At 65.9% G+C, this 56161-nt stretch carries 54 protein-coding genes and 1 other RNA gene (1 of these 55 running past the window's edge); 26 read left to right on the forward strand and 29 right to left on the reverse strand.

Going from position 1 to position 56161, the window contains the following annotated elements:
- The 8 genes from KUH32_RS02765 to nudC all read right to left on the reverse strand — a co-directional run.
- Positions 1-759, reverse strand: the 5' portion of a protein-coding gene (locus tag KUH32_RS02765) for an efflux RND transporter periplasmic adaptor subunit (protein WP_217776536.1). Its footprint begins 450 nt before the window's first position; the window shows 759 of its 1209 coding nt (coding positions 1-759); it begins with the start codon at positions 757-759; its stop codon lies off the left edge, out of view.
- Between the two features lie 4 nt (positions 760-763).
- Positions 764-3124 (reverse strand): FtsX-like permease family protein, encoded by a 2361-nt coding sequence (locus KUH32_RS02770; protein ID WP_217776537.1) that lies wholly within the window; start codon positions 3122-3124, stop codon positions 764-766.
- Between the two features lie 5 nt (positions 3125-3129).
- Entirely contained in the window at positions 3130-3855 is a 726-nt protein-coding gene (locus tag KUH32_RS02775; protein ID WP_217776538.1) for an ABC transporter ATP-binding protein, read from the reverse strand.
- On the reverse strand, positions 3852-4370 hold the full coding sequence (locus KUH32_RS02780) for a hypothetical protein (protein WP_217776539.1): 519 nt from the start codon (positions 4368-4370) through the stop codon (positions 3852-3854). Before KUH32_RS02780 ends, KUH32_RS02775 begins: the two co-directional genes overlap by 4 nt.
- A gap of 124 nt (positions 4371-4494) precedes the next feature.
- Positions 4495-5913: an FAD-binding oxidoreductase gene (locus tag KUH32_RS02785; protein WP_217776540.1), complete on the reverse strand. Its 1419-nt coding sequence runs from the start codon at positions 5911-5913 to the stop codon at positions 4495-4497.
- Complete coding sequence (locus KUH32_RS02790) at positions 5910-6722, reverse strand: DUF4198 domain-containing protein (protein ID WP_254898971.1); 813 nt, start codon at positions 6720-6722, stop codon at positions 5910-5912. The genes KUH32_RS02785 and KUH32_RS02790 overlap by 4 nt, the downstream gene beginning before the upstream one ends.
- 56 nt (positions 6723-6778) lie before the next feature.
- Positions 6779-7246 carry an SRPBCC family protein gene (locus KUH32_RS02795; RefSeq protein WP_217776541.1) on the reverse strand — a complete coding sequence of 156 codons (468 nt, stop codon included), beginning with the start codon at positions 7244-7246 and terminating at the stop codon, positions 6779-6781.
- 48 nt (positions 7247-7294) lie between these two features.
- On the reverse strand, positions 7295-8263 hold the full coding sequence (nudC, locus tag KUH32_RS02800) for an NAD(+) diphosphatase (protein WP_217776542.1): 969 nt from the start codon (positions 8261-8263) through the stop codon (positions 7295-7297).
- A gap of 188 nt (positions 8264-8451) precedes the next feature.
- Between nudC and KUH32_RS02805 the strand changes: the two genes are divergently transcribed.
- From KUH32_RS02805 to KUH32_RS02820, 4 genes are all read left to right on the forward strand, one after another.
- Complete coding sequence (locus KUH32_RS02805; RefSeq protein ID WP_217776543.1) at positions 8452-10431, forward strand: bifunctional 2',3'-cyclic-nucleotide 2'-phosphodiesterase/3'-nucleotidase; 1980 nt, start codon at positions 8452-8454, stop codon at positions 10429-10431.
- Positions 10432-10672: 241 nt separating this feature from the next.
- Positions 10673-11677, forward strand: a complete 1005-nt coding sequence (locus tag KUH32_RS02810) for an ABC transporter substrate-binding protein (protein ID WP_217776544.1) — start codon at positions 10673-10675, stop codon at positions 11675-11677.
- Positions 11678-11716: 39 nt separating this feature from the next.
- Positions 11717-12511 carry an ABC transporter ATP-binding protein gene (locus KUH32_RS02815; protein WP_217776545.1) on the forward strand — a complete coding sequence of 265 codons (795 nt, stop codon included), beginning with the start codon at positions 11717-11719 and terminating at the stop codon, positions 12509-12511.
- The gene (locus KUH32_RS02820) at positions 12508-13272 is read left to right on the forward strand and encodes an ABC transporter permease (RefSeq protein ID WP_217776546.1); all 765 of its coding nucleotides are present in this window, start codon (positions 12508-12510) and stop codon (positions 13270-13272) included. Before KUH32_RS02815 ends, KUH32_RS02820 begins: the two co-directional genes overlap by 4 nt.
- Here the strand turns inward: KUH32_RS02820 and KUH32_RS02825 are convergent, their stop codons facing one another.
- Positions 13273-14379 carry a THUMP domain-containing class I SAM-dependent RNA methyltransferase gene (locus KUH32_RS02825; RefSeq protein ID WP_217776547.1) on the reverse strand — a complete coding sequence of 369 codons (1107 nt, stop codon included), beginning with the start codon at positions 14377-14379 and terminating at the stop codon, positions 13273-13275.
- Positions 14380-14481: 102 nt separating this feature from the next.
- Here KUH32_RS02825 and ffs point away from each other — a divergent pair.
- An RNA gene (ffs, locus tag KUH32_RS02830) (signal recognition particle sRNA small type) lies at positions 14482-14580 on the forward strand.
- Positions 14581-14648: 68 nt separating this feature from the next.
- Here ffs and KUH32_RS02835 read toward each other — a convergent pair.
- The 3 genes from KUH32_RS02835 to KUH32_RS02845 all read right to left on the reverse strand — a co-directional run bounded on the left by KUH32_RS02835 (position 14649) and on the right by KUH32_RS02845 (position 17605).
- Positions 14649-15158 (reverse strand): protein-tyrosine phosphatase family protein, encoded by a 510-nt coding sequence (locus KUH32_RS02835; protein WP_217776548.1) that lies wholly within the window; start codon positions 15156-15158, stop codon positions 14649-14651.
- 4 nt (positions 15159-15162) lie between these two features.
- Positions 15163-15999: a KPN_02809 family neutral zinc metallopeptidase gene (gene ypfJ, locus KUH32_RS02840; RefSeq protein WP_217776549.1), complete on the reverse strand. Its 837-nt coding sequence runs from the start codon at positions 15997-15999 to the stop codon at positions 15163-15165.
- Positions 16000-16075: 76 nt separating this feature from the next.
- Positions 16076-17605 (reverse strand): ankyrin repeat domain-containing protein, encoded by a 1530-nt coding sequence (locus tag KUH32_RS02845; protein ID WP_217776550.1) that lies wholly within the window; start codon positions 17603-17605, stop codon positions 16076-16078.
- A gap of 222 nt (positions 17606-17827) precedes the next feature.
- Here KUH32_RS02845 and KUH32_RS02850 point away from each other — a divergent pair, with 222 nt between their 5' ends.
- The 5 genes from KUH32_RS02850 to KUH32_RS02870 all read left to right on the forward strand — a co-directional run bounded on the left by KUH32_RS02850 (position 17828) and on the right by KUH32_RS02870 (position 21710).
- Positions 17828-19579, forward strand: a complete 1752-nt coding sequence (locus KUH32_RS02850; protein ID WP_217776551.1) for a DNA polymerase III subunit gamma/tau — start codon at positions 17828-17830, stop codon at positions 19577-19579.
- Complete coding sequence (locus KUH32_RS02855; protein ID WP_217776552.1) at positions 19555-19947, forward strand: hypothetical protein; 393 nt, start codon at positions 19555-19557, stop codon at positions 19945-19947. The genes KUH32_RS02850 and KUH32_RS02855 overlap by 25 nt, the downstream gene beginning before the upstream one ends.
- A gap of 17 nt (positions 19948-19964) precedes the next feature.
- Positions 19965-20309 (forward strand): YbaB/EbfC family nucleoid-associated protein, encoded by a 345-nt coding sequence (locus tag KUH32_RS02860; RefSeq protein WP_217776553.1) that lies wholly within the window; start codon positions 19965-19967, stop codon positions 20307-20309.
- Positions 20310-20336: 27 nt separating this feature from the next.
- The gene (recR, locus tag KUH32_RS02865; RefSeq protein WP_217776554.1) at positions 20337-20930 is read left to right on the forward strand and encodes a recombination mediator RecR; all 594 of its coding nucleotides are present in this window, start codon (positions 20337-20339) and stop codon (positions 20928-20930) included.
- An 87-nt stretch (positions 20931-21017) separates the two neighbouring features.
- On the forward strand, positions 21018-21710 hold the full coding sequence (locus KUH32_RS02870) for a hypothetical protein (protein ID WP_217776555.1): 693 nt from the start codon (positions 21018-21020) through the stop codon (positions 21708-21710).
- A gap of 59 nt (positions 21711-21769) precedes the next feature.
- On the opposite strand, the gene KUH32_RS02875 is transcribed toward KUH32_RS02870, so the two are convergent.
- Positions 21770-22531 (reverse strand): DUF1013 domain-containing protein, encoded by a 762-nt coding sequence (locus KUH32_RS02875; RefSeq protein WP_217776556.1) that lies wholly within the window; start codon positions 22529-22531, stop codon positions 21770-21772.
- Positions 22532-22663: 132 nt separating this feature from the next.
- Between KUH32_RS02875 and KUH32_RS02880 the strand changes: the two genes are divergently transcribed.
- Positions 22664-23293 (forward strand): ribonuclease T2 family protein, encoded by a 630-nt coding sequence (locus KUH32_RS02880; protein WP_217776557.1) that lies wholly within the window; start codon positions 22664-22666, stop codon positions 23291-23293.
- Between the two features lie 15 nt (positions 23294-23308).
- Here the strand turns inward: KUH32_RS02880 and KUH32_RS02885 are convergent, their stop codons facing one another.
- Positions 23309-23992 carry a Crp/Fnr family transcriptional regulator gene (locus KUH32_RS02885; protein WP_217776558.1) on the reverse strand — a complete coding sequence of 228 codons (684 nt, stop codon included), beginning with the start codon at positions 23990-23992 and terminating at the stop codon, positions 23309-23311.
- A gap of 82 nt (positions 23993-24074) precedes the next feature.
- Positions 24075-24728 (reverse strand): sulfotransferase family 2 domain-containing protein, encoded by a 654-nt coding sequence (locus KUH32_RS02890; protein ID WP_217776559.1) that lies wholly within the window; start codon positions 24726-24728, stop codon positions 24075-24077.
- An 85-nt stretch (positions 24729-24813) separates the two neighbouring features.
- On the opposite strand from KUH32_RS02890, the gene KUH32_RS02895 reads away from it, so the two are divergent.
- The 4 genes from KUH32_RS02895 (at position 24814) to KUH32_RS02910 (ending at position 28709) form a co-directional block, all read left to right on the forward strand.
- The gene (locus KUH32_RS02895; RefSeq protein ID WP_217776560.1) at positions 24814-26442 is read left to right on the forward strand and encodes an AMP-binding protein; all 1629 of its coding nucleotides are present in this window, start codon (positions 24814-24816) and stop codon (positions 26440-26442) included.
- Between the two features lie 104 nt (positions 26443-26546).
- The gene (locus KUH32_RS02900; RefSeq protein WP_217776561.1) at positions 26547-27272 is read left to right on the forward strand and encodes a LuxR family transcriptional regulator; all 726 of its coding nucleotides are present in this window, start codon (positions 26547-26549) and stop codon (positions 27270-27272) included.
- Between the two features lie 54 nt (positions 27273-27326).
- The gene (locus KUH32_RS02905) at positions 27327-27587 is read left to right on the forward strand and encodes a hypothetical protein (protein ID WP_217776562.1); all 261 of its coding nucleotides are present in this window, start codon (positions 27327-27329) and stop codon (positions 27585-27587) included.
- Positions 27588-27683: 96 nt separating this feature from the next.
- Positions 27684-28709, forward strand: a complete 1026-nt coding sequence (locus KUH32_RS02910; protein WP_217776563.1) for a hypothetical protein — start codon at positions 27684-27686, stop codon at positions 28707-28709.
- A 6-nt stretch (positions 28710-28715) separates the two neighbouring features.
- Here the strand turns inward: KUH32_RS02910 and KUH32_RS02915 are convergent, their stop codons facing one another.
- The 6 genes from KUH32_RS02915 to KUH32_RS02940 all read right to left on the reverse strand — a co-directional run bounded on the left by KUH32_RS02915 (position 28716) and on the right by KUH32_RS02940 (position 34576).
- Positions 28716-29993: an SPOR domain-containing protein gene (locus KUH32_RS02915; protein WP_217776564.1), complete on the reverse strand. Its 1278-nt coding sequence runs from the start codon at positions 29991-29993 to the stop codon at positions 28716-28718.
- Between the two features lie 66 nt (positions 29994-30059).
- Positions 30060-30692, reverse strand: a complete 633-nt coding sequence (gene upp / locus KUH32_RS02920) for a uracil phosphoribosyltransferase (RefSeq protein ID WP_217776565.1) — start codon at positions 30690-30692, stop codon at positions 30060-30062.
- A complete protein-coding gene (locus KUH32_RS02925; RefSeq protein ID WP_217778262.1) occupies positions 30689-31690 on the reverse strand; it encodes an adenosine deaminase in 1002 nt (333 codons plus the stop codon). Before KUH32_RS02925 ends, upp begins: the two co-directional genes overlap by 4 nt.
- Entirely contained in the window at positions 31690-32895 is a 1206-nt protein-coding gene (locus tag KUH32_RS02930) for a phosphopentomutase (RefSeq protein ID WP_217776566.1), read from the reverse strand. The genes KUH32_RS02925 and KUH32_RS02930 overlap by 1 nt, the downstream gene beginning before the upstream one ends.
- On the reverse strand, positions 32892-34184 hold the full coding sequence (locus KUH32_RS02935; protein WP_217776567.1) for a thymidine phosphorylase: 1293 nt from the start codon (positions 34182-34184) through the stop codon (positions 32892-32894). The genes KUH32_RS02930 and KUH32_RS02935 overlap by 4 nt, the downstream gene beginning before the upstream one ends.
- Positions 34184-34576, reverse strand: a complete 393-nt coding sequence (locus KUH32_RS02940) for a cytidine deaminase (RefSeq protein ID WP_217776568.1) — start codon at positions 34574-34576, stop codon at positions 34184-34186. Before KUH32_RS02940 ends, KUH32_RS02935 begins: the two co-directional genes overlap by 1 nt.
- 182 nt (positions 34577-34758) lie before the next feature.
- Here KUH32_RS02940 and KUH32_RS02945 point away from each other — a divergent pair, with 182 nt between their 5' ends.
- The 4 genes from KUH32_RS02945 to KUH32_RS02960 all read left to right on the forward strand — a co-directional run bounded on the left by KUH32_RS02945 (position 34759) and on the right by KUH32_RS02960 (position 41078).
- A complete protein-coding gene (locus KUH32_RS02945; RefSeq protein WP_217776569.1) occupies positions 34759-37038 on the forward strand; it encodes an NADP-dependent malic enzyme in 2280 nt (759 codons plus the stop codon).
- Between the two features lie 221 nt (positions 37039-37259).
- Positions 37260-39149 (forward strand): propionate-CoA ligase PrpE, encoded by a 1890-nt coding sequence (gene prpE, locus KUH32_RS02950; protein ID WP_217776570.1) that lies wholly within the window; start codon positions 37260-37262, stop codon positions 39147-39149.
- 99 nt (positions 39150-39248) lie between these two features.
- Complete coding sequence (locus KUH32_RS02955) at positions 39249-39773, forward strand: CIA30 family protein (protein WP_217776571.1); 525 nt, start codon at positions 39249-39251, stop codon at positions 39771-39773.
- A 45-nt stretch (positions 39774-39818) separates the two neighbouring features.
- Positions 39819-41078 (forward strand): hydroxymethylglutaryl-CoA reductase, degradative, encoded by a 1260-nt coding sequence (locus KUH32_RS02960; protein ID WP_217776572.1) that lies wholly within the window; start codon positions 39819-39821, stop codon positions 41076-41078.
- Between the two features lie 6 nt (positions 41079-41084).
- Here the strand turns inward: KUH32_RS02960 and KUH32_RS02965 are convergent, their stop codons facing one another.
- Both KUH32_RS02965 and KUH32_RS02970 read right to left on the reverse strand, forming a co-directional pair.
- A complete protein-coding gene (locus KUH32_RS02965) occupies positions 41085-41630 on the reverse strand; it encodes a hypothetical protein (RefSeq protein ID WP_217776573.1) in 546 nt (181 codons plus the stop codon).
- 10 nt (positions 41631-41640) lie between these two features.
- Positions 41641-42402 (reverse strand): NAD kinase, encoded by a 762-nt coding sequence (locus KUH32_RS02970; protein ID WP_217776574.1) that lies wholly within the window; start codon positions 42400-42402, stop codon positions 41641-41643.
- Positions 42403-42568: 166 nt separating this feature from the next.
- On the opposite strand from KUH32_RS02970, the gene glyA reads away from it, so the two are divergent.
- Positions 42569-43864 (forward strand): serine hydroxymethyltransferase, encoded by a 1296-nt coding sequence (glyA, locus tag KUH32_RS02975; protein WP_217776575.1) that lies wholly within the window; start codon positions 42569-42571, stop codon positions 43862-43864.
- 64 nt (positions 43865-43928) lie between these two features.
- On the opposite strand, the gene KUH32_RS02980 is transcribed toward glyA, so the two are convergent.
- The gene (locus KUH32_RS02980) at positions 43929-44567 is read right to left on the reverse strand and encodes an HAD family hydrolase (RefSeq protein WP_217776576.1); all 639 of its coding nucleotides are present in this window, start codon (positions 44565-44567) and stop codon (positions 43929-43931) included.
- 155 nt (positions 44568-44722) lie between these two features.
- On the opposite strand from KUH32_RS02980, the gene KUH32_RS02985 reads away from it, so the two are divergent.
- From KUH32_RS02985 to KUH32_RS02995, 3 genes are all read left to right on the forward strand, one after another.
- Positions 44723-45130 (forward strand): (R)-mandelonitrile lyase, encoded by a 408-nt coding sequence (locus KUH32_RS02985; protein WP_217776577.1) that lies wholly within the window; start codon positions 44723-44725, stop codon positions 45128-45130.
- A 73-nt stretch (positions 45131-45203) separates the two neighbouring features.
- Positions 45204-45482, forward strand: coding sequence for a hypothetical protein (locus tag KUH32_RS02990; RefSeq protein WP_217776578.1), 279 nt, complete (start codon positions 45204-45206; stop codon positions 45480-45482).
- A 69-nt stretch (positions 45483-45551) separates the two neighbouring features.
- Entirely contained in the window at positions 45552-46454 is a 903-nt protein-coding gene (locus KUH32_RS02995) for a DUF817 domain-containing protein (RefSeq protein WP_254898972.1), read from the forward strand.
- Here the strand turns inward: KUH32_RS02995 and KUH32_RS03000 are convergent.
- Both KUH32_RS03000 and KUH32_RS03005 read right to left on the reverse strand, forming a co-directional pair.
- Positions 46426-47328 carry a DMT family transporter gene (locus KUH32_RS03000; RefSeq protein WP_217776579.1) on the reverse strand — a complete coding sequence of 301 codons (903 nt, stop codon included), beginning with the start codon at positions 47326-47328 and terminating at the stop codon, positions 46426-46428. The genes KUH32_RS02995 and KUH32_RS03000 overlap by 29 nt on opposite strands.
- A gap of 20 nt (positions 47329-47348) precedes the next feature.
- Positions 47349-48227, reverse strand: a complete 879-nt coding sequence (locus KUH32_RS03005; RefSeq protein ID WP_217776580.1) for a fatty acid desaturase — start codon at positions 48225-48227, stop codon at positions 47349-47351.
- A 184-nt stretch (positions 48228-48411) separates the two neighbouring features.
- Between KUH32_RS03005 and KUH32_RS03010 the strand changes: the two genes are divergently transcribed.
- A complete protein-coding gene (locus KUH32_RS03010; RefSeq protein ID WP_217776581.1) occupies positions 48412-49266 on the forward strand; it encodes a helix-turn-helix domain-containing protein in 855 nt (284 codons plus the stop codon).
- A 9-nt stretch (positions 49267-49275) separates the two neighbouring features.
- Here KUH32_RS03010 and KUH32_RS03015 read toward each other — a convergent pair whose 3' ends face one another.
- Positions 49276-50319: an aldo/keto reductase gene (locus KUH32_RS03015; protein ID WP_217776582.1), complete on the reverse strand. Its 1044-nt coding sequence runs from the start codon at positions 50317-50319 to the stop codon at positions 49276-49278.
- 125 nt (positions 50320-50444) lie between these two features.
- On the opposite strand from KUH32_RS03015, the gene KUH32_RS03020 reads away from it, so the two are divergent.
- Positions 50445-52331, forward strand: a complete 1887-nt coding sequence (locus KUH32_RS03020; RefSeq protein ID WP_217776583.1) for a hybrid sensor histidine kinase/response regulator — start codon at positions 50445-50447, stop codon at positions 52329-52331.
- A complete protein-coding gene (locus KUH32_RS03025) occupies positions 52328-53026 on the forward strand; it encodes a response regulator transcription factor (RefSeq protein ID WP_217776584.1) in 699 nt (232 codons plus the stop codon). The genes KUH32_RS03020 and KUH32_RS03025 overlap by 4 nt, the downstream gene beginning before the upstream one ends.
- Here the strand turns inward: KUH32_RS03025 and KUH32_RS03030 are convergent.
- Both KUH32_RS03030 and fdhF read right to left on the reverse strand, forming a co-directional pair.
- A complete protein-coding gene (locus KUH32_RS03030) occupies positions 53023-53181 on the reverse strand; it encodes a hypothetical protein (RefSeq protein ID WP_217776585.1) in 159 nt (52 codons plus the stop codon). The two genes, KUH32_RS03025 and KUH32_RS03030, sit on opposite strands and share 4 nt — an antisense overlap.
- A gap of 123 nt (positions 53182-53304) precedes the next feature.
- The gene (gene fdhF / locus KUH32_RS03035) at positions 53305-56091 is read right to left on the reverse strand and encodes a formate dehydrogenase subunit alpha (protein WP_217776586.1); all 2787 of its coding nucleotides are present in this window, start codon (positions 56089-56091) and stop codon (positions 53305-53307) included.
- Positions 56092-56161 lie beyond the last annotated feature (70 nt).

Here is a 56161-nt window from a genome sequence, read left to right on the forward strand (position 1 = left end):
ACGGGTGGCTTCGGACGACAGCAGATCGACGACGATTTCCAGATCGGTCGGATCGCCGATCTGCATCAACGGCGCGCCCAGTGGCACCGGCCGTTCCGACGCGCTGGTCACAGACACCACGACGCCATCGGCGGGGGCCAGAACGGCAAGACAACAGCTGCGGTCCGTGTCGGTGGGTTCGGGAAGGACAAGCATCGCACGGGCGCGTTCCAGCGCGGCGCGCGACATCTCGAGCCGCGCTGCGGCCGACTCGGCCGCCGCTTCGGCGATGGCGTTCTGCTGGCTGGCGGTTTCCAGTTGGGTCAACGAAACGGTTCCGCTGTCCACCAGCTTGGTCGTGCGGTCGAGCTGGGTCCGGGCATAGGCTGCATCGGCCTGCGTGCGGGCCAATTCCGCCTCGGCGAAACGAACCGAGGCTTCGGCCTCGTGCAGCGCCGCCTCGGCCTGGGCCTGGCTGCGCGCATCCAGCAGAGGCGATGTCACCGGTTCGACCTGTGCGACGACCGTCTTGCCACTGAGCACCGGATCGCCGGCCTTTACGGGCAGGCGCAGAACCGTTCCCGCAATCGGCGCGGCGACCTCGTAGATCTCGCGTATGCGGGTCTTGCCCTCGGCGTTGACGGTGACGCTGAGCGGGCCGCGTTCGAGCGTGGCCAGATCAACGGGCACCGGATCGGTGCGAAAGGCCGTCACCGCCAGCCCGCCCACCAGGGCCAGACCGATGGCGGAAAGAAGAATGGTTCGGGTCGGGAAGGCCACTGTGCTACTCCCTTGTTTTCATGACGGAAATGAGATCGAGCCGGTTCAGCCTGCGCGTCACGATGGCAACCGAGACGACCGCCGCGGCCAGCACGATCAGGCTTGCCCGGGCATAGGTCGCGGGCATCAGAACCAACGGAATGGCATAAAGATCGCTGGCATAGCTGTCGGTCATCAGTTTGGCGACAAAGGTGCCGATCCACCAACCCAGGGGCTGGGCCAGAAGCGCCAGCAGCAGGATTTCGCCGGCGAGGATATAGCTGGTTTCGGCATGCGAGAAGCCGAGGATGCGCAGCGATGCCAGTTCCCGGGCGCGCTCCGACAATTGCACCCGCGCGCCGTTATAGGCCACACCAACGGTGATGATGGTGCCGAGCACCGCGTAGACGGCGGTCACGATCAGGATGTTCTGCGCCAGCGTGTCGAGAAAGCTCTGCCGGTTCTCGGTCATGTTGATCGTGCCGCTGAGCACCGGAAATTCCTTGATCCTTTCCTCGAAGGCCTCGGCGGCGCCGGGATCGGCCAAGGTGACATTCGCGGCGGACATGCGCGGCGCCTGTTCGAACAACCGGCTCATTGCGTCGTGATCGAGATAGGCGCCAAGACCGAAGAACTGCGTGACCACGCCGCTGACCGGGATGTCGAAGGTCTGGAAGTTGCCGCTTTCGAATTGTGCGGTCACGATGTCGCCGGCCGTCACGTGAAGGGCCGCGGCCAACCTGTCCGACAACAGGATACCGGATCGGTCGGGGATCACCACGTCACCATCCTGATCGATCACGCGTGCCAGATCGGTGTCGGGCGAAACCGTCGAGATCGCCACCTGTTTCTCGTAGGGGCCGCGGCGCAGGACTGCGGCGTGGTATTGCTGCGGCTCGGCTTGCAGAACGCCGGGCATGCGGCGCACTTCGTCCAGGGCGGCGACCGGCACATCGGGATCGAACAGAAGCAGCATGTCCTGGCGGTTGGACTGGTAGAACCCCTTGTCGATGATTTCGTCCACGGCATCGGGAAAGAAGTTCGACGCCACCAGCACCGAAACAGCCAAGGCCATGCCGAGCATCGTCATCGCCGCGCGCATCGGCCAGCGGACCAGGCTGCGCAGGATCATCCGCGTGGGCTGCGACAGCGACAGGGCGGTGGCCAGAACGTCCAGCCAGCTGCGCCGGAACCGCGGCGGTGCGGGCGGCGCCATGGCCACAGCGGGCGCCATCCGCGCCGCCTGCAAAGCGCTGCGCAGGGCGCCCGCCGAAGTGGCGGCCAGCCCCAGCAGGGCGGACAGGACATAGACCCGCGTCGGCGCGTTGAACACCAGGAACGGGAAATCGTAATACTTGCCGAACAGTTCGGCCATCTCGCGCGCCAGCCAGGTTCCGACGACCCAGCCGATGCCGATACCCACCAGCGCGATCAGGGCCGCCAGCATCAGGTAGTGCAGGCAGACCTCCCAATCGGAATAGCCGACCGCCTTCATCAGACCGATTTCGGCGCGTTCCAGGAATACGATCCGGCCGATGACCATGTTCACCAGGAACACGGTGATGCCCAGAAAGATCGGCGGCAAGACATAGGCCAGAACTTCGAGCTGGGTGATCTCGGCATCCAGAAAGGCATTGGACTGCTGGCCCGAGCGGTCGACCGGACTGCGCCCGCCATAGGGTTCCAGCAGCGCCTGCACCGCGTCCTTGACCGGCTCGACCGGGGTGCGCGGCAACAGCGCCAGCGACACGGTATCGAACGCGCCGGCCATGTTGAAAGCGGCATCCATCATGTCGGCCTGCATCCACAGGATGCCGAAGGTTTCGTTCTGCGGCATCAGCGCGCCGGGGCCGATGGTATAGATGAACTCCGGCGACAGCGCCGTGCCGGTGATCGTCAGCGCGCGTTTGCGGCCGTTCAGATTGACCGAGAACGTGGACCCGATCGCAAATCCGTTGGCTTCGGCGAACGGTTCGTTGACCACCACTTCGGTCCCGGTCTCGGGCCAGCGGCCCGAACGCAGCAGCGGCAGGTTCAGCCGCGCCTCGCCGAATTCCGGGCGCGAGATCAGCAACCCTGTGGCCGGTTTGGCGCGACCGGGGATGTCCAGAACCGCGTATGCCCTTACCTGCGTTTCGATATCGGCCACCCCGGGTATGTCGCGCAGTTCCTGCGCCAGGCTGTCCGGCGCACGGCGCGCAGCGGCAAAGACATCGGCAAAACGGTGTTGGTCGTAATAGGTGTCGCGCGTTTCCTTGAGCGCGCCGCTCATGCCCGCCGACATCAGGATCACGGCAACGCCGGCGGCCAGCACCAGCGCGATCGCCAGGCCCTGAATCCAGAGCCGTCCGAAATCGCGCAGCAGCTTGATGTCGATGGCTTGCATCCCGCTCACCACTCGATTTCGGCGGGCGTGAGGCGGGTGTCGTTTTCCTCGACACGGGCGATGCGGCCGTCCTGGAAATAGATCACGCGGTGCGCCATCTTCCGGATCGCCGCATTGTGGGTGATGACCGCCGTGGTGGTGCCGAATTCCTGATTGATGCGGTTCAGCGTGTCCAGCACCTGAGTGCCGGTCTTGCTGTCCAGCGCACCGGTCGGTTCATCGCACAGAAGCACGTCGGGACGTTTGGCGATGGCGCGAGCGATGGCGACGCGCTGCTGTTCGCCGCCCGACATCTGCGACGGAAAATGATCCATACGGCGCTCCAGCCCGACCAGTTCCAGCGCCTCCGCCGGCTTCATGGGGTTTCGGGCCACGTCGGTGACCAATTGCACGTTCTCGCGCGCCGTCAGGCTGGGCACGAGGTTGTAGAACTGGAAGACAAAGCCGACATGGTCGCGCCGGTAGCGCGTCAGCGCGCGGTCGGACAGCAACGTCAGGTCGCGATCGCGGAACCAGATACGCCCGTTGGTGGGATGGTCGAGCCCGCCGAGGATGTTCAGCAGGGTCGACTTGCCCGATCCGGACGGCCCCAGCAGAACTGTCAGCTCGGTCGCGTAAAGGGTCACGTCGACACCGGCCAGGGCATGCACCTGAACCGACCCCGTGGTGTAGACCTTGGTCAGTCCCTCGGTCCGGAACACGATCTCGCGGGTTTGTTTCGCGACCGTCAAGAGGCGACCTCCCGTTCCGGCGGCAACACCATCAAAGATCGCAACCGGCCCGCAAGGTCCGCGACGCGGGCGCCATAGCCGGGCGTTCCTTCAAGCGGGTTCGGGACGGAATCGGCAAGAACCAGGCCCCGGCCCAACCGGGCCTGCAGCGCGGTCAGGGCTTTGTCGGGACTGTCCGGACCCGCCGCGGTCAGGATCGCGGCCACCGGATTGCCGCGGGGGCGCAAAAGCGCGGCGACCGTGTTCAACGGCGCCGCGGGCCCATCGGCCCAGACCGGACCGATCAGTATCACCAGCGCATCCGGTTCGATGTCGGGCAAGGGTTCGCGCAAACGGGGTTCCGCACCACGCCCACCATCCAGACCCGCCAGAAGCCAGCCCAAGGCGGGCAAACCGTAAAAACGTGCGCCCAGTCGCACGGGAGGGGTCTGCAATGCCGCGCCGAGCGCCACTGCAAGTTGCTGCGAATGGCCGCTGCGGGAATAGAACAGGATGATCGGTTCGCGCGTCGGCATGAGCCTCTCCAAAAATGCCGTTGGAGGTGTGCCCCGACCGCGCCGGCTGGTGAATGACCCAGGTCAATCCATCGCCGGTTTTTTCGAAAACCAGGCGTCGTGGCGTGGCCGCGCCCGTCTCCGGTCAGCCTGCCGTTTCGGGCAGCACCTTTCCGGGGTTCAGGATACCCAAAGGATCGAGCGCCGCCTTGATCGCGCGCATGGCATCCAGCGCCACGGGGTCCTTGCGCCGCGCCATCGACGGTTTCTTGGTCAACCCGATGCCGTGTTCGGCCGAAAACGACCCGCCGAGCGCCAGGACTTCGTCTTCGACCGCTTCCATGATCGTATCGATCAGGACCGGATCGCCGCTGCTGGGCCAGACCACGTAATGCACGTTGCCGTCACCCAGATGCGAGACGACCATCGGTTGCGCCTGCGGGTCGATCCGCGCCAGCCGGGTTTCCATTCGCGACAGGAACGGCGCGACCTTGTCCAGCGCCAGCGCGACATCGTTGTTGACCAGCGGCGGGCGCGAGACCGTGACTTCGCCCGCCAGTTCCCGCCGCCGCCAGATCTCGCGGCGCTGCGCTTCGGTTTGGGCGACAACGGCATCCAGCACCTGGCCGGCCGCCATCATTCCCGACAGGATGTCTTCCAGCAGGCCGACGATGGGCACCTGTCCGTCCGGACCGGGCGTGGCGTCGCGCGGCGCGGTGGCGCCCAGTTCGATCATCACCGATACCGGCTGCGGTTCGGCGAAAGGCTGTCGCAACTCGGGAAAGCGGCGCGCGACCTCGTCGAGATAGGGCTGGGACATGTATTCGCAGGCCTCGACCGCGCCGCCCGTCGCCTCTTGCAGCCGGTTGAGCAGCGCCAGCGCGTCGTCCAAAGACGCGACCCCGACCATCGCGGTGGCGTAGGCACGCGGCTTGGGCACCAGTTTCAGCACAGCGCCGGTGATGACGCCCAAAGTGCCTTCGGCGCCGATCAGCAGATGCTTGAGGTTGAGCCCGGAATTGTCCTTGTGCAGGGCGCTCATCAGGTTCATCACCCGGCCATCGGCCAGCACCGCCTCGATCCCCAGCACCAGGTCGCGCGTATTGCCGTAGCGCAAGACGTTGGAACCGCCTGCATTGGTCGACAGAAATCCGCCCACCCGCGCCGATCCCTTGGCTCCGAAGGTCAGGGGAAAGACCAGGTCGTGGGCGTCGGCGGCCTCGTGCAGCTGGCTCAGGATCACACCGGCCTCGACCACCGCCAGCCTTGCCTCGGGACGGATTTCGCGAATGGCGGTCATCCGGTCGAGCGAAAGCATGATCGATCCGTCACCCGCCGTGCCGCCCGCAAGCCCGGTATTGCCACCCACAGGTACAACCGGCGTGCGGGTTTCGGTGGCGATCTTCATCACCGCGGAAACCTCGGCCGTGCTGGACGGGCGCGCAACACAGACCGGCTGCCAGGCATAGGCACCGGTCCAGTCATGCGAGAACGGCGCGGCGTCCGCGCCGGTCAGCACCGCGCCGGGGCCAAGCGCGGCACGCAGGTCTTCGATCACGCTCATTGCGGCACCGCGAAGGTCAGCGAGGCCCAGAGGCTTTCCCAGACCGGATCGCCGTCTTCGGCCGGCTCAAGCGGCCGCATCACCACGGCATCGACCAGATAGACATGGCCCGGTCTGACGGGAAGCACGGCGCGGCCATCGCCATCGGTACGGTGCAGGGTCACGGCCACTGTACCATCCGGCGCCTTCTCGAACAGTTCGACCTGCGTGTCGACGCGCGGCGCGCCGTCGAATAGCACCGTCACCGGGAACCCGGCGGACAGGTCGTCGGTATAAGGGTTGGCATTGGCGACAACCTCGGTCAGCAGGCCAAGCGCGCGGTCCTGCCCCTGCGCGGCCCCCACGCCGATCAGGCTTTTCCCATGGCGGGAATACAACTCGCGAAACCCGGTTTCCGGCAGGCCGCGGGCGCGGTGCCGGTCGATCGCCCAGGCGAAATCCTTGTGCTCGCAGAAATCCACGAATTTCTGCCACTCGGTATAGGTCAGGCGGTAATCCTTGGTGACATGGGCGACGACGGCCAGCCCCTCGCCCGGTATGGCCATGTTCAGCGCCGGACGGTCCCCCGCGCGGCCTTCGACAGGGAAAATCGCGTCACCCATGGCGATTTCAAAGCGCGTGAAGTCGGGCGGAATATACGCGTAGGATCCGCCCTCCATCTTTTCGCCGACGCGCAAGGCGGCCTTGAGGTTTTCACCCGGCGCGACCTGCCAAGCCTCGGCGTCGATCCAGAATTCATGCGCTGCGGCGGGTGCCGCCAGGACGACCGCTATGGCCCAGGCCATCATCCTGCTTGTCCAAGCTGTCATCCCCGGCCCTCCCCCGATGGCGCAAGACTAGAGTTTTCCGCCGGCATCGCAAGGCATCACGCCATGCGGTTCAGCCGATCCTCAAGCTCCTTGGCGTAAAGCCCGACGCGCTTGCGAAACCGGGTATTGATATTGCCCTTTGCCAGTTTCAGCGATTGCACCAGCAACCGCGCCGACAGCGTCTTGGGCATCAGTTCGGATTCGACCGAAACCCGTGTTCGGCCCCGCGACAGCGCAACCAGATCGACACGGGTCACGATATCGAGGCCACCGGAATTCGACGTGAAGACCAAGGTTTCGGGCGCCTTCATTTCGCTGAGTATAACGGTCGCATCGCGCGGCTTGCCGCGAAACCGAAACGTCGTCTGCCAGGCCATGCCGGCCTGCGGTCCGGCCAGCCCGTCGGTGCGCCGGATCTCGATCCCGCGCCTCAGCGCGCGGCGTTCGATCGCTTCGAAATCCGTCAGTTCCGCGAACACCCTGTCCAGCGGCGCCTCGATGTCCTCGCGTGCATTGACCTGCATGACCTGCCCTTGTTGTCGCCCCGATTTCGGTTCGGCCGGAGTGTCGCGTCAATCCAGCCGGTCCGCAAGCCAGTTGCGCAGCAGAAAATGCGCGATGGCACCCTTGCGCGCGGGCAAGAAATGACGCGCGCGCCCGGCGAATGCCTCGGCCACCGCCTCGCGGGTGACCCAGAGCGCATCTTCCAATTCGTTCGGGTCCAGCCGGATCGTGTCGTCCAGCGCGACGGCGTGGCAGCCGATCATCAGCGACGACGGAAAGGGCCAGGGCTGTGACGCCAGATAGCGTACCGGTCCGACCGTGATCCCGGCCTCCTCCAGCGTTTCTCTGCGCACGGCCGCCTCGATGCTTTCGCCGGAATCCACGAACCCGGCCAGGCAGGAATACATTCCTTCGGGCCAACCCGGCGACCGTCCCAGCAGCGCGCGGTTGCCGTGGGTGACCAGCATGATGACCACCGGATCGGTGCGCGGGAAGTGGTGCGCACCGCAGGCCGGACAGATACGTTGCCATCCCGCCTGGTGCATCTCGGACGCCGCTCCGCACTTGGCGCAAAAGCCGTGCGTGGCGTGCCAGCCGTGGATCGCCTTGGCCGTCGCGGCCAGTTCGGCGTCGCGCGCGCCGAGGCGGGTCATGATCCGGCGCAGTTCGGCAAAGCGGTGTCCACCGGGCATCGCCGGATGCGCCTGTTCGCTGTCGTCGACGAAGGCACCCAATTTGGAAAGATCCTGCCCGTCCGGATCCCACCCCGAGATGTCATGCGCAAAGACCGCGTTGCCTTCCTCGCGACCCAGCAGAATGGGCGGTCGCGCGGCATCGGCGAAGGCCGGATGCGCAAGCGGCAGTCGTGCCAGGCAGAGTTCCGCGTCGCCGGCAACCAGCGGCTTGCCACGCCACAGCGCCACCGCGCGCGTGCCCGGGGCCTGCATCGCCCGTGCCAATTCGGGAATGTTGCCCCGCAACTCGCCTGCGCGGTCCAGACCGGACCCGCCGAATGTCACGTCTTCGGATTTCTGCATCGACCGCCTCTTGGTTGCCCGAAACAATGCATTGCGCGCCCGGAAAAGCAAACGGGCTTCGGCAAAAGTGAAGCCTTGCGCATCGGATCAACCATGAGTTGCTATTGCAGACGTGGCTGCGCCATGTCACACGTGAGACGTGTTATTGTGGTACCCTCCGTCCAACCCATGATTTCCAGAGGTCTGCCATGCCTGCAAAACCCTTCCAGAACTGGACCCGCCGCGCATTCATTGCGCATTCGACTGCCGGAGCTGCCTTGATTTCCCTGCATCCCTATTCCGCCAATGCCGCAGCCAACCAGGCGCATCTGCGGATCATGGAAACCACCGACCTGCACGTCCATGTCTATCCCTACGATTATTATTCGGATCGTCCCGTGGACACGGTCGGGCTGTCTCGCACCGCGTCGATCATCGCCGACATCCGCTCCGAGGCGACCAATTCCATGCTGCTGGACAACGGCGATTTCCTGCAGGGCAACCCGATGGGCGACTACATCGCCTATGAACGCGGGATGAAAGAGGGTGACATGCACCCGATCATCACCGCGATGAACACCGTGGGTTTCGACGCGGCGACCATCGGCAACCACGAATTCAATTACGGGCTGGATTTCCTGATGAAATCCGCGGCCGGCGCCGATTTCCCGCTGGTTCTTGCCAATATCGCGACAGAACAGGGGGCCGATCCCCGCGCCGACAAGACGCTTTTCCGGCCCTACGTGATCCTGGATCGCGAGGTCACGGATGGTGCGGGCACGGCCCATCCGATCCGGGTCGGCATCATCGGCTTTACCCCGCCGCAGGTGATGAACTGGGATCGCCGCCACCTCGAAGGCAACGTCACCGCCCGCGATATCGTCGAGACCGCCCGCGCCTGGGTGCCGCAGATGCTGGAGGAAGGCGCCGACATCATCGTTGCGCTCAGCCATTCCGGCATCGGTGCGGCGCAGCACACCGACGGCATGGAAAACGCCTCGGTCCCGCTGGCCGAGATCGAGGGCATCGACGCCCTGATGACCGGCCACAGCCACCTGGTTTTCCCGTCGCCCACCTATGACGGCTATGCCGGTGTCGATGTCGCGGCAGGCACGATCCACGGAAAACCTGCCGTCATGGGCGGTTTCTGGGGGTCGCACATGGGCATGATCGACCTGCTTCTGGAACGCGACGGAAATGCGTGGAAGGTGGTGTCGTCGACATCCGAGGCGCGACCGATCTCGCAACGCAATCCCGACCGGTCGGTCACTGCGCTGGTCGAGGACGACGCAGCGGTGCTGGCCGCCGTCAAGCAGGATCACGAGGAAACCCTGGCCTATGTCCGCCGCGCCGTGGGCAAGACGGCGGCGCCGCTGCATTCCTATTTCGCGCTGGTGGCCGACGACCCGTCCGTGCAGATCGTGTCGATCGCGCAGAAATGGTATGTCGAACAGATGCTGGCGGGCACCGAACATGCCGGTCTGCCGATCCTGTCTGCCGCCGCGCCGTTCAAGGCCGGGGGCCGCGGCGGTCCTGACTATTACACCGATGTACCCGCTGGCGATGTCGCGATCAAGAACGTGGCCGACCTGTATCTGTACCCCAACACCGTCCGCGCGGTGCGGATCAACGGCGCGCAGCTGCGCGACTGGCTGGAACGGTCGGCAGGCATGTTCAACCAGATCACGCCGGGCGCGCAGGACGCACCGCTGCTGAACCCGGATTTTCCCAGCTACAATTTCGACGTGATCGACGGTGTGACCTACCAGATCGACCTGTCGCAGCCGTCGAAATTCGATCCCAAGGGCGGGCCGTTGAATCCCGATGCGCAACGGATCGTCAACCTTGCCCATGACGGCCAGCCGGTGACCGACGACATGGAATTCGTCATCGCCACCAACAATTACCGCGCCTCGGGCGGCGGCGATTTTCCGGGCGCCAAGGGCGACACGATCATCTTCGAGGCGCCCGACACCAATCGCGACGTGATCGTGCGCTACATCGTCGAACAGGGCACGATCAATCCGAGCGCCGATGCCAACTGGTCCTTCGCACCCCTGCCCGACACCACCGTTCTGTTCCCGTCAGGCCCGTCCGCCCGCAATTATGCCAAGGATGTGCCCGGCGTGACGATCGAGGATGCCGGCGACACGCCCGAGGGGTTTGCGCAGTTCCGCATTCGCCTGTGAAGGATCCTACGGCCGGCATCGCCGGACAAACAGGCGCATGCCGACCGTCGTGACCGGACGGGTGGATCACGCCACCCGGCGGATCGGGATGCCCAACAAAGCGGCAACCGCGGAAAAAGCTTGCTGAAAGCCTGAGCAACGGACAGTGTGTGGCCGCGTGCGTGACACTGGCTCTGGCCACGCTTGCCCGCTGCGCAGACAACAAGGCGCTGGAAAAAGCGCTCAACCTTGGGAGGTTACCATGTTCCACCGCGCCATCGCGCTGGCTGCCGGTCTTGTGGCCGGGGCCGTCGCCCATGCCGAAACCGCCATGCCCTTCGCGCTCGACTGGAAATTCGAAGGCCCCGCGGCCCCTTATTTCCTGGCCATCGACAAGGGCTACTTCTCCGAGGTCGACCTGTCGGTCGAAATAACTGCCGGGCAGGGTTCGCTCGACGCGATCCCGAAGGTCGCGACCGGTGCTTTCCCCATCGGCTTTGCCGACATCAATTCGCTGGTGAAGTTCCTCGACCAGAACCCTGGCGCGCCGGTCACCGCCGTGATGATGGTCTATGACAAGCCGCCCTTCGCCATCGTCGGGCGCAAGTCGCTGGGCGTGATGGAACCGAAGGACCTGGAAGGCAAGGTGCTGGGCGCGCCGCCGCCGGACGGTGCCTGGGCGCAATTCCCGATCTTCGCCGCCGAGACCGGGCTGGACACCAGCGCCGTCACGATCGAACCCGTCGGTTTCCCGACCCGCGAACCGATGCTGGCCGAAGGCAACGTGGCCGCGGTCACGGGCTTCAGCTTTTCGTCCTTCCTGAACCTCGTGCGCCTCGGCGTGCCCGAAGACGACATCTCGACCATCCTGATGGCCGATCACGGCGTCGACCTGTATGGCAACGCGATCATCGTCAACACCGACTTCGCGGCTGCGAACCCCGATGCTGTCAAAGGCTTTTTGTCTGCCGTGGCCAAGGGCTGGGTCGATGCCATCGCCGATCCGGCGACCGCCATCGCCAGCCTGGTCGAACGCAACCCGGCCGCCGATGCCGCGCTGGAACAGCGCCGCCTGCAACTGGCCATCGATGCGAACGTGGTCACCGACTACACCAACGCCAACGGCATGGGCGGGATCGACGGCGACCGGTTCGCCAATTCGCTGGAGCAGATGAAACTGACCTACGAGTTCCAGTCGGCACCGGATGCGGCGCTTTACTTCTCCGATGCCTACCTGCCCGACAGCGGCGGGTTCATGCTGAAGTGATCGGACAGGGGCCGGCGCGACCGGCCCCGTCCTTGCCCCATGCAGAACCTCATCGACATCAAGGGCGTGCGCCACGCCTATGACACCGCATCCGGCAAACTGCCGGTGCTGGACGGGCTGGACGTGTCAGTGCCCGAAGGCGGTTTCGTCGCCGTGGTCGGCCCATCGGGCTGCGGCAAATCCACCTTGACCAAGTTGATCGCCGGTCTGATGAAACCCGACGCGGGCGAAGTCTGGCTGCATGGCGAAAAGGTGAAATCGCCCCGCGCGACGGTCGGCATGGCATTCCAGAACCCGGTCCTGCTGGAATGGCGTTCGATTCTCAAGAACGTCATGCTGCCGCTGGAAATCGTGCCCACCAAGCTGAGCAAGCGCGAGCAGGAGGAACGGGCGCGTTACCTGCTGGCGCTGGTGGGGCTGGAGGGTTTCGAGGACAAGCGCCCGTCGGAATTGTCCGGCGGCATGCGCCAGCGGGCCTCGCTCTGCCGGGCACTGGTGCACCAGCCCGAGGTGCTGATCCTGGACGAGCCCTTCGGCGCGCTGGACGCCTTCACGCGCGAGGATCTGTGGCAGATCATGCACCAGGTGAAGGAAAAAGAACCGTTCACCGGCGTGCTCATCACCCATGACCTGCGCGAGTCGATCTTTCTGGCCGACCGGGTGGTCGTGCTGTCGGGGCGCCCGGCACGCACGCAATACGTGCTGGACGTGGGCCTGAGCGGGCCGCGCGACATCGAACATCTCTACACGCCCGAGGCCGCCGACATGCTGCACATTCTGCGCCACCAGATCGAGATCGCCCAGGGCCGCGCCGCCCCGGAGGACGCGGCATGAGCCTGCGCCAGATCGGAGTGCCGCTGCTTGCCATGGCGATCTTTCTGGTGCTGTGGGAAGCGCTGGTCTGGATCAATGGCTGGCCGAACTACAAGATGGCCTCGCCCTCGGACCTGATCCCGGCCTACCAGCAATACTGGGATCTGTTCGTGACCATGGGCTGGCAGACCCTGTGGCGCACGGTCGTGGGTCTGTTGCTGGCCATCGTCGTCGGCACGGCCATCGGCATGATCATGGGGTTTTCCCGAACCATGCGCGATGCGCTCTACCCACTGCTGGTTGGGTTCAACGCCATTCCCAAGGCCACAGTGGTTCCCATCGTGGCACTGATGTTCGTGGGCGCGCACGATTTCAACACGGTTCTGATCGCGTTCATGATTTCGTTCTTCCCGATCGCCGTGTCGGTCAGCATCGGATTGTCGACGCTGGAACCCGAATACCGCGACATCCTGCGGTCGCTAGGTGCCTCGCAAACTACGATCTTCTGGAAGATCGCCCTGCCCAAGACCCTGCCGGAATTCTTTGGCGCGCTGAAGGTTGCGGTCACGCTGGCCTTTATCGGCACCAACCTGATGGAGATCGTCTCGCCCCATGGCCGTGGATTGGGGGCGTTGTTCGACAGCGGCAAGACCAATTCCGACTACCCGTTGATGTTCGCCGTGCTGATCGCCTTGGCGTTCCTTGGCATCGTCCTCTATTACGTCGTGGTGGCGCTGGAAAAGATCTTTGCCGGATGGGCGGAACGGCCGGCCGAGGGGTAATCAGGGCAGAGGATCGGTGCGGTAGAGCGTCACCTTGAGCGGGCCATGCGGGATCGGCGGGCCGGACGGCCGCCAGGGCAATCCGGTGGCCTTGGCCAGGCCGGCATCAGAGGTCACGAGGCCCACGCGCCAGCCGGAGAACCCGGATTTCAGCGTCTCGCCCAAAGCGCCATAAAGCGCGAACAGCAGCTTGCGATTGCCGATCCGGGCGCCGTATGGCGGGTTGACCATCACCAGACCCGGCGCGCTGTCCGGGCGCTGCATTTCGCTCACCGGGTGGCACGCGAAGTCGGTTATGTCCGCCACACCCGCGCGGTCGGCGTTGGCGCGGGCCATCTGCACAGCCCCCTGGTCGCGGTCAGAGCCGCGGAAGACCAGACCGGTCTCGCGCAACGGCGGCGACTTGAGCGCGGCAAAAGCGTCTGCGTCGAAGCTCGCCAGGTGTTCGAAGGCAAAGGCGCGCGACCGGCCCGGCAGCAGGCCGCGCGCAATTTCCGCGGCCTCGATGACGAACGTGCCCGAACCGCACATCGGGTCAACCACCGGCTGCGTCCCGTCGAACCCGCATTGCCGCAGAAAAGCCGCCGCCATCGTCTCGCGCAGCGGCGCCTTGCCGACCGCCTGCTTGTGGCCGCGCCGGTGCAGCGGCTCGCCCGATGTATCCAGGCTCAGCGTCGCCAGGTCGTCCTCGATGCGCAGCATCAGGCGCAAGGGGGCGTCTTCGACGATCGCCGCGCCCAAAGTGTCGACTATGGCGCCTTCGATCCGTTGGCGGGCGGCCTTTTCGTGGTAGATGCGCGAACCCTTGCAGGTGGCGTCGATCTTGACCGGCACGTCGGAGCGCAGCCAGGCGGCCCAGTCCAGCTTGCGGGCGCGCTTGTCGAGTTGTGCGAGGTGCATTGCCCGGAAGGCGGCCAGACGCACCAGCACCCGCGACGCGCAGCGCAACGACAGGTTGGCGCGCCAGATATCGGGCCAACCGCCCCGAACCGTCACGCCGCCGGGAACCGCTTGCGGTGCCGCGAAACCCAACGAGACGGCCTCGTCCCGAAGCGTGTCTTCGAGACCGGGCAGAGTGGCAAGAAAGATGTCGAATTCCGGCTGCATGACCCGGCAATCGGCCGAAACGGGTGGCTTTGCAAGGCCAATCCGGTGCGGGTGCCCGCGTGGCACGCTTGCGAATCCGCAAGGTGGCGCCTATGTAACCGGCGAGAGGTTGGCGCGGGCAAGCGCCTCGCCAACCTGGTCAGGTCCGGAAGGAAGCAGCCACAACGAGTCCCGCTTGGGTCGATGTCCAGCCTCTCACTTCGAACGCAACCGCGCGGCGACGCGCGACCAGGTTCGCCTCACCCGCACATCGTCGGACATCGTCCGCTTCAGTCCGAATGCCGCACGAACAGCGCCGGCTGGCGTTCCGCGGCCATGGCCCAGGCCATCTGTTCTTCCGTTTCCACTGCGCAGGGCCGTACGGCACGCAAACGCGCCAGCGCATCGTCCTTGGCCTCGCCCGCTTCGATCATCAGTCGCAGGGCCACCATGCCGGACCGGCCGCAGCCACCGCGACAATGGACAAGAACCCGGCCGCCGCCCGACAGCGCCTTGCGGGCCTGTTCGCTGAGTCTGGGCCAGTTTTCGGCAAAACCGGCATCGGGCGCACCGAAATCCCGAATCGGCAGGTGCATCCAGCGGGTGCCGTGGTCCTGGATATCGGCGCCCAGGCCCTGCGCCTCGGCCTCGGCCATTTCTGCCTTGGTTGTCAGCGTGATGACCAGGGCCGGACGCCATTCCGCGATATGTTCCAGGTCGCCTGCATAGTCGCCACCGGCCCCCGGAAGCGGCGAAAGAGCCAGGATCCCACCACCCACGGGCAGCGCGTGGATCACCATAGGCTCAGAGCGACCGGGCGCCGAAGGTGTCGCAGGCATTGATGTCCCCCGTCTGATACCCGCGTGCGAACCAGCGCGCGCGTTGCTCGGACGTTCCATGCGTGAAACTGTGTGGTTGCGGCACTTGTCCCGCCCGCCGCTGCAGATGGTCATCGCCGATCATTCGCGCGGCGTTCAGCGCCTCTTCCAGGTCGCCGGGTTCCAGCAAGCCGTCGACGTTGCGCGCCCAGACGCCGGACAGGCAATCGGCCTGCAACTCAAGCCGCACGGTCAGGGCGTTGGCTTCGGTCTGGCCGACCACCTGTCGGCGCTGGTTGACCTGGCCCAGGATTCCCAACTCGTTCTGGACATGGTGCGCGACCTCGTGGGCGATGACATAGGCTGCGGCGAAATCGCCGCTGGCCCCCAATTGCCGCGACAGCGTGGCGAAAAATTCGGTGTCCAGATACGCCTTTTCATCGGCTGGGCAATAAAACGGCCCCGTCGCCCCCGATGCCCCGCCACAAGGCGACGCGGTTTGGCCGGAGAAAAGGACCAACACGGGTGGCTCGTAGGGGCGGCCCACCTGTTGCGGAAAGACCTGTCCCCAGACCGCTTCGGTCGTGGCCAGCACGCGCGAGGTGAACTCGGACGCGCGCTCTTCCTCGGCGCTCAATTCGCGCGGCGCGGCGCTTTCCTGCGGCAAGCCTTGCTGCAACAGCGGGGTCACGTCGATACCCGCGAAATAGCCGACCGCCAGCACGATCAAAAGCCCGACGCCACCGATCCGGGCCCTGCCGCCGCCGGTGACACGGCGACGGTCCTCGATGTTGCGGCTGCCGCGCACACCCCTCAAACGCATGGCATCCTCCCAGGTCCAGCCGGTCGATGATAGGCGTTCGACCGCTTTTCGTTAAGCCAAAATACCCGCCTTGCAGTCAGACGACCTGCCCGGGATGTGTCTCGGCCCAATCGGTAAGAAACATCGCGACATCCTCGCGTCCTGCCTGATCGATCTGCTGGCGCGGCAGGGCAACACCATGTTCCAGCGCCCGACGAAGACAATCCAGGTGATCGCGGTCCCAGCGTTGGGGATTGTTCTCGGAGCCGTGAATGATCGTCGAAAGCAACGTGCCGCCATACCCGTTCACGTGGGTCAGATCGGGCCTGAGCGAAAGCAGGTAGTCCATCATGTCCGGCAGCCCTTCCCAGCCGGCGACCTGCACGGGTGTCAGACCCTCGCTGTCGGGTTGGTCGTAAGGCAATCCAAGATCGACCAGCCGGCGCACGTGCCCGGACTTTTCGGGCAGGTGCAGAATGACGCGGATCAGGTTGTCGTAAGCGTCGGGCAGGCCCGCGGGGTCGACAAAGGCGCCGGGCGTGGCCTGACCCTCTGCCGCTTGCACCAACAACGTTTCTGCGGAGCTGAAATCGCAGACCGCGCCGCGCGCCTCCAGCGCCGCGGCGACGGCGCGGTTGCCGAAGATGCGCGCGAAGGCGTAGGGGTGCGCGCCCTGATAGCGCCGCTGCGGATCGGCCCCGGCATCGAGCAACAGATCGGCCATCCGACGGTCGCACATCCGCCGTGCGGCCTGGTGAAGGGCTGGAATGACCCACGGCGTTTCGCCGCCGATGACGGCGTCGTCGAATTCGTTGGGATCGGCACCATGGGCAAGCAACAGGCCCACCGCTGCGTGGTCGTGGAAATCCATCGCCCGCAGCAAGGCGTTCGTTCCTTTCGGCCGCGCACCCGCCGCCAGCAGCATGCGCAAGCCGTCGTGATGTCCCAGCTCGGTCGCATGGTACAGCGACTCGCCGTCATTGGGATCGGCGCCGTGCGCCAACAGCCAGCGACCCAGTGCCATGTTGTCGCCATGGCCGATGGCGCCGTAGAGCGCCGACAAGAGGTGATCGTCGCCTTGCGCAACCGGAAATCCGTCGTTGACGTCTGCGCCATGCGACACCAGCGCTTCGGCCACGGCAATCATGTCTTGTTTCAACTCGGGCCGCGCCTTGTGCCAGCGCGAGAACGCCAGATGCAGGATCGGACGGCGCGGGCCGATCGGTGTCACCGCCAGCGCCGGTTTGTTCGCCAACGCAGTGCGCACGGCGTCGATGTCGTACAGCGCGCAGGCCAGACCAAAGTCGCTGCCGGCAAGATCGGGGTCGTCGGCCAGCAGCGCCTCGGCCTGCCAGTTCTGCCCGTGAAACAGCGCGATACGCAGCCGTTGCAAGCGCGCCGCCCGGTTCATGCCATGCATTTCGACCGCCAGCTTGAGCCGCGGCCAACTGCCGAATTTCTGTTCTTGCGCAATGACGTGCAGGAAGTCCGCATGTTTCAGCGCGCCCAGGTCGTCGCGCGGCCGCGCCTGTTTCACCCGCTGCACGGCCAGAACATCGCCCGTTGCAAAGGCGCGGTGCAGTTTTTTCGCCTCGCGGCGCAAATCATCCAGCGAAAGTTCAGTCATTCCGGTTCTCCCGTCAGGCCCGTCTGTCCGCTCGTTCCGGGCAGGAATACCGAAATCCCAGGGAATTTCCGTCTTGAGGCAGGTGCTTGCGCTTTCCGCGGACCGGCGGCCCCCTGCAATCGGGCCAGACCCAGCGTCGCGCAACGGGCCGGTCAAATCAACCGCCTTGTGACCCCCGCCGCCGCCGCTTAGGATCGCGTGGTTCGCAGCGATCAGGCAGACATGTCCGACAAGAAGCCCTATCAGGTTCTCGCCCGCAAATACCGCCCCGAGACCTTTGCCGATCTCGTCGGGCAGGATGCGATGGTGCGCACCCTGCGCAACGCCTTCAAGGCCGACCGCATCGCGCAGGCCTTCATCATGACCGGCATCCGCGGCACCGGCAAAACCACGACCGCGCGGATCATCGCAAAGGGGATGAACTGCATCGGGCCGGACGGCAACGGCGGCCCCACAACCGATCCTTGCGGCACGTGCGAGCATTGCACCGCGATCATGGAAGGCCGCCATGTCGACGTGATCGAGATGGACGCCGCTTCGAATACCGGCGTGAACGATGTGCGCGAGATCATCGACAGCGTGCACTACCGGGCCGCCTCGGCGCGCTACAAGATCTACATCATCGACGAAGTGCACATGCTGTCGAACAACGCCTTCAACGCGCTGTTGAAGACGCTCGAAGAGCCGCCCGCGCATGTGAAGTTCATCTTTGCCACGACCGAGATCCGCAAGGTACCGGTCACCGTCCTGTCGCGCTGCCAGCGCTTCGATCTGCGCCGGATCGAACCCGAGGTGATGATCGCGCTGCTGCGCAGGATCGCCGATGCCGAAGGCGCCGAGATCACCGACGAAGCGCTGGCATTGATCACCCGCGCCGCCGAAGGCTCGGCCCGCGATGCGACGTCACTGCTGGATCAGGCGATTTCCCACGGCGCGGGCGAAACCTCGGCGGATCAGGTTCGCGCCATGCTGGGATTGGCGGATCGCGGTCGCGTGATGGACCTGTTCGAACGGATCATGCGCGGCGACGCGGCGGGCGCGCTGACCGAACTCGGCGAACAATATGCCGACGGGGCCGATCCGCTGGCGGTTCTGCGCGATCTGGCGGAACTGACGCACTGGATTTCGGTGGTCAAGATCACGCCCGACGCCGCCGAAGATCCGACGATCAGCCCCGATGAACGCGCCCGCGGGCTGTCCTTTGCCGATGGGCTTGGCATGCGCGCGCTTGGCCGGATGTGGCAGATGCTGCTCAAGGCCATCGAAGAGGTCGGGCAAGCGCCGTCCGCGATGATGGCGGCCGAGATGGCGGTGATCCGGCTGACCCATGTCGCCGACCTGCCGACCCCGGACGAGTTGATCCGAAAGCTGCAGGATACCCCACCGCCGCCGTCTCCGGGTCCCGTCGGTGCGCCGATCGGGTCTTCGGGCGGTGGCGTCACCGCGGCGGGCACACCGGCGCCAACCCATGCCGCGCCGCGCGGGCCTGTCGCCAGGTCGGGCGGCGCAGCCACGGCACTGGCCGCCGATCAGGCATTGGCGCGCTTTCCCAGCTTTGCCCATGTGGTCGAACTCATCCGCGGCAACCGCGACGTCAAGCTGTTGGTCGAGGTCGAAACCGGGCTGCGCCTTGCCGCCTATCAACCCGGCCGGATCGAATTCACGCCCGCCGACGATGCCGCGCCGGACCTTGCCCAGCGTTTGGGTGCGGCCTTGCAGCGCTGGACCGGCAACCGCTGGGCCGTGACCGTCGTGAACGGCTGCAACGCGCCGACCATCGACGAAACGCGAAACGCCGAGACCAATGCGCTGAAAGCACGCGCCGCCGAACACCCGCTGGTGCAGGCGACGCTGGCGGCGTTCCCCAAGGCGGAAATCGTCGAGGTCCGCACACCCGAGGCACTGGCTGCGCAAGCGCAGGGCGATGCCCTGCCAGAGGTGGACGACGAATGGGATCCCTTCGAGGAAGACTGACCGTTCTGACCGCGCTGTCGCTACCCGGTACGGCGGCGGCCGAAGTCTGCGACAAGCTGCGTCCGGGATGGGACGGCACGCCGCAGACCCTCGCGGGCGAGGCCATGGGCCTGTTCCTGTCGCCCGCCGGTCTGTTCCTGACCACCGCGCTGCTGGTCGCCGTGCTGTTCCGCCACGCGATGGGAACCGCCTTGGCGGCACTCATGTGGTCGGCCTTCATCAGCTACCTGGTGCTGCACTCCGATCCGCTGCTCTTTGCGGCGATGGAGGAAGGCTGCGTAGCACAGCCCACCTTGTTCATCGCCGCTTCGGCTGCGATATGTCTGGCAGCGGTGATCTTCACCTTCCGCCGCGAAGAGCGGCTTTGACCATTCAGGAGAGACGGATGCTAAAGGGATTGGGCGGGCTTGGCGACATGGCCAAGATGATGAAGGCTGCGCAGGAGATGCAGACCAAGGTCACGCAACTGCAGGAAGACCTCAAGACCATGACCGTGACCGGCGAATCCGGGGCGGGACTGGTCAAGGCGACCGCCACTGCCAAGGGCGAATTGACCGCGCTGGACATCGACCCGTCGATCTTCAACAGCGACGACAAGGAAGTGGTCGAGGACCTGATCCTGGCCGCCATCAAGGATGCCCAGGCCAAGGCCTCTGACCGGGCCCAGGACGAGATGCGCAAACTGACCGAGGAAATGGGCCTGCCGGCGGACATGAAGCTGCCCTTCTAGGCGTTCCAGCTGCTCCGGATCGATCCCATGTCAGACCGCAACGACATCGACGCGCTGATCGAGATGATGGCCCGCCTGCCGGGCCTCGGGCCGCGCTCGGCCCGGCGCGCGGTGCTGCACATGATCCGCAAGCGCGCGCTGCTGCTCCAGCCGCTGGCCGACCAGATGGCCCGGGTGGCGCAGACAGCGCGGGAATGCCTGAATTGCGGCAATATCGGCACCAGCGACATCTGCGCGATCTGCGCCAGCGAGAAACGCGCCACGGGGCTGATCTGTGTGGTCGAGGACGTGGCTGACCTTTGGGCGATGGAACGCGCGGCCGTCTTCAAGGGCCGCTACCACGTGCTGGGCGGCACGCTTTCGGCGCTGGACGGAGTCGGGCCCGACGACCTGCGCATCCCCGCCCTGCTGACCCGGATCGAGACCGAAGCCGTGACCGAGGTGATCCTCGCGCTGAACGCCACGGTCGACGGGATGACCACGGCGCATTACATAGCCGATCAACTGGAAGGCCGCGTGACCCTGACTTCGCTGGCGCAGGGCGTGCCGATCGGTGGCGAGCTGGACTATCTGGACGACGGCACGATCACCGCGGCGCTGAACGCGCGCAAACCGGTCTGAGCGGCACGCACCGGCATCGCGTGCCCGTTGGACGTGTTGGCCGACGCACCCGCAATGGGGTGATCCATCCCGACGAGAAAGGCCTGCATGTCGCGTATATCGAAACGTGACCATTCCCGAGCCTTCCCGATCGCCATCGTCTGCGCGGCCATGGTGTTTGCCCTGGCAGGCGCGCTGGACACGGCCCCCGAAAGCCCGATGATCTGGCTGCAATACCCTCTGTTTGCCAGCCTTGCATGGGGACTGGCCAAGATGCGTGGGACGGGCGACTGGCGGCCCGCAGGAACGGCCGCCTATATCGCGCTGTCCTGGAGCCTTGGCATGGCGGTCGAGTTGACGTTGACGGTCGACGGAACCGGGATCGGCGGTGTGCACCGCGATACGGCGGCGTCGTTCATTCTGGCGCAGGGCGATTACCTGCCCTTGGCGGCGGTGTTCTGTCTGGTGCACCGCTACATGACCTGCGGCGTTGTTCAGGTTCTGTGGCTCGCGGCCGGGGCGGCCCTGACCGAAGGGCTGGTCTTCACCGACAGCTTGCGCGCACCTGTGCTGGCCCTCGACATCGTTGCGGCCGTGTTCACCGGCGCCTATCTGGGTGCGATCTACTGGATCTATCTCGCCTTGCCATTGGGTATCCTTGGCGTGCCGTGGGCGGGCAGAAAGCGCAATGTGCTGGTACTGCTTGCCACGGGTTTTGCCGCCGCCTTTGCAGTCCGCGTGTTCTGGGGCCTGGTCTATGCGCCGGCTGTATCCGCGCTGTTCGGCCTTGCCCCCCAATAGTCGCAACAACAAAAAACGCGCCCGGAATGCGGGCGCGTTTTCTTCGGCCGGCCATAGGCTCAGCGCGCGTCGTCTTCATCCTCGTCGTCATCCCCACCTTCCGGCAGGTTGAAGAAGCTGTCGGCATCGGCGAAATCCGCGTCCTTGCGATCGTCTTCGTCGTCATCGTCGCGCGGGTCGGACAGGCTGAAGGTTTCCAGCCCCTCGATCGCCGAAGGCAGGCGCGGTTCGGTGTCCATCTCGAGACTCTGTTGGGTCGACACCAGCTTGCGGCGTTCGTCGTCGGTCATCACGGTGTCCAGCTTCTTGGCGGCCTTGGCGACCGCGGCGTCCAGCTCGGACTGGCGGCACAGACCCAGGGCGACCGGGTCGATGGGCTGGATGTTCTGGATGTTCCAATGCGTGCGTTCGCGGATCGACTGGATGGTCGGCTTGGTGGTGCCCACCAGCTTGCCGATCTGGCCGTCGGTCAATTCGGGGTGGAACTTGACCAGCCACAGGATCGCCGCCGGGCGGTCCTGACGCTTGCTCAGCGGTGTGTAGCGCGGGCCGCGGCGCTTTTCCTCGTCGATGGCCGCGGCATTGTATTTCAGCTTGATCTTGTAGAGCGGATCCTTTTCGGCCTTCTCGATCTCACCCTGTTCGATCTGGTTGTTGGCCACGGGATCGAACCCCTTGACACCGGTGGCGACGTCGCCATCCGCGATGCCCTGGATTTCCAGCTCGTGAAAACCGGTGAAATCGGCGATCTGCTTGAAGGTCATCGTGGTGTTGTCCACCAGCCAGACGGCGGTCGCCTTGGGATGCAGCAGCTTGGCCATGGGTCGTCTCCTTGCAATATCTCTCCCCGCGCCGGGCTTTCGCCGCAGCGGTTCCGGAGGCCGGAACAAGTTGCCGTTGTCGGGGAACTCGGGGGCTATATAGTGGCCAGGATCGGGCAAGGGAAGAGAGAAATGCGGTGGTTGGTCCTGCTGCTGTTGAGTGCGACACTGGTCCGTGCAGACGGCGACCGCGCCGGCGAATTCGACTATTACGTGCTCTCGCTCAGCTGGTCTCCGACGTGGTGCGCGCTGGAAGGCGACGCGCGGCGGTCGCCGCAATGCGAACAGGACGCCGATTTCGGCTGGGTGCTGCACGGGCTCTGGCCGCAATACCATCGTGGCTGGCCGTCCTATTGCAGGACGACCGAACGCCCGCCCACGCGGGCGATGACCGCAGCGATGGCCGACATCATGGGTTCCGGCGGTTCGGCCTGGCACCAGTGGAAGAAACACGGGGTCTGTTCGGGGCTGTCCGCGCAGGACTATTACGCAACCGCGCGCCGGGCTTATGACGCTGTTGTGCGCCCCGAGGTTTTCCGCAGGCTCGAAAAGCCGGTGACGCTGGCGGCCGACCTGGTGGAACAAGCGTTTCTCAGGGCCAATCCGCAGCTCGAGCCGGACATGGTGACCATCACCTGCAAGCGCGGCCGCATTCAGGAAGCACGGCTTTGCCTGTCGCGGGACCTGCAACCGGTGCCCTGCGGGCGCGACGTGGTGCGCGATTGCACGATGTCGGATGCGTTGTTCGATCCTATCCGCTAGGGCCGTGTTTCCCGATCAGAACCCGGCCTGCTGTCGGTAGGCGTGAAAAGCCTTGCGGTCGGCGATGATGACCCGGCGCAGGTCACTGACGATGCCAATGGACTTGAGCTTGGCGAAGGCGCGCGACAGGCTTTCGGGCTTCATTCCCAGCTTTCCGGCCAAGGCCACCTTGCCATAGGGCAATTCGATTTCGTCCGCATCCTGATGCGTCGCGCTGAGTTCGGCCAGGAACCCGACCAGCCGGTCGGTGGTGGTGCGGATCTTGAGTTGCTCGACCTGGTTGGTCAGTTTGTGCAAGTGGGCGGCGGCGGCGCGCAGCACGACGGCGTGGATTTCCGACCGCGCGCGGTCGCACTGGCAGATCGCCTGAAGGTCGAGATGCAGCAACCGCACATCCGTCAGCGCTTCAGCCGAGGAGGAGGATTCGGCGCCGTCCAGCGCCGCCAGTTCATCGAAGCTCTGGCCGCGATCCAGCGTTTCGAGGATCGCTTCTTCGCCGTTCGAAGCGACGCGATAGAGCTTGACCCAGCCGGACAAGATCAGCTTGAGCGAGCAGGCTTCGTCGCCTTGCAAACCAATCGTGCTGCCGCGCGGGTAATCCCGCACCACGGCCTTTTTCGCCAAGCAATCCCTGACTTCGGGGGACAGGTTGCGGAACAGGGCGGCGCCTTCGAATTCCTTGCGATCGCTGGGTGTCATGAAATGATGCTCCTCTCGTGCATCATTTCTAGCGGCGGTGAAATCCGAGTTTTATGACACGGATCAAAACGACCGGTCGAACTTATTGATCTATGTCAAACCGGTACCCGAAACGCCCGATATCCGCGCTGCAATACCGACCGACAAGCGCTGCCAGGTCATCGGTGTAGTACATTTGGTAGGCGTCTCGATTCGACCGGTTCGCATGCGGCAGGTCGGGCATGAACCCCAGGTGATCGGCCAACGGCGCGATGTCCGTCTCCAGATGCTCCAAGCGCAGGAACAGCGCCGGGCGTTCGGTTCCGGTGGCGTCGGTGACGTAGCGGGGATAGGGCCACTTGCTGACCGACTTGGCCGTCTCGTCGTGCCGCAGGAAATCGGCGAAGTTCAGGGTCTTGGCCAGCGCTACGGCCGGGTGGGCAAAGGTCTGATCCTGCAGCCAGTGATAATAGCTGACCATCCGGTCCCAGGGATTGCGCACCATCGTGAACACCAGCATCCCGGCGATCTGCCCGGGCGTCAGAACGCCGTCGATATCGGCCAGCGTCGCATGCTTCCACAGCCGCCCGCGCGGTGTCAGCCCTTTCAGTCGCCCCTTGCGCCTTTGCGCCTTTGGGGTGTCACCGATCAGGATATCGTCGCGATGGGCGCGATCCTCGAGCGCCAGCGCCATCGAGGTGCCGCCGGTCTTGGGGATGTGCACGAAGATGAAGTTGCGCCCGGGCGAGATGATCATGGCCGCAGCCTAGCGGGCGTTTCGCCGCTGGCAATCCCGGGCGTTTCGCATATCGTGCATCCCCGGAACATCTTGGGAGGCTGCGATGGGCTGGATGAAGGACGAAACCGGGTTGGAGCGGACCGCGGCGAATTACGTGCCGCTGACGCCGTTGTCGTTCCTCAGGCGTGCCGCCGCGGTCTGGCCAGACCGCATGGCCGTGGTCTACGGGGCGCATCGCAAGACCTATGCCGAATACCTGGACCGCTGCACGCGGCTGGCCTCGGCCCTGGCCGGGCTGGGGGTCGAACCGGGCGACGTGGTCGCCACCATCCTGCCCAACATTCCCGCCCAGGCCGAAGCCCATTTCGGCGTGCCCGCCTGCGGCGCGGTGCTGAACGCGATCAATACGCGGCTCGACCCCGACACGGTGGCGTATATCCTCGATCATGGCGGTGCCAGGGTCGTGCTGTGCGATCCGCAATTCCTGCCGATGCTGGCCGAGGCGATCGACAGGATGGAAGGCCCCGCACCCACCGTGATCGAAGTGGCCGACGATCATGGCGGTGCCCACGCGCAAGGGCATTTCACCGAATACGAAGCGTTGCTGGCCACGGGCGATCCCGATTTCGCCTGGATCATGCCGCAGGACGAATGGGAAAGCCTGGCGCTGAACTACACCTCGGGCACCACCGGTCGACCCAAGGGCGTCGTCTATCATCACCGCGGCGCGTACCTGATGTGCATGGGCACGACGGTCAGCTGGCAGATGGCGCTGCGCCCGGTCTATCTGACCATCGTGCCGCTGTTTCACTGCAATGGCTGGAACCACACATGGATGATGCCGCTTCTGGGCGGCACGCTGGTCTGCTGCCGCGACATCACGGCCCGCAATATCTATGACGCCATCGCCGACGAAGGCGTCACCCATTTCGGCGGTGCGCCGATCGTGCTGAACATGATCGTCAACGCCAAGGATGCCGAACGCCGCGATTTCGACCACCGGGTCGAGGTGTTCACCGCAGGCGCACCCCCTGCCCCCGCCACGCTGGCCAAGATCGGCCAGTTGGGTTTCAACGTCATGCAGGTCTACGGGCTGACGGAAACCTACGGTCATGTCACCGAATGCCTGTGGCAGGGCGACCAATGGGACGGGCTGGACCAGGACGCGCGGGCCGCGATCCAGGCCCGCCAGGGCGTGGCCTTTCCGATGATGGAGCATATCGAGGTACAGGACGACACCGGCCAGCCGATCGCCCGCGACGGCATCGCCAAGGGCGAGATCATGATCCGCGGCAACGCGGTCATGAAAGGATACCTGAAAAACCCCGCCGCGACCGCCGAGGCCTTTGCCGGCGGCTATTTCCACTCGGGCGACATCGCGGTGCAGCATCCCGACGGCTACATCCAGATCGCCGACCGGGCCAAGGACATCATCATCTCGGGGGGCGAGAATATCAGCTCGGTCGAAGTCGAGGGCGTGCTGATGAGCCACGAGGCGGTCCTGCTTTGCGCCGTGGTGGCGAAACCGGACGAGAAATGGGGCGAAGTGCCCTGCGCCTTCGTCGAACTGAAGGACAACCACGTCGCGACCGAAGCCGAACTGATCGCCTTCGCCCGCGACCGTCTGGCGGGGTTCAAGACGCCGAAAAAGGTCGTTTTCCAGGAACTGCCCAAGACATCGACCGGCAAGATACAGAAATTCGAACTGCGCGCGCTGGCCAAGTCCTTGTGAGCGCTTGTCGGACGCTGTCGGACGCGCAAGGTCGCAATTCGTTATGCGCCTTGCGATTTGGCGGCTAGACTTCGGTCGTTGTGCGGTAGCGGGTTCTGACAGAAATGCCCGATTTCGAAAGCGTCCTTGGTTCGATTGCATCCGCTCCCACTCGGCGCGCCCTGTGGAACGTCGTTCTCGACTATCTGCATAGCGAAGGTGTCAAACGGGTCAGCTACCACGCCGTCGATGCCGATGCCTCGACCATGACCATCGTCACGGACGGTTTTCCCGAGAATTGGGTCCGCGCATACGTCCGCAACAATTTCGTCGAGATCGATCCGATCCCGGAACTGGCCGCAAAGCTTGCAAAACCGTTCTACTGGCACGAAATCCGCGACCTGGTCGAATCCACCAAGGCGCGCGATGCCTTTCTTGCCGCGATGGACGACGCAGGTCTGGGGGACGGTCTGGCGTTTTTCGTCTTCGGACCGGGGCTTCAGAACGCCTATGTCGGGCTGGGTTTCGACGTGGACCGTCTTGCGCTGTCCGATCACACTGTTTTTCGACTGCAATGCATCGCCCAGGCCGGGCATGTCCGGTTTTGCGCCCTCAACCGGGATCGGCCCCGCGAGAAACTCAGCCTGCGCGAGACCGAGGTCCTGCACTGGGTCGCAAAGGGCAAGAGCAACTCGGTGATCGCCGATCTGCTGCGGATATCGCCGCATACGGTCGATGCGCATATGCGCAGCATCTACCGCAAGCTGGACGTGACCGACCGAACGACCGCGGCGATCCGGGGCGTGGGCGCCGGGATCGTGCAATACCCGCATCCCGCAGCTACGGGATAGACACCACGACACCGCCGGCCCTACTAGCGCCGGATGTTGCATGTGGAGCCCGTCATGTTCGATCCGATCAATGCCCCCGACCGCAAGGGCTCGTCATCGCCACCGGCGACCGAGCTGGCGGCAGGCCGCGCCGGTGAGCCAACGAACCCGTCCCCGCGGGCACAACTGCTTGCCGCAGCCCAGACCGTCGAGACAGCCGCCTATTCGCTTGCCGGGCAGATCGACCGGGCGCAGGTCGCCGATCTGATCATCATCGCCGCAAGCCTCGAACGGATTGCCGGCAGGCTGGACAAGCCTGCCGACTGCACGACCTGACCGCGAAAATCCAGCGCCGGGCCGCGCCCGCCGGCCGATTGCGACAGGCCTGTCCCCATGCTAGGCTGCCGGCAGACAAGAGGCAGAGCAGCCCGCATGACAGCCCTGAGCGAATACGACCGGTTGGAAGCGGTCGGTTTGTGGCGTGCCTCGCCCGAGGACCAGCGCCGCGAAGTGATCGTGTCGCTGGGTGATGCCACCTTGACCATGACCGATACCAAAGGTCAGGTTCTGGCGCATTGGTCGCTGGCCGCGATCAGCCGCGCGAACCGGGGGGCTGGGCCGGTTCTCTACCATCCCGACGGCGACCCCGGCGAAACCCTCGAACTGGCAGAAGACGAAACCCAGATGATCGACGGGATCGAGCGTTTGCTGCGCGCGATCGACCGGCGTCGTCCGCATCCGGGCAAGCTGCGCTTCGTGCTGGCGGCCGGTTTCACGGCAGCGCTGCTGGCGGCTGCGTTTCTCTGGTTGCCGGACGCCTTGCTGCGCCACACCGTCAACGTTGTCCCTGCGGTCAAGCGTGCCGAGATCGGTGCAGCGCTCATGGCCCGCATGACCCGCGTCACGGGCGCACCCTGTGCCCAACCGGATGGCCAGCGGGCGCTGCGCAATCTCGCCCGTCGGCTGTTGGGCGAAGGCCGTGCCGAAGCGCTGGTGGTGCTGCCAAGCGCGGTGCCGGGAACGGCCCACCTTCCGGGCCGTCGCATCCTGCTCAACCGGACGATCGTCGAGGATTTCGAGGACCCGGATGTGACCGCGGGCTTCGTGCTGGCCGAACACCTGCGCGCGCAACGTTCGGACCCGCTGGGCGATCTGCTGAACGAGGCAGGGCTGTGGGCCAGCCTGAGGCTGCTGACCACCGGGGTTTTGCCGGACGCGGCCCTGGATGCCTATGCCGAACGCCTGCTGGCGCAACAGCCCGACCGCCTGCCGGACGCCTTGCTTCTGGACGCCTTCGAAAAGGCCGAGTTGCGCAGCGCGCCTTATGCCTATGCGCTGGACATCACCGGAGAAACCACCCTGTCGCTGATCGAAGCCGACCCGCGTGCCGCCGAGGGCAGCCGCCAGGTGCTCAGCGACAGCGACTGGCTGCGCCTGCAAAGCATCTGCGAAGGCTGAGCCCGCTCAGCGCAATGCGGCCTGCACGTAGCCGGTCGCGTGAACCCGCCGCAGCGCCGCCTGCGCGGCCGCGTCCGAACCGAACGGACCGACCCGCAGCTTCTGGGCCGGCGTACCGCCGTGGCGCACCTGTGCCGCCTGTATCGGCAGACCGGCTGCGCGCAACCGTGCGATCGCCGCTTGCGCCTTGGCACCGGTCGTGAAAACGCCGATATCCACGAACCGCGCCTTGGCTCGTTCGGCAGGACGCGGCGCCGAGCGGCTGGACATGACCGGCATCCGCTGGTGATCGGCGTCGGCCCGGACGCGGCCGGTGATGACGGGGTCCTTGACCCGGTGACGGGTGTCATCGGCGCGCACCAGACGTCGCGGCACGGTGTTGGTCCAGATCATCTGGGTCTGCTTGTATCCTTCGACCGTCTGCCAGGCGCGATACGGGTTCAGCCGGTCGTCATCCCAAGCCGGGCGGTATCCCTCGGGGACATACGAGGTCTGGGTGTCGCGGTTTTCGTAGACATGACGCGGCACGATCCGCGAACGGCTGCTGAGCATCGGCGCCTTGTCCGGCGCCAGACCGGACTGGCGGTCGTCCGCGGAAATCGGCGGCGTGCCGATCGGACGGCAGCGCACCGCCATGCCCGATCCGTCATAGCTGTAGAACGCGCCCAGCCCGGTCGTGCTCTGGCATTCGGGTGCGCCGCCCAGGATGTATTTGGGTACCGGTCCCCCGGTCGCGGGTTTCGCGACAGGTGCAGGTTTCGGCACGGCGCGCACGATCCGCGGCGGGGGTGCGGCCACCGGCTTGGACGCCGGGGCACGAACCACTGCCCTGGGTGCCGGGGCGGCCGGTTTCGGAACGCTGCGCTGCGCGCGAACGGGTTCCGCCACGCTGCGGGCCGCCGGCCTTGCGACCGGTGGCGCCGCTTGCGCCGAGGCGACGCGCGGTGCGGGCTGGGCTGCGACGGGCGCCGGTTCGGGAGCGGCGATCACCGGAGCGGCGGGACGGGGATCGGGGGCCGCCTGGGCCGTCGCGGCCCCGAAGGTCGGTGTCTGCCCGCAGATCTGTTGTCTTTGCCGCGATACGCGAGGCACCCAGGATACGGCACCATCGAACCCGGCACGAACGAAAACGCAGCCCCGGTTGTCGACATATTGGCGGCCGGTAAAACCGGGCGGCGGCAGGTTCGAGGGTTCCGACCAGCCCGCCGACTGAGCCATTGCCACGGTCGGCACGAGCCCGGCCAAGCTGATTATCAACGCCAGAGCGTACGGTTTGATCGTCATGTCTGCCCCCACAGATGTGGAGGGAGAATGCAACAGCCATTTGTGTTAGTAAAGCGTTGAGACGGCTTATTTAGTGCCAAACATCCGGTCGCCCGCATCACCAAGTCCCGGAACGATATAGCCCTTTTCGTTCAGGTGGCTGTCGACCGCCGCCGTGATGATCGGCACGTCGGGATGCGCCTGCTTCATGCGCGCCACGCCTTCGGGTGCCGCGAGCAGGCAAAGGAACCGGATATTGGTCGCGCCGGCCTTCTTCAAGAGGTCGATCGCCGCGACCGAGGAATTGCCGGTGGCCAGCATCGGATCGACGACGATGGTCAACCGATCCTCGAGCTGGGTCGGCACCTTGAAGTAATACTGCACCGGCTTCAGGGTTTCTTCGTCGCGGTAGAGTCCGACGAAACCCACCCGCGCCGCCGGGATCAATTCCAGGATACCGTCCAGCAATCCGTTGCCCGCCCGCAGGATCGACACCAGAGCCAGCTTCTTGCCGTCGATCACCGGCGCCTGCATCTCGGTCAGCGGCGTCTCGATCCAGCGCGTGGTGATCGGCAGGCGGCGCGTCACCTCGTAGGCCAGAAGCAGGCTGATCTCGCGCAGCAACTGCCGGAAACCGGCGGTCGACGTGTCCTTTTCGCGCATCAGGGTCAACTTGTGCTGGACCAGCGGGTGGTCGACAATGGTCAGGTGATCGGTCATGTCGGCAGCCTTTTCTTGAGGGTCTCGCGGGTGGCGTCGTCGCAGAACGCGGCGTCCAGGGCGGTGCGGGTGATGTCCAGGAAATCGGCCTCGTCCCAGCCGAAGGTCCGCGCCAGCGTCTCGTATTCGCGGCGCATCGTGGTGTGGAAGAAGGGTGGATCGTCGGTCGACACGGTTACCTTGACCCCGGCCTCGCGCAGCCTTTGCACGGGGTGGTCGGCAAGCCGCGGATAGACCCCCAGCACCACGTTCGAGCCCGGGCAGGTTTCCAGCACGATGCCGCGCTCGGCCAGCATTTCGACCACGGCCGGATCGCCAACCGCGCGCACGCCATGGCCGATGCGCTCCACGCCCAGATCCTCGACCGCCTCGCGGACCTCGGACGGGCCGCGCCATTCGCCGGCATGGCTGGTCAGGCGCAATCCCGCCTCGCGCGCCATGTCGAAGCTGTAGGCAAAGTCACGCTGGCGGCCCTTGTTCTCGTCCCCGGCCATGCCGAAGCCGACCAGCCAGTCGCCCGCGGTTTCGGCTGCACAAAGCGCTGCCAGCTTGGCCTTGTCGGGCCCGAAATGGCGGATGCAGGTCACGATGCCGCGCAGGGTGATGCCCAGATCGCGCTCGGCCGCTTCGGCGGTCTCTCGGATGGCGTGCAGGTAGTCTTGCCAGGCCGACACGTCGCCGCCACCGCAGAAATCGGGGCTCAGGAAGGTTTCGCAATAGATCACGTCGTTGGCCGCGCTTTCCTCGAGCACCGCGCGGGTCAGCCGGGCGTAATCCTCGGGCGTCTTCAGCACGCTGGTGGCAGCCTCGTAGACCGACAGGAAATGCACGAAATCCCGAAAGGCATAGGACCCGTCCTCGCGGAACACGCCGCTCAGATTCACGGATTTCTCTTTTGCCAATCCGCGAATGAACGCCGGTGGCGCGGCGCCTTCGACATGCAGGTGCAACTCCGCCTTGGGCAACCGGATGATGCGGTCAAGCTGGTCTTCGTCCATCACAGAAAGCTTTTCCCCGGCCCTTGCGCGGGCACGCCCAGATGCGCCGCGACCGAGGCCGCGACATCGACAAAGCCCACATGCCCGATCCGGCCCGTGCCTCGCCCGGCACACAGGACGGGCACCCGTTCGCGGGTGTGATCGGTTCCCACCCAGGTCGGATCATTGCCATGGTCGGCGGTGAGGATCATCAGGTCGCCATCGCGCAGTCGCGGCAACAGGCGGCCCAGCTCGGCATCGAACCATTCCAGATGCCGGGCATAGCCCGACACGTCGCGGCGGTGGCCGTACAGGCTGTCGAACTCGACGAAATTGGCGAATGTCAGGCTGGCCTCCGGCGCGTCGTCGATACAGCGCGCCAGGTGTTCCATCAGCACCGCATCCCCGCCCTTGTGAACCTCATCGATCCCCTGCATCGAAAAGATGTCGCCGATCTTGCCGATGCCGATCACATGGCCACCGGCATCCTGGACCCAATTGGTCAGCACCGCTGCGGGCGGGGTCATGGCGTAATCGTGCCGGTTCGTGGTGCGCTCGAAACTGCCCGGTCGACCGACAAAGGGCCGGGCGATGACGCGGCCCACCTTCATCGCGTGCAGATGCGGGGCCAGGCGTTCGCACAGGTCCAGCAGGCGGTCCAGGCCGAACGTCTCCTCGTGCGCGGCGATCTGGAAGACGCTGTCGGCCGAGGTGTAGCAGATCGGCCGGCCGGTCTCGACATGCTCGGCGCCGTAGCGGTCGATCATCACCGTGCCCGAGCCATGGCAATTGCCGAGGATGCCATCGACACCGGCGATCTCGCAGACCCTGGCGGTGACATCGGCGGGAAAGGCAGGCACCGTTTCCGGAAAGTAATGCCAATCCCAGGGCACCGGCAGCCCGGACAGTTCCCAATGGCCCGACGGCGTGTCCTTGCCGCGCGAAACCTCGGTGGCCGCGCCCCACAGCCCTGCAGGCGGGGCACCCAGACCCGCGGGCGCGACACCGCTGGCCAGTTCGATCGCACGCCCCAGCCCCAGCATGTCGAGGTTCGGCACGCGCAGCGGACCGCTGCGGCCGTCCTCGGCACGCCCCGCGGCGCAGGCCTCGGCAATATGGCCCAGCGTGTTGGCTCCGGTATCGGGGACGTCACCGTTGAAGAACGCGTCCGCATCCGGCGCGCCGCCGATCCCGGCCGAATCCATCACGACCAGAAAAACCCTCATGCGCCGATCCTTTCGCGAACCAGCTTGGCCGCCTTCGGTTTTGCCCCGATGGTGATGGCGGCCTGCACCGCCCTGACCGCCGCGTCGGCCTGTTCCTCGCGCGCGGCATGAACGCGGGCCAGCGGCTGACCCTTGGCGACCTGCGTTCCCAGCGGCAGGACGTCCGACAGGCCGACCGCCGGATCGACGACATCGGTTTCCACCTGCCTTCCGCCGCCGAGGCCGACCACGACAAGGCCCAAGGCCTCGCCGTCGAAGCCGGCGACATGGCCGTCGTCGGGTGCCGGGATCTCGCGGATGACCGGCGCTTCGGGCAGGAAGCGTTGCCAATTCTCGACGAACCCCAGCGGCCCGCCAAGCGCGTAGACCATTCTGCCAAAGCGTTCCGCCGCCGCGCCGCCGTCAATGGCCTGTTCCAGCCTGGCCGCGCCATCCGCGATGCCGACCGTTTCCAGCAAATCCGCGCCAAGCGCCACGCTGAGATCGTATAGCGGCCCTTTGGCCTGACCGCTCAGCACCGCCATAACCGTGTCGATTTCCAACGCGTTGCCAAGCGCGGGCGCCAGCGGCTGATCCATGTCGGTGATCAGCGCGGTGGTCTTGCACCCCGCCGCGTTGGCCGTGCCGACCAGCGCTTGCGCCAACGCGCGCGCCTCGTCCAGCGATTTCATGAAGGCGCCCGTGCCCACCTTGACGTCCAGCACCAGCGCCTCCAGCCCCGCCGCCAGCTTCTTGGACAGGATCGACGCGGTGATGAGATCGAGGCTTTCGACCGTGCCGGTGACGTCGCGAACCGCGTACAGCCGCTTGTCCGCCGGGGCCATGTCGGCGCTGGCGCTGACGATGGCGCAGCCAACCTCGGCCACCACCCGGCGAAAGCGCGCCTCGTCCACGCCGGTGGTATAGCCGGGGATCGCCTCGAGCTTGTCCAGCGTGCCGCCGGTATGGCCCAGGCCGCGGCCCGAAATCATCGGGTTGTAGACCCCGCAACAGGCCAGCGCCGGGGCCAGAACCAGCGATACGCAGTCGCCGACGCCGCCGGTGGAATGCTTGTCGACGACGGGCGCGTCCAGATCCCATTTCAGCACGCGACCGCTGTCGCGCATGGCCAACGTCAGTGCCGCGCGCCCGGCCTCGTCCAGACCGCGCAGGCAGACACCCATGGCAAACGCTCCGGCCTGCGCCGCGCTGACAGACCCGTCCGCCAGCCCTTGCGCGAACCAGGCCAGCATCTCGGGCGTCGGCGCCTCGCCCTTGCGCAGGGCCGCGTTGACCTGGCGCGCATCCATCAGACGCGGTCCATGTGGCTGGCGGAAAACGCGCCGGGCAGCAGATCGGACACCGTCACCGTCTGCTCGCGCCCGTCGATCGTGGCCAGCGTGACCTTGACGTCGCCGCGGGCGAATTCGGCCAGTTTCTGCCGGCAGCCGCCGCAGGGCGGCACCGGGTGTTCGGCATCGGCGACCACATAGACCTCGGTGATCTCGGTCTCGCCGGCGGCGACCATCGCGGCGATGGCGCCGGCCTCGGCGCAGGTGCCTTCGGGATAGGCCACGTTCTCGACGTTGCAGCCGGCATAGATCGCACCCGAAGGTGCGCGGATCGCGGCACCGACCTTGTAATGCGAATACGGGACATAGGCGTTTTCGCGCACCGATCGCGCAGCGTCTTTCAGCGACATGAAACCTCCGCCTTTCAGGACCTTCATGTTGGGCGCCGCAGACAGGATTTGCAAGACGGCGCAAGCCGCCGCACACTGCGCGCAAATGCCCGTTTCCCTTGCGGCAGCCAGGGTGTAAAGGGCAGCGCCAGTCAGGTTCGGCAAAACGTTTAACGCTGAACCATTTCCGGGAGGGGGATGAAATGTCCGACACGACCAACGAAACGCTGCGCCAGGCGGCGTTGTTCTATCACGAGAACCCCAAGCCCGGAAAACTGGAAATCCGCGCCACCAAACCACTGGCCAACGGCCGCGACCTCAGCCGCGCCTACAGCCCCGGCGTGGCCGAAGCCTGCCTTGAAATCAAGGACGATCCCGCCAACGCGGCGCGCTACACGACCCGCGGCAACCTGGTCGCCGTGGTGTCGAACGGCACCGCCGTTCTTGGCCTTGGCAATATCGGCGCGCTGGCCTCGAAGCCGGTGATGGAAGGCAAGGCGGTGCTGTTCAAGAAGTTCGCCAATATCGACTGTTTCGACATCGAGGTGAACGAATCCGACCCCGAAAAGCTGGCCGAGATCGTCTGCGCGCTGGAACCCACCTTCGGCGCGATCAATCTAGAAGACATCAAGGCGCCGGATTGTTTCATCGTTGAACGAATTTGCCGCGAGCGGATGAACATCCCCGTCTTTCACGACGACCAGCACGGCACCGCCATCGTCGTCGGCGCCGCGGCGGTGAACGCGCTGCGTGTCACGGGGCGCCGTTTCGAGGACATCAAGATCGTGTCGACCGGCGGCGGCGCGGCGGGCATCGCCTGCCTGAACATGCTGGTCAAACTGGGCGTCAAGCGCGAGAACATCTGGCTTTGCGACATTCACGGGCTGGTTCACGAAGGCCGGGCCGTGGACATGAACCCGCAAAAGGCCGCCTTCGCGCAAAAGACCGACCTGCGCACGCTGGCCGATATCGTCGACGGCGCCGATCTGTTCCTGGGCCTGTCGGGGCCCAACGTGCTCAAACCCGAGATGGTGGCCCGGATGGCCGACAAACCGATCATCTTCGCGCTGGCCAATCCCACGCCGGAAATCATGCCCGATGCCGTGCGCGAGGTGGCGCCCAAGGCGATCATCGCAACCGGCCGCAGCGATTTCCCGAACCAGGTCAACAACGTGCTGTGCTTCCCGTTCATCTTCCGGGGCGCACTGGATGTCGGCGCGACCGAAATCAACGACGAGATGCAGATCGCCTGTGTCGAGGGCATCGCGGCCCTGGCCCGCGCCACCACCAGCGCCGAGGCCGCCGCCGCCTATCACGGCGAACAGTTGACATTCGGTGCGGACTACCTGATCCCCAAACCCTTCGATCCGCGCCTGTCCGGTGTGGTGTCGACCGCCGTGGCCAAGGCCGCCATGGATTCCGGCGTGGCCACCCGTCCGCTGGACGATCTCAAGGCCTACAAGGCCAAGCTGGACGCGTCGGTCTACAAATCTGCGCTGCTCATGCGCCCGGTGTTCCAGGCCGCCCTGACGGCCTCGCGCAAGATCGTCTTCGCCGAAGGCGAGGATGAACGCGTGTTGCGCGCCGCCCAGGCGATCCTGGAGGAAACCACCGAAACGCCGATCCTGATCGGCCGTCCCGAAGTCGTCGCCCGGCGTTGCGAAAGGCTGGGGCTGGAAATCCGACCCGAACGCGACTTTACCCTGGTGAACCCCGAAAACGATCCGCGCTACCGCGACTACTGGGGCAGCTACCACCAGATCATGGCGCGGCGCGGCGTCACGCCCGATCTCGCGCGGGCGATCATGCGCACCAACACCACCGCCATCGGCGCGGTGATGGTGCATCGCGGCGAGGCAGACAGCCTGATCTGCGGGACCTTCGGCGAATACCGCTGGCACCTGAACTACGTCAGCCAGGTTCTCGGCGACGAAAACCATCATCCGCACGGCGCCCTGTCGTTGATGATCCTCGAAGACGGGCCTCTTTTCATTGCCGATACCCATGTCCGTTCGCTTCCGACCCCGGCCGAACTGGCCGAGACCGCTATCGGCGCCGCGCGCCACGTGCGCCGCTTCGGCCTGTCGCCCAGCATCGCCTTCTGCGCCCAATCGCAGTTCGGCAACCAGGCCGAAGGCTCGGGCAAGCGCCTGCGCGAGGCGATCGCCATCCTCGACGCCGAACCCCGCGATTTCCACTACGAGGGCGAAATGAACGTCGATACCGCGCTCGACCCGGAATTGCGCGAACGCATCCTGCCGGGCAACCGGATGCAGGGCGCGGCCAATGTGCTGATCTTCGCCCATGCCGATGCCGCGTCGGGCGTGCGCAACATCCTCAAGATGAAGTCCGGCGGGCTCGAGGTCGGGCCGATCCTGATGGGCATGGGCAACCGCGCCCACATCGTGACGCCCTCGATCACTGCGCGCGGATTGCTGAACATGGCCGCCATCGCCGGCACACCGGTGGCGCATTACGGATGATTCTGCGATATTTGCAGAAAATCCCTTAGCAGATTTGCAAATTGGCCGGGGGCCGGCGATTTTCTGCTAAAATCGCGCTGGTTTGCAAATATTTGCAGGCGCGATCCGGCGAAAAGCCGCAAATCCCCTGCGGTAATCTGTCCTGTCCGTCGGTAATAGGCTTGCCCGCGCGTCACCCGCGGCCTTACCCCTGTGCGCAGATTGCGAAGGAGGAGGGGATCATGGGCTACAAGGATGTCTATGCCGCGTGGAAGGCCGATCCGGAAGGTTTCTGGATGGAGCAGGCGCAGGCCATCGATTGGGACGAGGCGCCCAAGCAGGCGCTTTTCGACCGCGGCGATCACCTCTACGAATGGTTCGCCGATGCCAAGGTGAACACCTGCTGGAACGCCGTCGACCGCCATGTCGAGGCCGGGCGCGGCGAACAGACCGCGATCATCTACGACAGCCCGATCACCCACACCAAGCGCGAGATTTCCTATGTCGAGCTGCGCAACCGCGTGGCGACGCTGGCCGGCGCGCTGCGGGCCAAGGGCGTGGACAAGGGCGACCGCGTCATCATCTACATGCCGATGATCCCCGAGGCGCTCGAGGCGATGCTGGCCTGCGCGCGGCTGGGCGCCATCCACTCGGTGGTGTTCGGCGGCTTCGCCAGCAACGAACTGGCGGTGCGGATCGACGACGCCAAGCCGAAATGCATCATCGCCGCCTCCTGCGGGTTGGAACCGGGCCGCGTGGTGCATTACAAACCGCTGCTGGACGGCGCCATCGACATGGCGAAACACAAGCCGGATTTCTGTGTCATCTTCCAGCGCGAACAGGAAGTCGCCCACCTTGAAGAAGGCCGGGACGTGAACTGGCATGGCTTTCAATACGGCGTGCAGCCCGCGGAATGTGTGCCCGTCGAAGGCAACCACCCGGCCTATATCCTCTATACTTCCGGCACCACCGGCCAGCCCAAGGGCGTGGTGCGCCCCACCGCCGGCCACCTGGTGGCGTTGAACTGGACGATGAAGAACATCTACAACGTCGACCCGGGCGAGGTATTCTGGGCCGCGTCCGATGTCGGCTGGGTCGTCGGCCATTCCTATATCTGTTACGCGCCGTTGATCCACGGCAACACCACCATCGTCTTCGAAGGCAAGCCCGTCGGCACCCCCGATGCCGGCACCTTCTGGCGGGTGATCTCGGAACACAAGGTGCGCAGCTTCTTCACCGCGCCCACCGCCTTCCGCGCCGTCAAACGCGAAGACCCCAACGGCGAATTCATCCGAAAATACGATCTCAGCCAGCTGCGCGCCGTCTACCTGGCCGGCGAACGCGCCGATCCCGACACGATCGAATGGGCGCAGAAGATGCTGGGCAAGCCGGTCTACGACCACTGGTGGCAGACCGAAACCGGCTGGACCATCGCGGGCATGCCTGCCGGGATCGAAGCGCTGCCGGTCAAGATCGGCTCGCCCTCGGTGCCGATGCCGGGCTACGACATCCAGGTACTCGACGAAGCCGGCCACCCGATGAAACCGGGCGAGCTGGGCGCCATCGCGGTCAAGCTTCCGCTTCCCCCGGGCACGCTGCCTACACTCTGGAACGCCCCCGACCGGTTCAAGAAAAGCTACCTGTCGCATTTCCCCGGCTACTACGAAACCGGCGATGCCGGCATGATCGACGAGGACGGCTATCTCTACATCATGGCGCGCACCGACGACGTCATCAACGTCGCGGGCCACCGCCTGTCGACCGGCGGAATGGAGGAAGTGCTGGCCAGCCACCCGGATGTGGCCGAATGCGCGGTGATCGGCGTGACCGACCAGCTCAAGGGCCAGCTGCCGATGGGCTTCGTCTGCCTGACCTCGGGCGTGAACCGGCCGCATGACGAGATCGCGAAGGAATGCGTGAAACTGGTGCGCGACAAGATCGGCCCGGTCGCCGCCTTCAAGCTTTGTGCCGTGGTCGACCGCCTGCCAAAGACCCGGTCGGGCAAGATCCTGCGCGCCACGATGGTCAAGATCGCCGATGGCGAGGACTTCAAGATGCCCGCGACGATCGACGATCCGGCCATCCTGGACGAAATCAAGCTGGCGCTTCAGGGTCTGGGCTACGCCAAGTGAGGCAAGGGGGCGCGCCCCCTGCTTCTTCTCTTTGAAAAATACGCAAATCCGCGGGCGCCATACGGTGGCCGGATCACACGGGGGCGCTAGGTTCCGCGCATGCGCTTTATCTTCGCCCTTTGCCTTTTCGCCACCGCAACGCAGGCCGACCCTGTGATGATCGACGATTTCACCGGCACCGCCAAACCCTGGCGCTTTTTCACCGATCAGGTGATGGGCGGGGTGTCGACCGGGCAGGCGCGGATCACGGATGGCGCATTGCATCTGACCGGCGACGTGTCGACCGCCAACAATGGCGGGTTCGTGCAGGCCCGGCTCGAGGGACTTGCGTTGCCCGAAGATGCCACCGGCCTGACAATCACCGCCCGCGGTGACGGTCAGGTCTATTACATCCATCTGCGCACGACCGGCACGCGGTTGCCGTGGCAGTATTACCAGGCGGCCTTTACGGCACCCCGCGACTGGGCCGACATCACCCTGCCTCTTGCGGCCTTCAGGCCATCGGGATCGCTGCTGCGCGCCACGCCGCGTGCCCAGGATATCCGGTCGGTCGCGCTGGTGGCATATGGGCGGGATCACGCCGCCGACGTGCGCCTGTCCCGGATCGTCGCCGAGGTGCCTTGACGGCGCCGGTCCCGCCCGATCAGGTGACGCCGGGAGGGACAGATCATGCCATCTTCACGCATTCCGGGGTTCCACAATCTCAACCGCGCCGAACGGCTGGATGCGATCGCCGCGTCCTGCGGGCTCAGCGCCGCGCAGGCGACGCACCTGGCGGCCGCTGCCGCGCATGACGGCGATCTCGCCGATCACCTGTCCGAGAACGTCATCTCGGTGATGGCGGTGCCGTTGGGCGTTGCGACCAACCTCGTCGTCGACGGCACGGATGTGCTGGTGCCCATGGCGACCGAGGAAAGCAGCGTCGTCGCGGCCGTCTGCAACGGCGCGCGGGCCTGTCGCGAAACCGGTGGCGTCAAGACCGATGCCGACGATCCCCGCATGATCGCGCAGATCCAGGTGACGGGCCTGACAGAGCTGGACGCGGCGCGTGCGGCGCTGGACGCCCGGCGCGACGAGATCGCCGCGCTCTGCGATGCCTGCGACCCGATGCTGGTAAGCCTCGGCGGCGGCTTTCGCGAGATCGAGACCCGCATCGCCGGGCCGTTTCTCGTGTTGCACCTGATCGTCGATGTGCGCGACGCGATGGGCGCCAACGCGGTCAACACGATGGCCGAGAAACTCGCCCCCCATGTCGAGACATGGACCGGCGGCACGGTCGGCCTGCGCATCCTGTCGAACCTGGCCGACCGCCGGCTGGTGCGGGCCGAAGCGATCTGGCCCGCCCGCGAGATCGGTGACGAAACCGTTGACGGCATCGTGTCGGCCTGGGCCTTTGCCGCCGCCGACCCCTATCGGGCCGCGACGCACAACAAGGGTATCATGAACGGTGTCAGCGCCGTTGGCCTGGCAACCGGCAACGACACCCGCGCGCTCGAGGCCGGAGCACACGCCTTTGCCGCCAAGGATGGCTATGGCCCGCTGACGACCTATGAAAAAACCGCGGCCGGCGATCTGAGGGGCCGTATCGAACTGCCGATGCCGGTGGGCATCGTCGGCGGCGCCACCCGCGCCCATCCCACCGCGCAGGCGGCGCTCAGGATCTTGGGGGCGACCACCGCCGACAAGCTGGGCCGGGTCATGGCGGCGGTCGGGCTGGTGCAGAACTTCTCGGCACTGCGCGCGCTGGCCACCGAAGGCATCCAGCGCGGCCATATGGGATTGCACGCCCGCAATGTCGCCATCGTCGCCGGCGCGCATGGTGCGCAGATCGACCGCATCGCGCAGGCGATGATCGCCAGAGGCGAGATCCGCGAAGACGTGGCACGTGCGCTGCTGTCGGCCGAACGGGGACCGGCCCGGACCGAATGACCCCGATCAGTTCGGCGACATCGGCCGCAACCGCGGCTGCCGGGCAAAGAAATGCGCTGTATCCCTGCCGCCCGGCAAAACCTGCCCGGCTTCGTCGGTCGCCTCGGTCACATAGCTGCCGTCCGGTCCCCGGTAATAGGCGGTACACAACTCGCCCATCGACTCGAAGATGACGCCCATCACCTCGGTGAACACGTCCTTGAAGGCCTGGTCCGCTTCGCTGGTCACCTCGGTCGCGTAGCTGCCCGGCACACCGCAAGCGCGGTCGTTGCGGATCACCCCGCGCCCGGTGAAGCGCAAGGTCACGGGCTGACCGGCGATCGGCAGAACCAGGAAGGCCTCGGCGCCCAGATCGTCACCGGAACGGCGCAACACGCCGACGGACTCGCAGGTGTCGCTGACCGGATCATAGCCGGTGCATTCGAACGGCCGGCCCGCGGTTTCGCCCAGCACCTGGACAAAGGGAACGAACGCGCCCGGTTCCGGCGGCGGTGCTGCGCAACCCGCAAGCAGGGCAAGGGCGGTGGCGATGACGGCGGATCCGCGGATCATGATGCGTACCTCAGACGAATTGTTCACGGATCAGCCGTTCTTCCAGCCCGTGGCCGGGATCGAACAGCACGCGATGCGCGATGCCCGGCTCCGACCGGATGTCGACGCGCAGCACGTCGCGCACCGACCGCGAATCCGCCTCGGCCATGACCGGGCGTTTCTCGGGATCGAGCACCTCGAAGGTGACCAAAGCGGTCTTGGGCAACAGCGCGCCGCGCCAGCGCCGCGGCCGGAACGCCGCCATCGCCGTCAGCGCCAGCACGTCCGATCCGATGGGCAGGATCGGGCCGTGGGCCGAATAGTTGTAGGCCGTGGAACCGGCCGGCGTGGCCACCAGGGCGCCATCGCAAACCAGTTCGGCCATGCGCAACTTGCCGTCGACGCTGATCCGCAGCCGCGCCGCCTGCGGCCCGGCACGCAACAGCGACACCTCGTTGATCGCCAGTGCCTCGTGCACCGTGCCGTCGGCGGTTTCGGCGCGCATCGACAGCGGGTTGATCACCGCCTCTTCGGCAGCGCGAAGCCGTTCTTCCAAATCGTGTTCGGCATATTCGTTCATCAGGAACCCGACCGTGCCGCGGTTCATGCCATAGACCGGCGCCGGGTTGTCCTGCGTGCGGTGCAGCGTCTGCAACATGAAACCGTCGCCGCCAAGCGCCACGATCACATCCGCGTTCTGCTCGGCATGGTCGCCGTATCGCCGCGACAGCGCCGCCTTGGCGGATTGCGCGATCGGCGCGTTCGAGGCGCAAAAGGCGATGCGAAGCGACATGAGGTTTCCTGACCGGCCCATCCGGTTCCGAAACAAGCACAAGTTTACCCGCGCCACCAGAGATGGCGCCGGATTATTCGGACCTGTCGCTTTACAACCTTTGCCCCCGGGCCAGTTTCCTTTACGAAACGCTGCAATCCGAATCCGCAGAACAAGGACCACGGCCATGAACGCGCCTCACCGCGACACCGGTTTCTTCACCGAAACGCTTGCCGACCGCGACCCCGAACTGTTCGCCTCGATCACCGGCGAACTGGGCCGCCAGCGCGACGAGATCGAGCTGATCGCCAGCGAAAACATCGTCAGCCGCGCCGTGATGGAAGCGCAGGGGTCGGTGATGACCAACAAATATGCCGAAGGCTATCCGGGCCGGCGCTATTACGGCGGCTGCCAGTGGGTCGACGTGGCCGAGGATCTGGCCATCGAACGCGCCTGCAAGCTGTTCGATTGCGGCTATGCCAACGTCCAGCCGAATTCCGGCAGCCAGGCAAACCAGGGCGTGTTCACCGCGCTGCTCAAACCCGGCGACACGATCCTGGGCATGTCGCTGGACGCCGGCGGCCACCTGACCCACGGCGCCAAGCCGAACCAGTCGGGCAAGTGGTTCAACGCCATCCAGTACGGCGTGCGCCAGCAGGACAACCTGCTGGATTACGACCAGGTCGAAGCGCTGGCAAAAGAGCACCAGCCCAAGCTCATCATCGCCGGCGGCAGCGCCATCCCGCGCCAGATCGACTTTGCCCGCATGCGCGAGATCGCCGACAGCGTCGGTGCCTGGCTGCATGTCGACATGGCGCATTTCGCGGGTCTGGTGGCGGCAGGCGAACACCCCTCGCCCTTCCCGCACGCCCATGTGGCCACCACCACCACGCACAAGACCCTGCGCGGCCCGCGCGGCGGCATGATCCTGACCAATGACGAGGACCTGGCCAAGAAGTTCAACTCGGCCATCTTCCCGGGCATCCAGGGCGGTCCGCTGATGCACGTGATCGCCGCCAAGGCGGTGGCCTTCGGCGAGGCGCTGCGCCCCGAGTTCAAGGCCTATGCCAAGCAGGTCATCACCAACGCGCAGGCGCTTTCCGATCAACTCATCAAGGGCGGTCTGGATACCATCACCCACGGCACCGACACCCATGTCGTGCTGGTCGACCTGCGCCCCAAGGGCGTCAAGGGCAACGCCACCGAAAAGGCGTTGGGACGCGCGCACATCACCTGCAACAAGAACGGCGTGCCGTTCGATCCCGAAAAGCCGACCGTGACCAGCGGCATCCGCCTGGGGTCGCCCGCCGGCACCACCCGGGGCTTTGCCGAGGCCGAGTTCCGGCAGATCGCCGACTGGATCATCGAAGTGGTCGACGGGCTGGCCGCCAATGGCGAAGACGGCAACGGCGCGGTCGAAGCCAAGGTCAAGGCCGAGGTCGAGGCGCTCTGCAGACGCTTCCCGATCTACCCCAACCTCTGACCGCACCGCCCGATCGCGTTTCCGTGCGCCCCGCCCGATCCGGCGGGGCGTCCGTTTTGCGGGGTCAAAGCAACCCGGCCAGCGTCGCGCCGTGCAGGATCGTTTCGGCCCGGTGATGGCCCAGTTCGTCATCGACCCGAACGACATCCGGCACGACAACCACGCGCATTCCGGCCGCCATGGCCGACCGGGCACCGGTCGGGCTGTCCTCGAAGGCCAGGCAACGCTCTGGCGGCACGTTCAGACGCTGCGCCGCGATCAGGTAGGGTTCGGGGTGGGGTTTGGCGTTGGTCACGCAATCGCGGGTGACCACGGTGTGAAACCGCTCCAGAATACCCGCCGCCGCCAGCGAAGCCTGCGCCCCCCGGCGGCGCGACGACGTCGCGACCGCGCGGGGCAGTTGCAGCGTGTCGAGCGCCGCCAGAACATCCATCACGCCGGGCTTGAGCGCCATGCCCGCGCTTCGGATCGCGTCGAATTCCTCGCCCCAGGCCGCGTCGAAGGCGGGGACGATCTCGGCACCGAATTCCGCGGCCAGCCGCGCCTTGGTCGTCACGCCATCCGTGCCCACCAGCGAATGAAAGAAGTCCGGACGCATCGTCAGCCCAAATCGCCGCGCCGCGCGATTGGCCGATTCCAGCGCCACCGCCTCGCTGTCCACAAGGGTTCCGTCCAGATCGAAGATCACGGCCTGATAGGTCATGGTTTTTCCTGCCTGTTCGCGCCGCAAAGCTGGCCGTCGCGCGGACCATTGGCAAGGCACGGCCGATCACGAACCATGTCACGGCGTTTCGGAAGGAATTGCTTTTGCGCCGGACGGACCGCGCTCTACCATCGCCCCAGAACAGGAGACAGCCCATGCAGATCCACCGCGCCGGCAGCCGCCCCTCGCAATCGCCCAACCCCGACTACTTTACCGGCACGGTCCGGTTCGACCCGGTCATCGCGGCCCCCGATCCCGCCCGCCTGCACGCGCTTGTGGTGACGTTCGAGCCCGGCGCGCGCACCGCCTGGCATACCCATCCGCTGGGCCAGACGCTGGTGATCCTGTCGGGCCTCGGTCTGGCGCAGCGCGCAGGCGGGCCGGTGCAGGTGCTGCGCCCCGGCGACGTGGTCTGGTTCGAACCGGGCGAAAAGCATTGGCACGGCGCGGCGCCGGACTGCGCGATGTCGCATCTCGCCATGCAGGAGGCGCTGGACGGATCGGCGGCCGTCTGGCTGGAAAAGGTGTCCGACGCAGATTACGGCGGCCCGCGCGCCGAATGACGGGCTTTGCCGCAACGTCCCGGTATCGCAACACGCGCAACCGGTTTACGCATCCCGAAACGGGAGATGCGCCATGCAGGTCTACGACATCACGATTTCCTCGCCGCTGGGCGAAACACCGGCCCGGATCAGCTTTGCCGATGGCCAGGGGCACATGACCGGCAAAGGCGGGTCCGGCCCGATGGAGGCGCTGGAACAGGTGGATGACAACCTGACGTTCAATGTGCGCATCGACCGCCCCATGCCGATGACGATGAAATTCAAGGGCCGGATCGATGGCGATAGCCTGTCGGGCACGGTCAAGTTCGGCATGTTCGCCTCGGGCACCTTTGCCGGCAGCAAGAGCGCCTGACACACGGCGCCGCCAAGGGCTTGAAAAACCACGGACTTGCCCGCAGGGTCTTGCCGCAAGGAGACCGGCATGATCGCACGCACCCCTTCCCCGCCCCGGCAAAGCCGAACCCGCGCGCTCGAACACCGCATGGGCGACTGGATGCGCGCGCGCCTGCCCGACTGGGCGGTCGAATTCGTGATGTTCGTGCTGAAACAGGGCTGGGCCTGCCTGTTCGGCTTCCTGATGCTGGTCGGGCTGATCGTCAGCGACGCGATGTGGCAGCCGCATTGGGCGATCCATCGCTATGACGCGCTGGTGATCTGGGCCGTCGGCTTGCAGGCGGCATTCCTGGTTTTCCGGCTCGAGACGCTGCAAGAGGCCAAGGTCATCGCGCTGTTCCATTTGACCGGCACGGCGATGGAATTCTTCAAGGTCTCGGCCGGCAGCTGGGCCTATCCCGAACCGGGACTGTTGAAGGTGATGGGCGTGCCGCTGTTTTCCGGCTTCATGTATGCCGCGGTGGGCAGTTACATGGCCCGCGTGATCCGTATCTTCGAGATGCGCTTTGCCCCCTACCCGCCGTTCTGGACGACCGTCGTGCTGGCGGTGGCGATCTACGTCAACTTTTTTGCGCATCATTACATCTGGGATGGGCGATACGTCCTGATCGCGGCGACTTTTGTCCTGTTTGCCCGCACCCGCGTCTGGTTCCATATCGGCGACACGCCGCGCTGGATGCCGCTGCCTCTTGCCGCCTTCCTGACGTCGATCTTTCTGTGGATCGCCGAAAACGTCGGCACCAATACCGGCACCTGGCTTTATGCCGGGCAATCGGAATTCGACATGGTCAGCTTTGCCAAGATGGGGTCTTGGTATCTGCTGCTCTATGTCAGCTTCGTCACCGTGACGCTGGTGTTGCGCGACGCGCTGAGCCGCGAGGCGTGGGAACCCCGGACGCCCGTCAGACAACCAGCACAAGCACCAGGATAGAGGCGGTCAACAAGGCGATTCCCCCCAGTTCCCGCACCGTCACCCTTTCGCGGAAAAACAGCACCGAGGCGGCCAGCGAAAAGATCAGCTCGACCTGGCCGAGCGCAAAGACATAGGCCGCGGTCTGCTGGGTGAAGGCGGTGAACCAGCCCAGCGACCCGGCCATCGACGCCAGCCCCATCCAGACCGCCACCTTGCGCGCGCCCCAGACCGCCGCGATCTGACCCGGCTCGCGCCAGCGCAGCCAGGGCAGCAGAACGGTGCATTGCATCAGGTTGACGAAACTCAGCGCGACCAGGGCCCGCAGGAACGGGTCGGCGCTGTCCACCGCCAGCGTCGCGGCGCGATAGCCGACACCCGAGACGGCAAAGAAGAACCCCGAGGCCAGCCCCAACAGGATCACGCGCGAGCCCAGGTCGCGCCAGCTCGCCCGGGCATCGCCCGGTGTCTTGGACAGCAGCAGAACGCCCGCCAGACCGATGCCGATGGCCAGCCAACCGCCGACGGAAATGACCTCGCCCAGCAGGACCAGCCCCAGCAGCGCGGTCTGGATCACCTCGGTCTTCTTCAGCGTGATGCCCACGGCGAAATTGCGGGTGCGGAACATCATCACGACCATCACCGTGGCCAGGATCTGCCCGACGCCACCGGCCAGCCCCCACAGCCAGAACACCGGGTCGATCGCGGGGAACCCGCCGCCGCGCAGCGCCAGGTATCCCGCCAGCACCACCCAGGCAAAGGGCTGGGCATAGGCAAAACGCGCCAGCGTGCTGCCGGTGGCCGACAGTGTTCCCGTCGCCAGCACCTTTTGCAGCATGAAGCGCAGCGTCTGAAAGAACGCGGCGGCGATGGTGGCGGTAATCCAAAGCTCCATGCGCCCTTACTGGCGCGCGCCTACGGCTTTGGCCAGAGCGGATGCGGCACCGGATCCTTGGCGCGCCAGAAATGACGCCGGAACACCTCGGCATAGGACCGGTAGCGATAGCCCTCGTTGCGGTCGAGATACCGGGCGCGGTTGGCGAAATAGAGTTGTGGCAGGCGGTACCACGGCACCGCGGCATGCATGTGGTGCACGACGTGCAGGTTGTTGTTCAGAAACAGCCAGGCCAGCAGCCCGCGGTCTTCGATGATGACAGTGCGGCCGCGGGCGCTTTCATGCGCCTGGTGTTCGAGATAGGTGCGGATCTTGAGGATCGCCAATCCGGCATAGACACACATCGCCCAGGCCCAGAGCGGCATGGACGCCACCGATGTCATCCACCAAAGTACCAGCCCCAGGGCCGGCACATGCAGCGCCCATCCCAGCCAGACCCGCGCGATGCCGTGGCGCATCGCGGCCAGGTCCTGGGCGAGAAAGGACGCGGTGCCGACCAGCGGTCCGATCAGCAGCCGCCCGGCCAGCGTGTTGTTGGCCCGCAGAACCGCCCGGGCCCAGCCTGGCAGCGCGGCCCAGCGGACGGGGTCCAGGTAGTTGCTTTCCGGGTCGTCATAGGGATCGGTCAGGATGGAATCGCGGTGATGCGCCAGGTGGGTGTCCCTGAACCGCAGATAGGGCACGACGACCGACAGCGCCGGAAAGACCACGGCCGCGTTCCAGAACCGCGACCGGAAGGGATGGCCGTGCAGCGCTTCGTGCGTCAGCGAGGAATGCAGCGCGGTCGCCAGTGTCACCACGACCATCGCCAGCGGCAAGGCGATCGCGCTCAGCACCGTGGTGCCAAGCGTCCATGCCGCGTAACACACAGCCAGCATGGCCAAAGTCGGCCATTCCATCGGGAACGGCCACCGGCGCGCAACCGCCTTTTTCTGCGACCGTACGGCTCGCTCCGCAGAAACGCGGACTTGTCGCTCCATGCACCGACCCTTCCTTTTTTGCCCATCCTATCGGTGGCGCAACATGCTGATCAGGCGGGATTTGGTTCACAAATCTTTCAAAGCGTGATTATTGTGAACAACTATGAAGAAAATCGACAAGCGCGACCGTGCTTCCCTGTTCCGCGTCCGGCTGACCGAAGCGATGCGGCTGGCGCGCACGAACCAGACCGCTCTGGCGCGCGATGCGGGTGTGGACCGGTCGACGGTATCGCAATTGCTGTCGGGCGACGCGGCACGGCTGCCCAACGCGCATCTGGTCGGCGCCTGTGCCGCGGCGCTTGGGGTGTCGGCCGACTGGCTGCTGGGCTTGTCGGACCGGCCCGAGAACGCGGCCGACCTGATGGCACATTCGATGACCATGACCGATGCCGCCCGCGCGCTTGTCGACGAAACGATCTTCGGCTGGCACCGCGAAGCCGCCGGCTACAAGATCCGCCATGTGCCCGCGACATTGCCCGACATGCTCAAGACACCCGCCGTGCTGGATTGGGAATACGGCCCGCATCTGGGCCGCAGCGCGTCCGAAGCCATCGCCGCCTCGCAGGAACGGCTGGCCTGGATGCGCGCGTCGCTGTCGGATTACGAAATCGCCATCCCCATGCACGAACTGGCAAGTTTCGCCGAAGGCAACGGGTATTACGCCGGGTTGTCCGCCGATATCCGGGCCGAGCAACTGGATCACCTGATTGACCAGGTCGAAAGCCTGTATCCCCGCCTGCGGCTGTCGCTGTTCGATGCCCGGCGGTTGTTTTCGGCGCCGATCACGGTGTTCGGTCCGCTGCTTGCGGTGATCTATCTCGGACGGTCCTATCTCGCGTTTCGCGACACCGACCGCATCGCCGCGATGACCGCGCATTTCGATCACCTGGTGCGCGAGGCCAGCGTGGCCGAACGCGCCGTCGCCGAATACCTGGCTGTGTTGCGCAGCGCGCTCTGACGTGCAGAGCTAGTAAGGCATCGGCCATGCCTTGTGGGTCGCGTCCAGACGCGCCAGCAGATCCTCCGACAGCGTGATCTCGGCCGCCTTGAGCAGGTGCTGCAATTGCGCATCCGTCGTCGCGCCGAAGATCGACGAGGCCACGAAGGGCCGCCGCGCCGACCAGGCCAGCGCCATGTGCACCGGATCGATCCCGAAATCGCGCGCCACTGCGAGATAGGCGTCGACGGCCCCCAACACCCTTTCCGATGCCCGGCCGCCCATCTTGGGGTTCAGCGACATGCGCGAACCATCTGGCACCGTACCACCCTGATACTTGCCGGTCAGGTAACCCGCCGCCAGCGGCGAAAAGGGCAGAAGGCCGACATCCTCGTTCACCATCAGCTCGGCCAGGTCGGTATCGGCAAGCCGGCACAGCAGCGAATATTCGTTCTGGATCGACATCACTCGCGGCCCGCCGGTTTGCTGGGCCACCTGCAACCACATCGCCGTGCCCCAGGCGCTTTCGTTGGACACGCCGAAATGCCGGACCGTCCCGCGCTCGACCTCGCGCGACAGCGCGCCCAGGACATCGTGCATGTGCTGCACGGTGTCGGCACGGTTCTGTTTCGACGGGTCGTAGTGCCAGTTCTGACGGAACATGTAGCTGCCCCGGTTCGGCCAGTGCAGCTGGTACAGGTCGATATGGTCGGTCTTCAAACGCTTCAGCGATCCCTCGACGGCGCCGGGGATCGCGTCGCCGGTGATGGGCGCCCCGTCGCGCACCGCCTTCTGCCCCGCGCCGCTGATCTTGGTCGCGACGATCCATTCGGCCCGTCGCCCGGTTTTCGCGAACCAGTCGCCGACGATTTCTTCGGACCGCCCCGCGGTTTCCCTGGAAATCGGATTGACCGGATACATCTCGGCGGTGTCGAGGAAATTGATCCCGGCATCCAGCGCGCGGTCCATCTGGGCGTGGGCGTCCTCGGGCGGGGTCTGGGTGCCGTAGGTCATGGTGCCGAGACACAGTTCGGACACCGTCAGGCCGCTGCGGCCCAAGGGGTTCATACGCATGGGAAGGCTCCTGTTCGCTTTGGCCGCACGATAGGCAAGCACCGCTGCGGGGGCAAGCAACCGCCCCTGTTGCACCCTTGGCAATATGCTGGGAAAAAGGATGCGACCAAAGCAAGGGCGGGCGCATGGCATCGACGGGGCCGCTGATCCAGGCCGGGCTGAACCTGATCCAGCAGGGGCTGACGATCTTCGACGGCGATCTGCGGCTGGCGGCTTCGAATGCGCGCTTTGCCGAGATGTTCGATCTGCCGCCCGACCTGCTGAAACCCGGCACGCGCTTTGCCGACACGATCCGGCATCTGGCCGTGCGCGGCGAATACGGCCCGATCGAGGATCTCGAAGCCTTCATCCGGGCGCGCGTCGACCAGGCCCTGGCCTTCGAGCCGCATTACATGGAACGCACCCGCGCCAACGGCCGCACGATCAGCGTCGAAGGCGCGCCGCTGCCGCAGGGCGGTTGGGTCGCCGTCTATACCGACATCACCCGCGTCAAGGAACAGGAGGCATTGCTGCGCACCCGGTCGGAACTGCTGTCCGAAGAAGTGCTGCGCCGATCCGAAGCACTGGCCGCCACCAACCGGGAACTGGCCGCTACGATCAGCGCGCTGGAAGAGGCGCGCCGCGAGCTGACCGAGATGGAGGCCCGCACCCGCGCCACGACCGAAATGATGCCGGCCCATATCGCCCGCGTCGACGGCCAGGGCCGCTATACCTATTCCAACCGGCGGCTGTCATCGGTCATGCCGGGGCGACCGTCCAGCATTGTCGGGCTCCACATCTCGGACGCGCTCGGGCCCGCCTATGCCCGCATCCGGCCGCATCTGGAACAGGCGATGGACGGGCGTCAAAGCACGTTCGAGTTCACCGACGACGACAGTTCGCGCCGCATCCGCGCGGTATTCACCCCCGACCCGGTGGAAAAGGGCGTCTACATCCTCAGCCAGGACGTGACCGAGGAAACCCAGGCCCGCGCAGTGTTGCAACAGACCCGGCGGCGGGAAATGGCGGCACAGCTGACATCCGGTCTGGCGCATGATTTCTCGAACCTGCTCACGATCATCCTGGGCATGCAGTCCAAGCTGGCACGCCTGGCGCCGGGGCCGGAGGCCGAGCCTCTCATCACCGCGACCCTGCAGGCGGCGCGGCGCGGCGGCGATCTGCTGAACCGCATCGCAGACATCACCGCGCGCCGCAGCTGGCGGCCCGAGCCGGTGACACTGGCGGCGTTTCTCGACGATCTCGCCACGCTGGCGCGGCCGACACTGAGCGATGCGATGACGCTGGCCATCGCACCGCCGCCCGACGGCCGCGTTCTTATCGATCCGGGCCTGATGCAGGACGCGCTGCTGAATCTGGTATTGAACGCGCGTGACGCCTGCGGCGGCACCGGGCGGATCGACATCGAGATGCGCGAGGTGCAGGATACCTGGCTCGATATCACCGTATCCGACAGCGGGCCGGGTTTTTCCGAAACCGCGCTGCACCACGCGCTGGACCCGTTCTTCACCACCAAGGGGGGCGGCGGGTCCGGTCTGGGCCTGGCGATGGTCTATGACACCGTGAAACTGGCGGGCGGCGAGGTGCGGCTGGGCAATGGCGAAACCGGGGCGCGGGTGCATCTGCGCCTGCCCTTGCGCCGCGCCGACACCGCCGAGGCCGAAGGGCTGGTCTTGCTGGTCGAAGACAGCGCCGACCTGCGCATGACGATCCGCGAGATGCTGACCGGCGCGGGCTATTCGGTGATCGAGGCCGCCTCGGTCGACGAGGCCTGCGCGTTGGCCGACGGACTGCCCGACATCCGGCTGGTGTTGTCCGACATCCTTCTGGAGGGCGAAGCGACGGGGATCGACCTGCGCGACCGGCTGCGCGACAGGCCGGTCTTCCTGATGACCTCATTGCCGCCGCAGCACGCATTGCACCAGGCCGCCCGCAGCGGCGGGCCGGTCCTGTCCAAGCCGTTCTCGCCCGCCGAACTGTCCGCCTTCCTTCGCAGCGAAAGATCCGCCGCATGACTGCCCTGATCTCGATCCTGGACGACGAACCGGCGATCCGGGCCATGCTGTCCGAGGCGCTGACCGAGGCCGGATTCCGCACCCAGAGCTTTGGCCGCGCGACCGAGTTCGAGGCCGCCCTGCGCCACGCGACGCCCGATCTCTGCCTGGTCGATCTGGGTCTGCCCGACCGCGACGGTCTGAGCCTGGTGCATCGGCTGGCGCTTGAGAAAGGCGCCAGCGTCATCATCATCTCGGGCCGCGCCCAGGTGCAGGACCGCATCACCGGGCTGGAACTGGGCGCCGACGATTACATCATCAAGCCCTTCGATCCGGCCGAAGTGGTGGCCCGCGTCCGCGCCCGCCTGCGCAGCCAGAAACCGGCGGACAGCGCCCGACGAACAGCGCGGTTCAACGGCTGGGCGGCGCATTTCGACCGCTTCGCACTGGAAGATCCCGAAGGGCGTGAAACCGCCCTGTCACAAGCCGAAGGCGCGGTTCTGCGGCTTTTCCTGGAACGCCCCAACCGGCTGATCACCCGCGCCTTCATGCAGGAAAGCCTGGGCGGCACCGCGGGCGACAGTTTCGACCGGGCGATGGATGTGCGCATCTCGCGACTGCGCACCAAGCTGCGCGACGACCCGAAAAACCCGCAACTGATCAAGACGATCTACGGCGCAGGCTACATCTTTCTGGGCGAGGTGGCCTGGTCCTAGAAAAAGACGCCGCGAACCAGCGGCAGGACGATCACCGCCACGACGCCGACAGCGGCCCCCACGGCGAAACGCCGCCAGGGCGGCCCCAGCCGTGGCCCGGCCAGGCTCAGCGCGCCACAGATCACCGCATAGAAAACCAGCGCCAAAGGGTCCATCGTCCGTCCTCCTGGCGGACAACTTGCCCGACAAGGGCGGCGGATGTCCACAAGCGCGCAGGACCGGGCCGCAAGGACCGGGCCGAGACACCCTGCGCGGGCCCTCGGGCCCGCACCGCCGGATCATTCCGCCGCGACCTGTGCCGCGCCTTCGACCTTTTCGACCCGCACGGCGGAATACTTGAACTCCGGGATCTTGCCGAACGGGTCCAGTGCGGGGTTGGTCAGGATATTCGCCGCAGCCTCGACATAGGCGAAGGGCAGAAACACCATGTCGGGCGCCACCGCGCGGTCGGCCCGCGCCATCACCTCGACCGATCCGCGCCTGGTGGTCAGGCGCACCTTGCCGCCCGGCTCCACCCCCAGCTTGCGCAGGGTCGACGGGTGCAGCGAACAGTTCGCCTCCGGCTCGACCGCGTCCAGAACCGATGCCCGCCGCGTCATCGAACCGGTATGCCAATGCTCCAGCTGCCGCCCGGTGGTCAGGATCATCGGGAACCGTTCGTCGGGCAACTCGGCCGGCGGGGTCACCCGGGCGGGGGTGAACTTGGCCCGGCCCGCGCGCCGCGGAAAGCCGTCGCCGAACACCACCGCCGCACCGGGATCGTTCGGGCCCGAGGTCGGATAGGTCACGGCGTTCTGTTCCTCCAGCCGTTTCCAGGTGATGTGATGCAGCGACCGCATCGACATCTTCATCTCGTCGAACACTTCGCGCGGATCGTCGTAATCCCAGTCCAGCCCGATGCGCCGCGCCAGGTCGACCAGGATTTCCCAATCCTCGCGCGCCTCGCCCGGCGGCGGCACCGCCTGGCGCGCCACCTGCACCTGGCGGTTGGTGTTGGTCACGGTGCCGGTCTTTTCGGCAAAGGCCGAGGCGGGCAGGATCACGTCGGCATAATTCGCCGTCTCGGTCAGAAAGATGTCCTGCACCACCAGGTGGTCGAGCTGCGCCAGCGCCTTGCGCGCGTGATCGACATCCGGGTCGGACATCGCGGGGTTCTCGCCCAGGATGTACATGCCCTTGATTTCACCGCGATAGACGCGGTCCATGATCTCGACCACGGTCAGGCCCGGCGTCGCCTGGATCTCGGTGCCGCGCCAGATATGCTTGAACAGCGCGCGCACCTCCGGGTCCGTCACGCTCTGATAATCCGGCAAGACCTGCGGGATCAGCCCGGCATCCGACGCGCCCTGGACGTTGTTCTGCCCGCGCAGCGGATGCAGCCCGGTGCCGGGGCGCCCGATATGGCCGCACAGCAGCGCCAGCGAAATCAGGCAGCGCGCATTGTCGGTGCCGTGGATATGCTGGCTGACCCCCATCCCCCAAAAGATCATCGCCCGCTCGGCCCGCGCGAAAGTGCGCGCCACGGTGCGGATCGTGTCCTCGTCGATGCCGCACAATTCGGACATCCGGTCGGGCGTGAAGGCGCGGATATGGTCGCGGAACTCGAAGAAGCCCTCGGTAAAGCCCTCGATATATTGCCGGTCATACAGCTTTTCCTCGACGATCACGTTCATGATCGCGTTCAGAAGCGCCACATCGGTGCCGGGCCGGAACTGCAGCATGTGCGCCGCGTGGCGCCGCAGCGCCTGGGCGCGCGGGTCCATCACGATCAGCTTGCCGCCACGCTTGGCGAATTGCTTGAAATAGGTGGCGGCAACGGGGTGGTTCTCGGTCGGGTTGGCGCCGATCACGATGGCCACGTCGGCATTCTCGATCTCGTTGAACGTGGCCGTCACCGCGCCCGAGCCCACATTCTCCATCAGCGCCGCCACCGACGAGGCATGGCACAACCGCGTGCAATGGTCGACGTTGTTGTGGCCGAACCCCTGGCGGATGAATTTCTGGAACAGATAGGCCTCTTCGTTGGTGCATTTGGCGCTGCCGAACCCGGCCACCGACGTGCCGCCGTAATAGCTGCGCAGGTCCTGCAACCCGTGCGCGGCGGCGTCCAGCGCCTCGTCCCAGGTCGCCTCGCGGAAATGCGTCCAGGGATTGGCGGGATCGACATTCAGCCCCTTTTCCGGCGCATCCTTGCGGCGGATCATCGGCTTGGTCAGCCGGTGCGGGTGGTGGATATAGTCGAAACCGAACCGCCCCTTGACGCAAAGCCGGCCTTCGTTGGCGGGGCCGTTGATGCCCTCGACATTGACGATGCGGTCGCCCTTGACCTTCATCGACACCTGGCAACCGACGCCGCAGAACGGGCAGACCGATTTCACCTCGCGGTCGAAATCGGCGCTGTCGCCACGCTGCGCATCGTCCAGAACCGTGGCCGGCATCAAGGCGCCGGTCGGACAGGCCTGCACGCATTCGCCGCAAGCCACGCAGGTGCTGTCGCCCATCGGGTCGTCCATGTCGAAGACCGGGTAGGCATCATGCCCGCGGCCCGCCATGCCGATCACGTCGTTGACCTGCACCTCGCGGCAGGCACGCACGCACAGACCGCACTGGATGCAGGCATCGAGGTTCACCCGCATCGCGACATGGCTGTCGTCCAGCAGCGGGATGCGCGCTTTCTCCAGCTGGGGAAACCGGCTTGCCGACAGGCCGCTGGCCTCGGCCATGTCCCACAGATGCGACGAGCGGTCATGCGCATCCTCGCGCGCCGGCTGGTCGGCCAGCAGCAGTTCCATCACCATCTTGCGGGCCTGGGTGGCGCGGGCATTGGCCGTGTTGACCACCATCCCCTCGGACGGTTCGCGGATGCAGGACGCGGCCAGGGTCCGCTCGCCCTCGATCTCCACCATGCAGGCCCGGCAATTGCCGTCGGGTCGGTAGCCCGGAGCGGGCTTGTGGCACAGATGCGGGATGGTCAGGCCCCGGCCGTGGGCCACCTCCCAGATCGTCATTCCCTTTTCGGCCTCGACCGTCTCGCCGTCGAGCGTGAACCGGATCCTGTCGGACATGCGCATCTCTCCTGTCTCGCCGCCATCTTAGAGCATTCCCGCACCGGCGCGCGTCCACCATTCCCGACAC

It is taken from the genome of Thalassococcus arenae (genome assembly GCF_019104745.1).
GTDB lineage: Bacteria > Pseudomonadota > Alphaproteobacteria > Rhodobacterales > Rhodobacteraceae > Thalassococcus_B > Thalassococcus_B arenae.

Coding starts and splice junctions, on each gene's coding strand:
- KUH32_RS02770 (WP_217776537.1), bottom strand. CDS start 3,124: ATGCAAGCCATCGACATCAAGCTGCTGCGCGATTTCGGACGGCTCTGG.
- KUH32_RS02780 (WP_217776539.1), bottom strand. CDS start 4,370: ATGCCGACGCGCGAACCGATCATCCTGTTCTATTCCCGCAGCGGCCAT.
- KUH32_RS02785 (WP_217776540.1), bottom strand. CDS start 5,913: ATGAGCGTGATCGAAGACCTGCGTGCCGCGCTTGGCCCCGGCGCGGTG.
- KUH32_RS02790 (WP_254898971.1), bottom strand. CDS start 6,722: ATGACAGCTTGGACAAGCAGGATGATGGCCTGGGCCATAGCGGTCGTC.
- KUH32_RS02795 (WP_217776541.1), bottom strand. CDS start 7,246: ATGCAGGTCAATGCACGCGAGGACATCGAGGCGCCGCTGGACAGGGTG.
- nudC (WP_217776542.1), bottom strand. CDS start 8,263: ATGCAGAAATCCGAAGACGTGACATTCGGCGGGTCCGGTCTGGACCGC.
- KUH32_RS02805 (WP_217776543.1), top strand. CDS start 8,452: ATGCCTGCAAAACCCTTCCAGAACTGGACCCGCCGCGCATTCATTGCG.
- KUH32_RS02810 (WP_217776544.1), top strand. CDS start 10,673: ATGTTCCACCGCGCCATCGCGCTGGCTGCCGGTCTTGTGGCCGGGGCC.
- KUH32_RS02815 (WP_217776545.1), top strand. CDS start 11,717: ATGCAGAACCTCATCGACATCAAGGGCGTGCGCCACGCCTATGACACC.
- KUH32_RS02820 (WP_217776546.1), top strand. CDS start 12,508: ATGAGCCTGCGCCAGATCGGAGTGCCGCTGCTTGCCATGGCGATCTTT.
- KUH32_RS02825 (WP_217776547.1), bottom strand. CDS start 14,379: ATGCAGCCGGAATTCGACATCTTTCTTGCCACTCTGCCCGGTCTCGAA.
- KUH32_RS02835 (WP_217776548.1), bottom strand. CDS start 15,158: ATGGTGATCCACGCGCTGCCCGTGGGTGGTGGGATCCTGGCTCTTTCG.
- ypfJ (WP_217776549.1), bottom strand. CDS start 15,999: ATGCGTTTGAGGGGTGTGCGCGGCAGCCGCAACATCGAGGACCGTCGC.
- KUH32_RS02845 (WP_217776550.1), bottom strand. CDS start 17,605: ATGACTGAACTTTCGCTGGATGATTTGCGCCGCGAGGCGAAAAAACTG.
- KUH32_RS02850 (WP_217776551.1), top strand. CDS start 17,828: ATGTCCGACAAGAAGCCCTATCAGGTTCTCGCCCGCAAATACCGCCCC.
- KUH32_RS02855 (WP_217776552.1), top strand. CDS start 19,555: ATGGGATCCCTTCGAGGAAGACTGACCGTTCTGACCGCGCTGTCGCTA.
- KUH32_RS02860 (WP_217776553.1), top strand. CDS start 19,965: ATGCTAAAGGGATTGGGCGGGCTTGGCGACATGGCCAAGATGATGAAG.
- recR (WP_217776554.1), top strand. CDS start 20,337: ATGTCAGACCGCAACGACATCGACGCGCTGATCGAGATGATGGCCCGC.
- KUH32_RS02870 (WP_217776555.1), top strand. CDS start 21,018: ATGTCGCGTATATCGAAACGTGACCATTCCCGAGCCTTCCCGATCGCC.
- KUH32_RS02875 (WP_217776556.1), bottom strand. CDS start 22,531: ATGGCCAAGCTGCTGCATCCCAAGGCGACCGCCGTCTGGCTGGTGGAC.
- KUH32_RS02880 (WP_217776557.1), top strand. CDS start 22,664: ATGCGGTGGTTGGTCCTGCTGCTGTTGAGTGCGACACTGGTCCGTGCA.
- KUH32_RS02885 (WP_217776558.1), bottom strand. CDS start 23,992: ATGACACCCAGCGATCGCAAGGAATTCGAAGGCGCCGCCCTGTTCCGC.
- KUH32_RS02890 (WP_217776559.1), bottom strand. CDS start 24,728: ATGATCATCTCGCCCGGGCGCAACTTCATCTTCGTGCACATCCCCAAG.
- KUH32_RS02895 (WP_217776560.1), top strand. CDS start 24,814: ATGGGCTGGATGAAGGACGAAACCGGGTTGGAGCGGACCGCGGCGAAT.
- KUH32_RS02900 (WP_217776561.1), top strand. CDS start 26,547: ATGCCCGATTTCGAAAGCGTCCTTGGTTCGATTGCATCCGCTCCCACT.
- KUH32_RS02905 (WP_217776562.1), top strand. CDS start 27,327: ATGTTCGATCCGATCAATGCCCCCGACCGCAAGGGCTCGTCATCGCCA.
- KUH32_RS02910 (WP_217776563.1), top strand. CDS start 27,684: ATGACAGCCCTGAGCGAATACGACCGGTTGGAAGCGGTCGGTTTGTGG.
- KUH32_RS02915 (WP_217776564.1), bottom strand. CDS start 29,993: ATGACGATCAAACCGTACGCTCTGGCGTTGATAATCAGCTTGGCCGGG.
- upp (WP_217776565.1), bottom strand. CDS start 30,692: ATGACCGATCACCTGACCATTGTCGACCACCCGCTGGTCCAGCACAAG.
- KUH32_RS02925 (WP_217778262.1), bottom strand. CDS start 31,690: ATGGACGAAGACCAGCTTGACCGCATCATCCGGTTGCCCAAGGCGGAG.
- KUH32_RS02930 (WP_217776566.1), bottom strand. CDS start 32,895: ATGAGGGTTTTTCTGGTCGTGATGGATTCGGCCGGGATCGGCGGCGCG.
- KUH32_RS02935 (WP_217776567.1), bottom strand. CDS start 34,184: ATGGATGCGCGCCAGGTCAACGCGGCCCTGCGCAAGGGCGAGGCGCCG.
- KUH32_RS02940 (WP_217776568.1), bottom strand. CDS start 34,576: ATGTCGCTGAAAGACGCTGCGCGATCGGTGCGCGAAAACGCCTATGTC.
- KUH32_RS02945 (WP_217776569.1), top strand. CDS start 34,759: ATGTCCGACACGACCAACGAAACGCTGCGCCAGGCGGCGTTGTTCTAT.
- prpE (WP_217776570.1), top strand. CDS start 37,260: ATGGGCTACAAGGATGTCTATGCCGCGTGGAAGGCCGATCCGGAAGGT.
- KUH32_RS02955 (WP_217776571.1), top strand. CDS start 39,249: ATGCGCTTTATCTTCGCCCTTTGCCTTTTCGCCACCGCAACGCAGGCC.
- KUH32_RS02960 (WP_217776572.1), top strand. CDS start 39,819: ATGCCATCTTCACGCATTCCGGGGTTCCACAATCTCAACCGCGCCGAA.
- KUH32_RS02965 (WP_217776573.1), bottom strand. CDS start 41,630: ATGATCCGCGGATCCGCCGTCATCGCCACCGCCCTTGCCCTGCTTGCG.
- KUH32_RS02970 (WP_217776574.1), bottom strand. CDS start 42,402: ATGTCGCTTCGCATCGCCTTTTGCGCCTCGAACGCGCCGATCGCGCAA.
- glyA (WP_217776575.1), top strand. CDS start 42,569: ATGAACGCGCCTCACCGCGACACCGGTTTCTTCACCGAAACGCTTGCC.
- KUH32_RS02980 (WP_217776576.1), bottom strand. CDS start 44,567: ATGACCTATCAGGCCGTGATCTTCGATCTGGACGGAACCCTTGTGGAC.
- KUH32_RS02985 (WP_217776577.1), top strand. CDS start 44,723: ATGCAGATCCACCGCGCCGGCAGCCGCCCCTCGCAATCGCCCAACCCC.
- KUH32_RS02990 (WP_217776578.1), top strand. CDS start 45,204: ATGCAGGTCTACGACATCACGATTTCCTCGCCGCTGGGCGAAACACCG.
- KUH32_RS02995 (WP_254898972.1), top strand. CDS start 45,552: ATGATCGCACGCACCCCTTCCCCGCCCCGGCAAAGCCGAACCCGCGCG.
- KUH32_RS03000 (WP_217776579.1), bottom strand. CDS start 47,328: ATGGAGCTTTGGATTACCGCCACCATCGCCGCCGCGTTCTTTCAGACG.
- KUH32_RS03005 (WP_217776580.1), bottom strand. CDS start 48,227: ATGGAATGGCCGACTTTGGCCATGCTGGCTGTGTGTTACGCGGCATGG.
- KUH32_RS03010 (WP_217776581.1), top strand. CDS start 48,412: ATGAAGAAAATCGACAAGCGCGACCGTGCTTCCCTGTTCCGCGTCCGG.
- KUH32_RS03015 (WP_217776582.1), bottom strand. CDS start 50,319: ATGCGTATGAACCCCTTGGGCCGCAGCGGCCTGACGGTGTCCGAACTG.
- KUH32_RS03020 (WP_217776583.1), top strand. CDS start 50,445: ATGGCATCGACGGGGCCGCTGATCCAGGCCGGGCTGAACCTGATCCAG.
- KUH32_RS03025 (WP_217776584.1), top strand. CDS start 52,328: ATGACTGCCCTGATCTCGATCCTGGACGACGAACCGGCGATCCGGGCC.
- KUH32_RS03030 (WP_217776585.1), bottom strand. CDS start 53,181: ATGGACCCTTTGGCGCTGGTTTTCTATGCGGTGATCTGTGGCGCGCTG.
- fdhF (WP_217776586.1), bottom strand. CDS start 56,091: ATGTCCGACAGGATCCGGTTCACGCTCGACGGCGAGACGGTCGAGGCC.